The sequence below is a fragment of the Mesorhizobium sp. CNPSo 4689 genome (genome assembly GCF_057784325.1).
The window spans coordinates 1-56533 of sequence record NZ_JBWLUZ010000007.1 but is presented as its reverse complement, the minus strand read 5'-3'; the positions used below and the strand labels follow the sequence as shown (position 1 = coordinate 56533).

General features: G+C 62.5%; 59 protein-coding genes, 1 tRNA gene and 2 pseudogenes (1 of these 62 cut by a window edge). 45 read left to right on the top strand and 17 right to left on the bottom strand.

The window, feature by feature from the left end:
• From cckA to AC04SI_RS13125, 3 genes and pseudogenes are all read left to right on the top strand, one after another.
• Window positions 1-1081, top strand: the final stretch of a protein-coding gene (gene cckA, locus AC04SI_RS13135) for a cell cycle histidine kinase CckA (protein WP_404276985.1). 1493 nt of this gene lie to the left of the window's left edge; the window shows 1081 of its 2574 coding nt (coding positions 1494-2574); the start codon falls outside the window, past its left edge; the stop codon is at window positions 1079-1081.
• A 254-nt stretch (window positions 1082-1335) separates the two neighbouring features.
• Window positions 1336-2043 (top strand): purine-nucleoside phosphorylase, encoded by a 708-nt coding sequence (locus tag AC04SI_RS13130; protein ID WP_404276983.1) that lies wholly within the window; start codon window positions 1336-1338, stop codon window positions 2041-2043.
• 68 nt (window positions 2044-2111) lie between these two features.
• Window positions 2112-2282 (top strand): annotated as a pseudogene (locus AC04SI_RS13125) (gluconate 2-dehydrogenase subunit 3 family protein); the annotation flags it as partial.
• 151 nt (window positions 2283-2433) lie between these two features.
• On the opposite strand, the gene AC04SI_RS13120 reads toward AC04SI_RS13125, so the two are convergent.
• Entirely contained in the window at window positions 2434-2829 is a 396-nt protein-coding gene (locus AC04SI_RS13120; RefSeq protein ID WP_404276981.1) for a hypothetical protein, read from the bottom strand.
• A gap of 305 nt (window positions 2830-3134) precedes the next feature.
• Between AC04SI_RS13120 and urtA the strand changes: the two genes are divergently transcribed.
• From urtA to AC04SI_RS13090, 6 genes are all read left to right on the top strand, one after another.
• A complete protein-coding gene (gene urtA / locus AC04SI_RS13115) occupies window positions 3135-4445 on the top strand; it encodes an urea ABC transporter substrate-binding protein (RefSeq protein ID WP_040582718.1) in 1311 nt (436 codons plus the stop codon).
• Between the two features lie 120 nt (window positions 4446-4565).
• Complete coding sequence (gene urtB / locus AC04SI_RS13110; protein ID WP_404276979.1) at window positions 4566-6182, top strand: urea ABC transporter permease subunit UrtB; 1617 nt, start codon at window positions 4566-4568, stop codon at window positions 6180-6182.
• Window positions 6179-7411, top strand: coding sequence for an urea ABC transporter permease subunit UrtC (gene urtC, locus AC04SI_RS13105; protein ID WP_488474300.1), 1233 nt, complete (start codon window positions 6179-6181; stop codon window positions 7409-7411). Before urtB ends, urtC begins: the two co-directional genes overlap by 4 nt.
• 6 nt (window positions 7412-7417) lie before the next feature.
• Window positions 7418-8164: an urea ABC transporter ATP-binding protein UrtD gene (gene urtD / locus AC04SI_RS13100; RefSeq protein WP_404276975.1), complete on the top strand. Its 747-nt coding sequence runs from the start codon at window positions 7418-7420 to the stop codon at window positions 8162-8164.
• 67 nt (window positions 8165-8231) lie between these two features.
• Window positions 8232-8927, top strand: coding sequence for an urea ABC transporter ATP-binding subunit UrtE (urtE, locus tag AC04SI_RS13095; protein WP_404276973.1), 696 nt, complete (start codon window positions 8232-8234; stop codon window positions 8925-8927).
• A gap of 261 nt (window positions 8928-9188) precedes the next feature.
• Window positions 9189-9365 (top strand): hypothetical protein, encoded by a 177-nt coding sequence (locus AC04SI_RS13090; RefSeq protein ID WP_006202039.1) that lies wholly within the window; start codon window positions 9189-9191, stop codon window positions 9363-9365.
• A gap of 14 nt (window positions 9366-9379) precedes the next feature.
• Here AC04SI_RS13090 and AC04SI_RS13085 read toward each other — a convergent pair whose 3' ends face one another.
• The 9 genes from AC04SI_RS13085 to AC04SI_RS13045 form a co-directional block, all read right to left on the bottom strand.
• Entirely contained in the window at window positions 9380-10531 is a 1152-nt protein-coding gene (locus AC04SI_RS13085) for a GGDEF domain-containing protein (protein ID WP_404276971.1), read from the bottom strand.
• A gap of 485 nt (window positions 10532-11016) precedes the next feature.
• Complete coding sequence (locus AC04SI_RS13080) at window positions 11017-11823, bottom strand: DUF72 domain-containing protein (RefSeq protein WP_404276969.1); 807 nt, start codon at window positions 11821-11823, stop codon at window positions 11017-11019.
• Window positions 11820-12317: a GNAT family N-acetyltransferase gene (locus AC04SI_RS13075; protein WP_488474299.1), complete on the bottom strand. Its 498-nt coding sequence runs from the start codon at window positions 12315-12317 to the stop codon at window positions 11820-11822. The genes AC04SI_RS13080 and AC04SI_RS13075 overlap by 4 nt, the downstream gene beginning before the upstream one ends.
• Window positions 12318-12349: 32 nt before the next feature.
• Entirely contained in the window at window positions 12350-15271 is a 2922-nt protein-coding gene (uvrA, locus tag AC04SI_RS13070) for an excinuclease ABC subunit UvrA (RefSeq protein ID WP_404276965.1), read from the bottom strand.
• A 743-nt stretch (window positions 15272-16014) separates the two neighbouring features.
• Window positions 16015-16305: a hypothetical protein gene (locus AC04SI_RS13065; RefSeq protein ID WP_488474298.1), complete on the bottom strand. Its 291-nt coding sequence runs from the start codon at window positions 16303-16305 to the stop codon at window positions 16015-16017.
• A gap of 72 nt (window positions 16306-16377) precedes the next feature.
• Window positions 16378-16983 (bottom strand): ATP-dependent Clp protease proteolytic subunit, encoded by a 606-nt coding sequence (locus AC04SI_RS13060; protein WP_404276961.1) that lies wholly within the window; start codon window positions 16981-16983, stop codon window positions 16378-16380.
• A 22-nt stretch (window positions 16984-17005) separates the two neighbouring features.
• A complete protein-coding gene (locus tag AC04SI_RS13055; RefSeq protein WP_488474338.1) occupies window positions 17006-17296 on the bottom strand; it encodes an SRPBCC family protein in 291 nt (96 codons plus the stop codon).
• A gap of 177 nt (window positions 17297-17473) precedes the next feature.
• Entirely contained in the window at window positions 17474-17788 is a 315-nt protein-coding gene (locus AC04SI_RS13050; protein WP_404276957.1) for an ArsR/SmtB family transcription factor, read from the bottom strand.
• A gap of 44 nt (window positions 17789-17832) precedes the next feature.
• A complete protein-coding gene (locus tag AC04SI_RS13045; protein WP_488474297.1) occupies window positions 17833-18252 on the bottom strand; it encodes a cupin domain-containing protein in 420 nt (139 codons plus the stop codon).
• Window positions 18253-18437: 185 nt separating this feature from the next.
• On the opposite strand from AC04SI_RS13045, the gene ssb reads away from it, so the two are divergent.
• From ssb to AC04SI_RS12995, 10 genes are all read left to right on the top strand, one after another.
• Window positions 18438-18959 carry a single-stranded DNA-binding protein gene (ssb, locus tag AC04SI_RS13040; RefSeq protein ID WP_488474296.1) on the top strand — a complete coding sequence of 174 codons (522 nt, stop codon included), beginning with the start codon at window positions 18438-18440 and terminating at the stop codon, window positions 18957-18959.
• Between the two features lie 27 nt (window positions 18960-18986).
• Window positions 18987-19139, top strand: a complete 153-nt coding sequence (locus AC04SI_RS13035; RefSeq protein WP_488474295.1) for a hypothetical protein — start codon at window positions 18987-18989, stop codon at window positions 19137-19139.
• Window positions 19139-19297, top strand: coding sequence for a hypothetical protein (locus AC04SI_RS13030; RefSeq protein WP_488474294.1), 159 nt, complete (start codon window positions 19139-19141; stop codon window positions 19295-19297). The genes AC04SI_RS13035 and AC04SI_RS13030 overlap by 1 nt, the downstream gene beginning before the upstream one ends.
• Window positions 19298-19417: 120 nt before the next feature.
• Window positions 19418-19834: an OsmC family protein gene (locus AC04SI_RS13025; protein ID WP_488474293.1), complete on the top strand. Its 417-nt coding sequence runs from the start codon at window positions 19418-19420 to the stop codon at window positions 19832-19834.
• 156 nt (window positions 19835-19990) lie between these two features.
• Window positions 19991-20818, top strand: coding sequence for a hypothetical protein (locus AC04SI_RS13020; RefSeq protein WP_488474292.1), 828 nt, complete (start codon window positions 19991-19993; stop codon window positions 20816-20818).
• A 423-nt stretch (window positions 20819-21241) separates the two neighbouring features.
• The gene (locus AC04SI_RS13015) at window positions 21242-21679 is read left to right on the top strand and encodes a hypothetical protein (RefSeq protein WP_488474291.1); all 438 of its coding nucleotides are present in this window, start codon (window positions 21242-21244) and stop codon (window positions 21677-21679) included.
• A 151-nt stretch (window positions 21680-21830) separates the two neighbouring features.
• Complete coding sequence (locus AC04SI_RS13010) at window positions 21831-23657, top strand: type I secretion system permease/ATPase (protein WP_488474290.1); 1827 nt, start codon at window positions 21831-21833, stop codon at window positions 23655-23657.
• Between the two features lie 62 nt (window positions 23658-23719).
• Entirely contained in the window at window positions 23720-25387 is a 1668-nt protein-coding gene (locus AC04SI_RS13005) for an HlyD family type I secretion periplasmic adaptor subunit (RefSeq protein WP_404276941.1), read from the top strand.
• 2 nt (window positions 25388-25389) lie between these two features.
• Window positions 25390-26427, top strand: a complete 1038-nt coding sequence (locus tag AC04SI_RS13000) for a hypothetical protein (protein ID WP_404276939.1) — start codon at window positions 25390-25392, stop codon at window positions 26425-26427.
• 79 nt (window positions 26428-26506) lie between these two features.
• Window positions 26507-27394 (top strand): response regulator transcription factor, encoded by an 888-nt coding sequence (locus AC04SI_RS12995; protein ID WP_404277133.1) that lies wholly within the window; start codon window positions 26507-26509, stop codon window positions 27392-27394.
• Between the two features lie 107 nt (window positions 27395-27501).
• On the opposite strand, the gene AC04SI_RS12990 is transcribed toward AC04SI_RS12995, so the two are convergent.
• From AC04SI_RS12990 to AC04SI_RS12980, 3 genes are all read right to left on the bottom strand, one after another.
• Window positions 27502-28131 carry a MarC family protein gene (locus tag AC04SI_RS12990; protein ID WP_120016114.1) on the bottom strand — a complete coding sequence of 210 codons (630 nt, stop codon included), beginning with the start codon at window positions 28129-28131 and terminating at the stop codon, window positions 27502-27504.
• 94 nt (window positions 28132-28225) lie between these two features.
• Entirely contained in the window at window positions 28226-28603 is a 378-nt protein-coding gene (locus AC04SI_RS12985) for a VOC family protein (RefSeq protein WP_404276936.1), read from the bottom strand.
• A 32-nt stretch (window positions 28604-28635) separates the two neighbouring features.
• Entirely contained in the window at window positions 28636-29166 is a 531-nt protein-coding gene (locus tag AC04SI_RS12980) for a hypothetical protein (RefSeq protein WP_404276934.1), read from the bottom strand.
• Window positions 29167-29252: 86 nt separating this feature from the next.
• On the opposite strand from AC04SI_RS12980, the gene AC04SI_RS12975 reads away from it, so the two are divergent.
• On the top strand, window positions 29253-30080 hold the full coding sequence (locus tag AC04SI_RS12975) for a helix-turn-helix transcriptional regulator (RefSeq protein WP_404276932.1): 828 nt from the start codon (window positions 29253-29255) through the stop codon (window positions 30078-30080).
• Between the two features lie 178 nt (window positions 30081-30258).
• Window positions 30259-33054, top strand: a complete 2796-nt coding sequence (gene gyrA, locus AC04SI_RS12970) for a DNA gyrase subunit A (RefSeq protein WP_404276930.1) — start codon at window positions 30259-30261, stop codon at window positions 33052-33054.
• 61 nt (window positions 33055-33115) lie between these two features.
• On the opposite strand, the gene AC04SI_RS12965 is transcribed toward gyrA, so the two are convergent.
• On the bottom strand, window positions 33116-33268 hold the full coding sequence (locus AC04SI_RS12965; RefSeq protein ID WP_404276928.1) for a hypothetical protein: 153 nt from the start codon (window positions 33266-33268) through the stop codon (window positions 33116-33118).
• A gap of 194 nt (window positions 33269-33462) precedes the next feature.
• On the opposite strand from AC04SI_RS12965, the gene coaD reads away from it, so the two are divergent.
• From coaD to tgt, 7 genes are all read left to right on the top strand, one after another.
• Window positions 33463-33963 carry a pantetheine-phosphate adenylyltransferase gene (coaD, locus tag AC04SI_RS12960; RefSeq protein ID WP_404276926.1) on the top strand — a complete coding sequence of 167 codons (501 nt, stop codon included), beginning with the start codon at window positions 33463-33465 and terminating at the stop codon, window positions 33961-33963.
• A gap of 110 nt (window positions 33964-34073) precedes the next feature.
• Window positions 34074-34568: a peptidylprolyl isomerase gene (locus tag AC04SI_RS12955; protein ID WP_404277131.1), complete on the top strand. Its 495-nt coding sequence runs from the start codon at window positions 34074-34076 to the stop codon at window positions 34566-34568.
• Between the two features lie 27 nt (window positions 34569-34595).
• Entirely contained in the window at window positions 34596-35108 is a 513-nt protein-coding gene (locus AC04SI_RS12950) for a peptidylprolyl isomerase (protein WP_404276924.1), read from the top strand.
• 12 nt (window positions 35109-35120) lie between these two features.
• Window positions 35121-35570, top strand: coding sequence for a DMT family transporter (locus AC04SI_RS12945; RefSeq protein ID WP_404276922.1), 450 nt, complete (start codon window positions 35121-35123; stop codon window positions 35568-35570).
• The gene (gene queA, locus AC04SI_RS12940) at window positions 35570-36658 is read left to right on the top strand and encodes a tRNA preQ1(34) S-adenosylmethionine ribosyltransferase-isomerase QueA (RefSeq protein ID WP_404276920.1); all 1089 of its coding nucleotides are present in this window, start codon (window positions 35570-35572) and stop codon (window positions 36656-36658) included. The genes AC04SI_RS12945 and queA overlap by 1 nt, the downstream gene beginning before the upstream one ends.
• Window positions 36648-36917 (top strand): hypothetical protein, encoded by a 270-nt coding sequence (locus tag AC04SI_RS12935; RefSeq protein WP_404276918.1) that lies wholly within the window; start codon window positions 36648-36650, stop codon window positions 36915-36917. The genes queA and AC04SI_RS12935 overlap by 11 nt, the downstream gene beginning before the upstream one ends.
• On the top strand, window positions 36910-38040 hold the full coding sequence (gene tgt / locus AC04SI_RS12930) for a tRNA guanosine(34) transglycosylase Tgt (protein ID WP_404276916.1): 1131 nt from the start codon (window positions 36910-36912) through the stop codon (window positions 38038-38040). Before AC04SI_RS12935 ends, tgt begins: the two co-directional genes overlap by 8 nt.
• Window positions 38041-38047: 7 nt before the next feature.
• Here tgt and AC04SI_RS12925 read toward each other — a convergent pair whose 3' ends face one another.
• A complete protein-coding gene (locus AC04SI_RS12925) occupies window positions 38048-38467 on the bottom strand; it encodes a DUF4864 domain-containing protein (protein WP_488474289.1) in 420 nt (139 codons plus the stop codon).
• Window positions 38468-38673: 206 nt separating this feature from the next.
• Here AC04SI_RS12925 and AC04SI_RS12920 point away from each other — a divergent pair, with 206 nt between their 5' ends.
• The 15 genes from AC04SI_RS12920 (at window position 38674) to glpK (ending at window position 54926) form a co-directional block, all read left to right on the top strand.
• Window positions 38674-38910: an Lrp/AsnC family transcriptional regulator gene (locus tag AC04SI_RS12920; protein WP_192178842.1), complete on the top strand. Its 237-nt coding sequence runs from the start codon at window positions 38674-38676 to the stop codon at window positions 38908-38910.
• Between the two features lie 171 nt (window positions 38911-39081).
• Window positions 39082-40494, top strand: coding sequence for a circularly permuted type 2 ATP-grasp protein (locus AC04SI_RS12915; protein ID WP_404276912.1), 1413 nt, complete (start codon window positions 39082-39084; stop codon window positions 40492-40494).
• Between the two features lie 151 nt (window positions 40495-40645).
• On the top strand, window positions 40646-41587 hold the full coding sequence (locus AC04SI_RS12910) for an alpha-E domain-containing protein (RefSeq protein ID WP_488474288.1): 942 nt from the start codon (window positions 40646-40648) through the stop codon (window positions 41585-41587).
• A 44-nt stretch (window positions 41588-41631) separates the two neighbouring features.
• A complete protein-coding gene (locus tag AC04SI_RS12905) occupies window positions 41632-42426 on the top strand; it encodes a transglutaminase family protein (protein WP_404276908.1) in 795 nt (264 codons plus the stop codon).
• A gap of 31 nt (window positions 42427-42457) precedes the next feature.
• Complete coding sequence (locus tag AC04SI_RS12900) at window positions 42458-43189, top strand: proteasome-type protease (protein ID WP_404276906.1); 732 nt, start codon at window positions 42458-42460, stop codon at window positions 43187-43189.
• A gap of 106 nt (window positions 43190-43295) precedes the next feature.
• Window positions 43296-44702 carry a pyridoxal phosphate-dependent decarboxylase family protein gene (locus tag AC04SI_RS12895; RefSeq protein ID WP_404276904.1) on the top strand — a complete coding sequence of 469 codons (1407 nt, stop codon included), beginning with the start codon at window positions 43296-43298 and terminating at the stop codon, window positions 44700-44702.
• A gap of 125 nt (window positions 44703-44827) precedes the next feature.
• A complete protein-coding gene (locus AC04SI_RS12890) occupies window positions 44828-45595 on the top strand; it encodes a DeoR/GlpR family DNA-binding transcription regulator (RefSeq protein WP_006202078.1) in 768 nt (255 codons plus the stop codon).
• A gap of 138 nt (window positions 45596-45733) precedes the next feature.
• On the top strand, window positions 45734-47260 hold the full coding sequence (glpD, locus tag AC04SI_RS12885; RefSeq protein WP_488474287.1) for a glycerol-3-phosphate dehydrogenase: 1527 nt from the start codon (window positions 45734-45736) through the stop codon (window positions 47258-47260).
• Window positions 47261-47299: 39 nt separating this feature from the next.
• On the top strand, window positions 47300-48379 hold the full coding sequence (locus AC04SI_RS12880) for an ABC transporter ATP-binding protein (RefSeq protein ID WP_404276901.1): 1080 nt from the start codon (window positions 47300-47302) through the stop codon (window positions 48377-48379).
• Window positions 48380-48390: 11 nt separating this feature from the next.
• Window positions 48391-49458: an ABC transporter ATP-binding protein gene (locus AC04SI_RS12875; RefSeq protein ID WP_404276899.1), complete on the top strand. Its 1068-nt coding sequence runs from the start codon at window positions 48391-48393 to the stop codon at window positions 49456-49458.
• Window positions 49459-50325 carry a carbohydrate ABC transporter permease gene (locus AC04SI_RS12870; protein ID WP_488474286.1) on the top strand — a complete coding sequence of 289 codons (867 nt, stop codon included), beginning with the start codon at window positions 49459-49461 and terminating at the stop codon, window positions 50323-50325.
• A 1-nt stretch (window position 50326) separates the two neighbouring features.
• Entirely contained in the window at window positions 50327-51250 is a 924-nt protein-coding gene (locus AC04SI_RS12865) for a carbohydrate ABC transporter permease (protein WP_081482130.1), read from the top strand.
• A gap of 2 nt (window positions 51251-51252) precedes the next feature.
• Entirely contained in the window at window positions 51253-51534 is a 282-nt protein-coding gene (locus AC04SI_RS12860; protein WP_404276895.1) for a DUF2160 domain-containing protein, read from the top strand.
• Window positions 51535-51613: 79 nt separating this feature from the next.
• A complete protein-coding gene (locus tag AC04SI_RS12855; RefSeq protein ID WP_006202085.1) occupies window positions 51614-53338 on the top strand; it encodes an ABC transporter substrate-binding protein in 1725 nt (574 codons plus the stop codon).
• A 94-nt stretch (window positions 53339-53432) separates the two neighbouring features.
• Window positions 53433-54926, top strand: a complete 1494-nt coding sequence (gene glpK / locus AC04SI_RS12850; protein WP_404276892.1) for a glycerol kinase GlpK — start codon at window positions 53433-53435, stop codon at window positions 54924-54926.
• A gap of 73 nt (window positions 54927-54999) precedes the next feature.
• On the opposite strand, the gene AC04SI_RS12845 is transcribed toward glpK, so the two are convergent.
• Complete coding sequence (locus AC04SI_RS12845; protein WP_404276890.1) at window positions 55000-55458, bottom strand: BA14K family protein; 459 nt, start codon at window positions 55456-55458, stop codon at window positions 55000-55002.
• A 305-nt stretch (window positions 55459-55763) separates the two neighbouring features.
• Here AC04SI_RS12845 and AC04SI_RS12840 point away from each other — a divergent pair.
• Window positions 55764-55839, top strand: a tRNA-Lys gene (locus AC04SI_RS12840).
• A 110-nt stretch (window positions 55840-55949) separates the two neighbouring features.
• On the top strand, window positions 55950-56222 hold the full coding sequence (locus AC04SI_RS12835) for a hypothetical protein (protein WP_404276888.1): 273 nt from the start codon (window positions 55950-55952) through the stop codon (window positions 56220-56222).
• A 59-nt stretch (window positions 56223-56281) separates the two neighbouring features.
• Here AC04SI_RS12835 and AC04SI_RS12830 read toward each other — a convergent pair.
• Window positions 56282-56533: pseudogene (locus AC04SI_RS12830) on the bottom strand (hypothetical protein); the annotation flags it as partial.

The window sequence follows — 56533 nt, the reverse complement described above, 5'->3', positions numbered from 1 at the left end:
CATGGCCTCCGACCTTCTGCTGACCAATCACCGGCCGTCGGATCCGTCCTTCCCCGACATCATGAACATCAAGCAGAACGCCAACCGCGCGGCGTCGCTGGTGCGGCAGCTTCTGGCCTTCTCGCGCAAGCAGACCTTGCGGCCGGAGGTGCTCAACCTCACCGACGTGCTTGCCGACCTCAGGATGTTGCTTGCCCGCCTGGTCGGCAACGACATCAAGCTGAAGGTCGACCATGGCCGCGACCTGTGGCCGGTCAAGGTCGATATCGGCCAGTTCGAACAGGTGGTGGTGAACCTCGCCGTCAACGCACGCGATGCGATGCCGGCCGGCGGCGACCTCACGGTGCGCACCCGCAACGTCACTGCGGAGGAATGCAAGACCTTCTCCTATCGCGAACTCACCCCGGCCGACTATGTGGTGGTCGAGGTCGAGGACACCGGCAGCGGCATCGCGCCCGATGTGCTGAAGAAGATATTCGAACCCTTCTTCACCACCAAGGAGGTCGGCAAGGGCACCGGTCTCGGCCTGTCGATGGTCTACGGCATCATCAAGCAGACCGGCGGCTTCATCTTCTGCGATTCAGAAGTCGGCAAGGGCTCAGTGTTCCGCATCTTCCTGCCGCGCCATATCGCCGAGGTCAGGACGGCAAGCGAGCCCGGCGAAGCGCCGGCGACCCCCGCCAAGGCGGCGGACACGGCCAAGGACTTGTCGGGTTCGGCCACCGTGCTGCTGGTCGAGGACGAGGATGCCGTGCGCATGGGCGGCATGCGGGCGCTGACGTCGCGCGGCTACACCGTCCACGAGGCCTCTTCGGGCGTCGAGGCGCTGGAGGTGTTCGAGGCGCTCGGCGGCAAGGTCGACATCGTCGTCTCCGACGTGGTGATGCCGGAAATGGACGGACCGACGCTGCTTGGCGAATTGCGCAAGCGCCAGCCGGACATCAAATTCGTCTTCGTCTCCGGCTATGCCGAGGACGCGTTCGCCAAAAACCTGCCGGCCGACGCGCATTTCGGCTTCCTGCCGAAGCCGTTCTCGCTCAAGCAACTGGCCACGATCGTCAAGGACGTGCTGGAATCCTAGAGCAATTCCAGGAAAAGTGCGAAGCGGTTTTCCATCCGGAATTGCGCAAAAAAATAGTCGCGTGCCCGCCCGAATGTGAACAAGCACACAGACGCCCGTTCCATGCCGTTTACAGGTGGCGGCGCCGGAGAACGAGCCGTCCGTTCATAACCAGTGAGGTCCGGCCACTGGAGCTTCGCAATAGGCGCTTGCGCATCGACGCCAGCCTGCCATGATTGCGGTGACAAACGCGGCGGGGAATTGGGGTAGATGCCGTGACGCCGCACAATGAGGCTGGCAGGGGCGATTATGCCGAAACGGTGCTGTTGCCGGGTGACCCGGAGCGCGCCGAATGGATGGCTGAGACTTTTCTGGAAGCGCCGCGCTGCGTCAACCGCCGCAGGGGCGCGCTTGGCTTCACCGGGCTGTTTCGAGGCAAGCCGGTCAGCATCCAGTCGACCGGCATCGGCGTCTCGTCTTTCCTGATCTACGCCCACGAGCTGCTGGATTTCCATGGTGTCAAAACGCTTATCCGCACCGGGACCTGCGGTGGCCTGAGCGAGGACGTGGCGCTGCGCAGCGTCGTCATTTCGAGTGCCGTCCACGCCGAGAGTGAGCGCAGCGGCCAGGTCTTCGAGCTGTACGAACGGGCAGGCCCCGATCCGGCGCTTCATGCGCTGGCGCTGCAAAGGGCCGCCTACCTCGGCATCGTCTGGAGCGCGGGGCTGACGGTCTGCAGCGACATATTCTATCACCCCGACGGGCGCGACCGCTTTGCCGAAGCACAGGCGCTTGGGGCAGTGGCGGTCGATATGGAAACCAGCGCGCTCTACCGCATTTCAGCCCATTTCGGCGCGCGTGCCCTGTCGCTGTTGAATGTGGTCGATCATGTCACCACCGGCGAGCAGACCGACTATTCCGAACGCCAGGCGCTTTTCACCGACATGACGCGGCTGGCGCTCGAGGTGGCGGTCGACAGCTAGGCGGCTTGCCGCTTCGGCGTCATCTGTTCTTCCGGCCGATGGCCTCGCAGATAAAGCGCGCAGGTGGTGCGCAGCTGAAGGACATCGAGACCTCGCCCTTCTTCCAGGCCGTATGCGGTGGCCTCGTCGTCAGCCTCTACAACCAGAAGGAGGTCTGGCCGATCTTCGGCTACGAGGGCGAATCCTATTCCAAGGGCGGCCACATCGCACGCGGTTTCGACGACATCGAGTGGCTCTGAGCCTCGTACGCCAGGCCGACTACATCGCCAACCAGATGTCGGAAAAAAGCATTTAGGCACTCGTCCCAATTGCCTGTTGGCGCGGAACATATCTGGCATGTTCCGCGCCTTTTTTTGACTGAGGCGGCAGGCCAGCGCCAGGCGTCGCCGCTCAGCTCTTGGTGCAGGTCGAAGCGGTGAAGGCGCCGTCGGGCTGCTTCATGATGATGTCGAAGGAAGGGCTGGTCTGGCCATCCAGGGTGGCTTGCGTCATCGAGATCGAATTGCCGCCGGTCGAGTAGCCACCGAGAGGGCCAAGCCAGCTGATCACGCCGTTGGCGTCCATCTGGTAATTGTAGGCTTGCGGCGCGGTCCCGAACGTCACAGGGCCGGTATAGACATTGCCCTTGATGGTGATGTCGCCGAGGTTGAGGAACAGGCCGAGCAGGTAGACCTCGCAATGATAGGTCCCGTCCGGCAGCTTGCCGTCGGTGAAGTCGGCGCGTGCGCTGCCCGAGCTGGCAGACAGAAGCAAGATGCTGAAAATACAAGTAATCCTGGATGCCATGGCGTCGCTCGCTTGAACGCCGACCTTGCCTCATTTCCATGCCGGGCCGCAACCGTCGATGCGCGTCGCCATGATGTCGCAGGCTCAAAATTTAGGCACTGGTCGAATTTGGGCAAAATCTAGGCACGTGTGCGCAATTTCTCCTCATTCGGGGTTTCGGTCGGTGCCATTCATGCTTGGCGTCTAATATAGTAACCGGCTGATAAGGCTGGGATATCCCGGCGTGACCGGCCTCGTTTCACAGTTTGGCATGGTGGTTGCATAGCTCTGTTGCGGTGCAATCAACCAGCTCGGGAGTGTGGAATATGAGGGGAAATTTCTCAAAAATAACAAAAATGTTTTCGGCAAGCGTGGTTGCTGCCGGCCTGTTGGCGTCGGCTCCCGCGAGGGCGGCGGACGACACGATCAAGGTCGGTATCCTGCATTCGCTGTCGGGGACTATGGCGATTTCGGAGACGACGCTGAAGGACGCCATGCTGATGCTCATCGAGGAGCAGAATGCCAAGGGCGGTCTGCTCGGCAAGAAACTCGAAGCGGTCGTCGTCGATCCGGCGTCCAACTGGCCGCTGTTCGCTGAAAAGGCGCGCGAGCTGATCTCCAAGGACAAGGTCGCCGCCGTGTTCGGCTGCTGGACCTCGGTGTCGCGCAAATCGGTCCTGCCGGTCTTCTCTGAACTCGACAACATCCTGTTCTATCCCGTCCAGTATGAGGGGGAGGAAAGCGAGCGCAACGTGTTTTACACGGGTGCCGCGCCCAACCAGCAGGCGATTCCCGCCGTCGACTACCTGATGAGCGAGGACGGCGGTTCGGTGAAGCGCTGGGTACTGGAAGGCACCGACTATGTCTATCCGCGCACCACCAACAAGATCCTCGAAGCCTATCTGAAGGCGAAGGGCGTCGCGGCGGAAGACATCATGGTCAACTACACGCCGTTCGGCTTCTCCGACTGGCAGACCGAGGTTTCGGCGATCAAGAAGTTTGGTTCCGCCGGCAAGAAGACCGCTGTCGTCTCCACCGTCAATGGCGACGCCAACGTGCCGTTCTACAAGGAGCTCGGCAACCAGGGCATCAAGGCCGAGGACATCCCGGTCATGGCCTTCTCGGTCGGCGAGGAAGAGCTTGCCGGTCTCGACACCGCGCCGCTGGTCGGCCATCTCGCCGCCTGGAACTACTTCGAAAGCGTCGACACACCGGAGAACAAGAAGTTCATCGCCGACTGGCACAAGTTCATCAAGAACGACAAGCGCACCACCAACGACCCGATGGAAGCCCACTATATCGGCTTCAACATGTGGGTGAAGGCGGTCGAAAAGGCCGGCACCACCGATCCGGACAAGGTCATCGACGCCATGATCGGCGTCTCCGTGCCGAACCTGACCGGCGGCTATTCGACCATGATGCCGAACCACCACATCACCAAGCCGGTGCTGATCGGCGAGATCCAGGCCGACGGCCAGTTCGAGACGGTGTCGCAGACCCCCGGCCTCGTGATGGGCGACGAATGGTCCGACTATCTGCCTGACTCCAAGGACCTGATCTCCGATTGGCGCGCGCCTTTGTCCTGCGGCAACTTCAACGTCGCCACCGGCAAGTGCGGCGGCAAGGGGACCAACTGATCCTCCCGGGTCTGACCGGTCGCGGATTCTTCCGCGACCCAGGCCGCGAAGCGTCCGGGCGAGCTTTCCTCCAGTCCGCCCGGACGCGTAATTCCAGATCACAGAAGAGTATCTGAACGGATGATCCTGTTGCGCGCTCTCGGTCTCACACTGTTGTTCCTGATGGCAAGCCTGTTGCCATCGAACGCGGCCGAAGCCGATCTGCGCGCCATCATCGCCAAATTCGCCACCGGCACCGGCTTTTCGGCCACCGAGGCAGTGGTGCGTGAGCTTGCAGCCACTGGCGACCCTCTGGTCGAACGCCCACTCGCGGCACTGGCCGAAGGCAATCTCTACATCCGCAAGGCCGATTCCGCGGTCTTCGTCGGCAACGAAAGCGGCGACAGCGTCGAACTGCTCGACCCGCTGAGCGGCCAAAAGTCCGCCGAGGCCGCCAAGGCCGACCTCACCAAGATCAAGGTCAACAACACGCTGCGCCGCGTCATCCGCGACGCGCTGGGCACGCTAACTCTACGCGCCAAGGATCCGGCCGTGCGCATCACCGCCGCCGACACCATGTTCAAGACCCCCGATGCCGCCAACATCGAACCGCTCGATGCGGCCATCGCCGCTGAAACCAACGCCAACGTCAAGGCGCTGTTCGAGCAGGCCCGGGCGGCGTCGGTTCTTGTTTCCGACAGACCCGAGGCCGACAAGCTCGCTGCCGTCGCCCTGATCGGCGCGCGCGGCGACCGCGACGCGCTCTCGCTGCTCACCTCGGTGGAGGCCAATTCGCAAGGCGCGGTCAAGGATGCGGCGACGGCTGAGATCGGGAGCATCAACTCGTCGCTGGCGCTCTGGGATGCCGGCCAGAATATCTGGTACGGCATCTCGCTGGGCTCGGTGCTGCTGCTGGCCGCCATTGGTCTTGCCATCACCTTCGGCGTCATGGGCGTCATCAACATGGCGCATGGCGAGATGGTCATGCTCGGCGCCTACACCACCTTCGTCGTCCAGCAGGTGATCCGCACCTCCTTTCCCGGCCTGTTCGACTGGTCGCTGGTCATCGCCCTGCCACTCGCCTTCCTCGTTGCGGCCCTTGTCGGGCTCATCATCGAGCGCGGTGTCATCCGCTTCCTCTACGGCCGGCCGCTGGAGACGCTTTTAGCGACCTGGGGCGTCTCGCTGATCCTGCAGCAGGCGGTGCGCTCGACTTTCGGGCCGACCAACCAGGAGGTCGGCAACCCGTCCTGGATGTCGGGATCGTTCGATGTCGGTCAGCTTGCAATCACCTGGAACCGGCTGTGGATCCTGGTCTTCGCGCTCGGCGTCTTCGCCGTGCTGCTCTATGTCATGAAGCGCACCCCCTGGGGCCTGCAGATGCGCGCCGTCACCGCCAACCGCCGCATGGCCGCCTCGATGGGCATCAGGACGCCTTGGGTCGACGCGCTGACCTTTGCGCTCGGCTCCGGCATTGCCGGCATTGCCGGCGTCGCGCTCAGCCAGATCGACAATGTTTCGCCCAATCTCGGCCGCGGCTACATCATCGACAGTTTCATGGTCGTCGTCTTCGGCGGCGTCGGCAATCTCTGGGGCACGCTGGTCGGCGCCTTCTCGCTCGGCATCGTCAACAAGTTCCTCGAGCCCTATGCCGGCGCCGTGCTCGGCAAGATCGTCGTTCTCGTCCTTATCATCCTGTTCATCCAGAAACGCCCGCGCGGCCTGTTCGCGCTCAAGGGCAGGGCGGTGGAAGCATGATCACCGGACGCTTCTTCGCCGCCGGTGCGGACCGCCGCATCGCCATCACGATTCTGATCCTGCTGGCGGCCGCGATCATCGTGCCGCTACTCAATCTCGCGGTGTCGCCGGCGAGCGCCTTCTACATCCCGTCCTATATCGTCGCGCTCACCGGCAAATATCTCTGCTACGCGCTGCTTGCTCTGGCGCTCGATCTGGTCTGGGGCTATTGCGGCATCCTCTCGCTCGGCCACGGTGCCTTCTTCGCACTCGGCGGCTATGCGATGGGCATGTATCTGATGCGCCAGATCGGCTCGCGCGGCGTCTACGGCAATCCTCTGTTGCCGGATTTCATGGTGTTCCTGAACTACAAGGAACTGCCTTGGTTCTGGTACGGTTTCGACCATTTCTGGTTCGCGGCGATCATGGTGCTAGCGGTGCCCGGCCTGCTCGCCTTCGTCTTCGGCTGGTTCGCCTTCCGCAGCCGCGTCACCGGTGTCTACCTGTCGATCATCACCCAGGCCATGACCTACGCGCTGCTGCTCGCCTTCTTCCGCAACGACATGGGCTTTGGCGGCAACAACGGCCTGACCGACTTCAAGGATATTCTGGGCTTCAACGTCCAGGCCGACGCGACGCGCTCGGCCCTGTTCGCGGCCAGTGCGATCACGCTTGCACTCGCCGTCTTCATCACCTGGGCGATCGTCGGCTCCAAATACGGCAAGCTCTTGATGGCGGTGCGCGATGCCGAGAGCCGCACGCGCTTCCTCGGCTGGCGGGCCGAGAACGTCAAACTGTTCGCCTTCACCGTGTCGGCGGTGATGGCCGGCATTGCCGGTGCGCTCTACGTACCGCAGGTCGGCATCATCAATCCCGGCGAGTTCGAGCCGTCCAACTCGATCGAGGTGGTGGTCTGGGCCGCCGTGGGCGGCCGCGGCACGATTGTCGGGCCGATCATCGGGGCTCTGCTGGTCAACGCCGGCAAATCCTGGTTCACCGGCGCGCTGCCGGAATTCTGGCTGTTCGCGCTTGGCGGACTGTTCGTCGCCGTCACGCTGTTCCTGCCCAAGGGCATCATCGGCATGTGGGACTCATGGCGCGGCAACGCCAAGGCGCAGCGCGCGGCCTCGCTCGCCGAGGAAGCCGGCACCGATCCCAAAGTTCCGCCGCCGCCGAAGGTCGATCGCAGCGCGGCGACAAAGCCGGGCGACTGGTCCGCGCCAAGCCCCGAACCGCAGCCGGCGGAGTGAGCGACAATGAGCAAGTCGAACACAATCCTCTATCTCGACGGCGTCTCGGTTTCCTTTGATGGCTTTCGCGCCATCAACAATCTGTCGCTGGTGCTCGACAAGGGCGAGATGCGCGCCATCATCGGCCCCAATGGCGCCGGCAAGACCACGATGATGGACATCGTGACCGGCAAGACGCGGCCCGACGAGGGCGAGGTCTTCTTCGACGGCCAGGTCGATCTCACCAAGCACGACGAGGCCGAGATCGCCATGATGGGCATCGGCCGGAAATTCCAGAAGCCGACCGTCTTCGAGAGCCACAGCATCGAAGAAAATCTGATGCTGGCGCTCAAGGGACCACGCTCGATCTTCCCGGCACTGTTCCATCGCAGATCGTCGGCTGAGGCGCGACGGATCGACGACATCCTCGGCATTATCAGGCTCGGCGACAAGCGAGGCGAACTCGCCGCCAATCTGAGCCACGGGCAGAAGCAGTGGCTGGAGATCGGCATGCTCCTGGCGCAGGACCCGAAACTGCTTCTGGTCGACGAACCTGTCGCCGGCATGACCGACGCCGAGACCGAAGAGACCGCTCGTCTGCTCAAGGATATCGCGCGCGACCATTCGGTCGTCGTCGTTGAGCACGACATGCATTTCGTGCGCGAACTCGGCGTCAAGGTCACCTGCCTGCACGAGGGCTCAGTGTTGTCCGAAGGTACGCTCGACTTCGTCTCGGCCGACGAGCGCGTCGTCGAAGTCTATCTCGGGAGATGATTATGGTCTGGCGGTTTTCGTTCCAGCGTTTCGACCTGTCGTTCTTCCGACGCTGGAGACGCTGACCATGCTCGAAGTCTCCAACGCCACGTTGCATTATGGCGCCGCCCAAGCGCTGCGCGGCGTCTCGCTCAAGGCCGGCGCCGGCAAGATCACTTGCGTGCTCGGCCGCAACGGCGTCGGCAAGACCAGTTTGATGAGATCGATCGTCGGCCACCACCGGCTGACGAGCGGAAGTGTTGCCTTCGAGGGGAAGGCGCTCGACCGGAGCGCGGCGTATGACCGCGCCCGGTCGGGCATCGCATTCGTACCGCAGGGCAGGGAGATCTTCCCGCTGCTGACGGTCAAGGAAAACCTGGAATCGGGCTTTGCACCACTGAAGCGCGCCGACCGCAACATTCCGGGCCACGTCTTCGAGCTGTTTCCGGTGTTGAAACAGATGCTGGGTCGCCGTGGCGGCGACCTGTCGGGCGGCCAGCAGCAGCAGCTCGCCATCGGCAGGGCCCTGGTGATGCGGCCGAAGCTGTTAGTGCTCGATGAACCGACCGAAGGCATCCAGCCGTCGATCATCAAGGATATCGGCCGCGCCATCCGCTATCTGCGCGACCAGGCCGGCATTGCCGTGCTGCTGGTCGAGCAATATCTCGACTTCTGCCGCGAACTGGCCGACGAGGTCAACATCATGGACCGTGGCCAGATCGTTCATACTGGCCCGGCGGAAGATCTCGACCGCGCGGATGTCAGGAAGTTTCTGACGGTGTAGACCGCTCGTCGGCCTCTCTTCTCAGGCGGCTCCAATCATCCTCCAATCATGCTGTCTGCAACTCTGGCGCGCCAAGACCTGCATGCTACTCTTTGCTTGGCTTTGGTGAGTCGGCCACTTTCCGTACCAGTCTGTTTTTGGGTCAGATCAAAGGGACGGCGCGGGCTCGGCGGCAAGTTCCACGCAAGCATGGCCTCCTATCCTCCTCCTGCGATCTGAGTTGTTCAACGCGTTTGGGCAATCTGGCTTGGGGAACGGCCAATGGAGCGTTTTGTCGAGGACTACCAGAAACGGCGGCTCACCGAGCGCGTCGACATCATCACCGCCATCAACATCCTGAGGTCGCAGGGCTACGATCCCGACGAACTGATTGGCGAGATCACCAAGGTCTTCTACGTCGACCTCGATGCCTACAACGAGATCGTCATGGCGTCATAGCGCCGGCGAAGCGGTTATCCGGCGCGCCGGAACGTGGAGGCCAGCACGCGATTGCGGCCGCCGTGCTTGGCGGCATAGAGCGCCTTGTCGGCGGCGCTGAGCACCTTGTCGAAACTCATGCCGTCCTTGCTGCCGAAGGCATAGCCCGCGCTGACCGTGCATGACAGCGGGCGCGCCTCGGTCTCGATCCGCCGCGCTGCAAAGGACGCACGGATGCGTTCGGCGGCAAATTCCGCCTTCTCGGGCAAGGTGCGCTTCATGACCAGCGCGAATTCCTCGCCGCCCATGCGCGCAGCGGAATCGGTCGGCAGCAGATTGCCGGTAAGCTCCTCGGCGAACACTCTCAACACTTCATCGCCGGTAGCATGGCCGAACTCGTCGTTGATGGCCTTGAAGCCGTCGAGGTCGAACACGACCACGGCCGTGAAGGCGCCGACCGGCGCATTGCCATGCAGGTCGAACAGCGCGCGGCGGTTGAGCAGGCCGGTCAGCGGATCGGTCAGCGCATTGCGGCGATGATGCTGCGCCAGGCGCCCCTGGTTTAGCGCCAGCGACAGCGCGCCGATGCCGGTCATGCAGGCGATGACGATGACCAGGCTGAGATCCTCGGCCCAGTTGCTCGGCGCATGGCCGAGCACGAGCTTGCCGTCCCGCGCCAGAACCGTGGCGCATAGCAGGAAAGATACGGCGGTGATCGAATAGAGCGTGGCGACACCGATGATCGGGACGGCGGATTCGCTGCGCCCCTTCCAGTATTCGAGAGCGGTGGCGAACAAAAGCAGCGCGGCGAACGAATTCTCCAGCATGAAACCCAGCCCGTCATAACCGAGCGCCATTGGTGGCAGGGCCGCGGCCAACGAGATGCCGGCGCCAAGAGCGATATGCGGCAGCGGCGAGCGGCCTGTCGTGAACTGGTGGGCCGCACCCAGCATGGTCGAGAAGCCGAGCAGCAGCAGGGCCAGCGTGGCGACGCCGAGCATTGGCCCAGGCTTGTCGATATAGGCCTTGTAGGCAAAGACGTCGCCGACAACCAGCAGCACGCTGACAGCCCAGGTCAGCAGGAATTTCTCTGAACGCGCGGTGAGCCAGATGCCAAACAACGTCAGGCTCAGGCAGGCGGCGGAAAAGCCGACCGCGAGCAGCAATGAGTTGTAGTCGAGCGCCATGCCTCGTCCTTGCCCGCGCTGGTGCAGCTCAGCGCCCGGTTGGATTCATGCAGCAAGGAGGTATCGATAAGGTTACGATATCGGTGAAGATGTCGAGATTCCACTGGGTTAGAGGATCGCCACCGACAAAAGCAGAATGAGGCCGACCCCCACCATCAGCAGTCCCGGCCAATTCTGTGAAAGGCCGAGGAAACCGAGCCCGCGCCGGCTTGGCTCAAGCGTTGGCCCCGGGGTTGCGAGATTTGGCATCGGCCGATCCGAGGCTGCAGGCGCCGGACCGCTAAGCCGCCCCCGCCTGAGGGCTGCGCCCGCCATGTAGACAACGCCAGCGACAGTCAACAACGCCCCAATGAGGATGACAGCCATCTTCCTCGCCTCTACCCAATCGCATCTGCGGGCGACCACCCGGTTGCCCGCAAAGGCAAACGATCAAGATGCCCTGCAGGTTCCGACAGGGCAGCCGGGCACAGTAAAAGGCTCGCTGCTTATTCCGCGACCCGCTTCATCAGCGCCATGGCGCCGAAGGGCGCGCGGACTTTGCCCTCGGTGATAAAGTAGGCGAACACGTCGCGCGGCTTCACCGGCGCTTCGATCGAAGGGTCGGCGCGTGGCAGATCGGCAGGCACCTTGCCTTCCGCCCAGGTCTTTACCCGCGCCGCCCACTCTTCGAGGCCTTTCGGTGTGTAGCAGTCGGGATTGTCGTCGCTGCCGGTCTGCAGCCGCGCATAGATGAAATCGCCGGTGACGTCGGCAATCCCAGGATATTTGGCATGGTCGGCATAGACGATCGCCACCTTGTATTTGCGCGCAAGTGCCGCGAATTCCGGCACGACGAAACTGTCGTTGCGCACCTCGACCGCATGGCGCAGCGCGACGCCGTCCTGCTTTTCAGGCAGGAGCCTCAGAAAAGCTTCGAAATCGTCCGGATCGAATTTCTTGGTCGGCGCGAACTGCCACAGGATCGGCCCGAGCTTGTCGCCGAGCGCCGCCACACCGGAACCGAGGAAACGCGTCATCGATTCACCGGCCTCGCCGAGCACGCGCCGGTTGGTGACGAAGCGGTTGCCCTTCAGCGAATAGACAAAACCGTCCGGCGCCTCGCTGGCCCATTTGACGAAGGTCGGTTCCTTGAAGCTGGAATAATAGGTGCCGTTGACCTCGATGCTCGGCACCTGACGGCTGGCGTATTGCAGCTGCTTCGCCTTGGAAAGCTTGTCCGGATAGAAGGACGTGTCCCACGGCTCGAAGGTCCAGCCGCCCATGCCGGCGCGGATTTTTCCCTGGCTGCTCATCGTCGTCCTCCCAATGCTCGAAAATCAGACGCTACGGCGCCGTCGACGGGCTTGGCCATGTCGACGACTGTCCATCCTGGCCGGTAGGGATTGGGCCGTCGACCCGTTTCCTGGAAACCATAGGCCACGTAGAGCGCAATGTTCCGCTCCATGCGCGAATTGGTGTAAAGCCGCACCTCCGGCAAGCCCCACAGCCGCGTCTGCTCCTCGGCGAAATCGAGCAGCCTATTGCCGAGTTTCTTGCCCTGAAAGGCAGGTGAGACCGCGACGCTGAAGATCATCGCATGATCGGGATGCCGCTCGAGAACGATCAGTCCGGCCAATTCGGAGCCGCTCTCCAGCAGCCAGACCTGGCCGCGTTCGATCCGCGGCGCATAGTCCTCGGTGACCGGGATCGGCGGCGCGCCCAACAAGGCGGTGTAGGGTGCGTAAGCGGCCTCGGTCAGCGAGAGGACAGTTTGCAGGTCACCGGCAAGCGCTTGTCTGATGGTCATTCAAAAACTCTCCAGACACTGCCCCTGTCCGCTCACTCCGCCGCTTCGCGCTTGCCTCCGGGGCGCCGCTCCAGCAGCTCCTTGAGGAACTGGCCGGTGTAGCTGCGTTTCTCGCGCACGACCGCTTCGGGCGTTCCTGAGGCGACCAGCTCACCGCCGCCATCGCCGCCCTCGGGGCCGAGGTCGAGCACCCAGTCGGCGGTCTTGATTACTTCGAGATTGTGCTCGATGACCACCACCGTGTTGCCTTGGTCGACCAGTTCGTGCAGCACCTCCAAAAGCTTGGCGACGTCGTGGAAATGCAGGCCGGTGGTCGGCTCGTCGAGGATGTAGAGCGTCTTGCCGGTCGCTTTGCGCGACAGTTCCTTGGCGAGCTTGATGCGCTGCGCCTCGCCGCCCGACAGCGTCGTCGCCTGCTGGCCGATATGGATGTAGCCGAGGCCGACCTGCTTCAGCGTCTCCAGCTTGTCGCGCACGCCGGGCACGGCGGCGAAGAAGTCGACGCCTTCCTCGACCGTCATGTCCAAAACGTCGGCGATCGACTTGCCCTTGAACAAGACATCCAGCGTCTCGCGGTTGTAGCGCTTGCCGTGACAAACGTCGCAGGTGACATAGACGTCGGGCAGGAAGTGCATCTCGATCTTGATGACGCCGTCGCCCTGGCAGGCCTCGCAGCGGCCGCCCTTGACGTTGAAGGAAAACCGCCCCGGCTGATAGCCGCGCGCCTTGGCCTCCGGCAGCCCCGCGAACCAGTCGCGGATCGGCGTGAAGGCGCCGGTATAGGTGGCCGGGTTGGAGCGTGGGGTCCGTCCAATGGGCGACTGGTCGATGTCGATGACCTTGTCGAGGAATTCGAGACCCTCGATGCGATCGTGATCGGCCGGATGCTCGCGCGAGCCCATGATGCGGCGCGAGGCCGCCTTGAACAGCGTCTCGATCAGGAAGGTCGACTTGCCGCCACCCGACACGCCCGTGACAGCGGTGAAGGTGCCGAGCGGGATTTCGGCGGTCACGTTCTTCAGATTGTTGCCGCGCGCGCCGACGATCTTCAGCCGCCGGTTCTTCTTCGCCTCGCGCCGCACCGCCGGCGTCGCCACTTCGAGCTCGCCCGACAGATATTTGCCGGTGATCGAGGCAGGCGTCGCCATGATCTGCTGCGGTGTTCCCTGGGCGATGATCTCGCCGCCATGGATGCCGGCGGCCGGGCCGATGTCGACGACATAGTCGGCATGCAGGATGGCATCCTCGTCATGCTCGACGACGATGACCGTGTTGCCGATGTCGCGCAGATGCTTCAGCGTGTCGAGCAGGCGCGCATTGTCGCGCTGGTGCAGGCCGATCGAAGGCTCGTCCAGCACATAGAGCACGCCGGTGAGGCCGGAGCCGATCTGCGAGGCCAGCCGGATGCGCTGGCTCTCGCCGCCCGACAGTGTGCCTGAATTGCGCGACAGCGTCAGATAGTCGAGCCCGACATCGTTGAGGAAGCGCAGCCGCTCGCGGATTTCCTTCAGCACCCGCACCGCGATCTCGTTCTGCTTGTCGTTGAGCTGCGCCGGCAGCTCGGTGAACCACTGGTCTGCCTTGCGGATCGATTGCTCGGTCACCTCGCCGATATGCTTTCCCGCGATCTTCACCGCCAGCGCTTCCGGCTTCAGCCGGTAGCCTCTGCAGACGGGGCAGGGCGTCGCCGACATGAAGCGCTCGATTTCCTCGCGCATCCAGGCGGATTCGGTCTCCTTCCAGCGCCGCTCGAGATTGGGGATGACGCCTTCGAAAGTCTTGGTCGTCTTGTAGGAGCGCAGGCCGTCATCATACTGGAAGGTGATCTCGCGCTCGCCCGTGCCGCGCAGGATCGCCTCCTGGGCCTCAGTGGTCAGATCCTTGAACTTGTCGCCAAGCTTGAAGCCATAGGCCTTGCCCAAAGCTTCCAGAGTCTGCGCGTAATAGGGCGAGGTCGACTTGGCCCATGGGCTGACGGCGCCGTCGCGCAGCGAGACGTTCTCGTCCGGCACGACCAGATTGCCGTCGATGGCACGCTGGCTGCCGAGACCGTCGCAGGTCGGACAGGCGCCGAACGGGTTGTTGAAGGAGAACAGCCTGGGCTCGATCTCCGGAATGGTGAAACCGGACACCGGGCAGGCGAACTTCTCCGAGAACAGGATGCGCTCATGCGTCTCGTTCTTCGACTTGTTGACGGAATCCTCGCCGGTCTGGCTGGCGTCGAGCGGCCGGTCGGCGAACTCGGCCACCGCCAGCCCTTCGGCGAGCTTCAGCGCCGTCTCGATGGAATCGGCAAGTCGCGTCGCCAGATCGCCGCGCACCACGATGCGGTCGACGACAACGTCGATGTCATGCTTGTATTTCTTATCCAGCGCCGGCACGTCGGCGATCTCGTAGAAGACGCCATCGACCTTGACGCGCTGAAAGCCCTTCTTTTGCAACTCCAGCAGTTCCTTGCGATACTCGCCTTTGCGGCCGCGCACGATCGGCGCCAGCAGGAACAGGCGTGTGCCTTCCTCGACGGCCAGCACGCGGTCGACCATCTGCGACACCGTCTGGCTTTCGATCGGCAGGCCGGTGGCCGGCGAATAGGGAATGCCGACGCGCGCGAACAGAAGCCGCATGTAGTCATAGATCTCGGTGACGGTGCCGACCGTCGAGCGCGGGTTCTTCGACGTGGTCTTCTGTTCGATTGAGATGGCAGGCGACAGGCCGTCGATCTGGTCGACGTCGGGCTTCTGCATCATTTCGAGGAATTGCCGCGCATAGGCCGACAGGCTCTCGACATAGCGGCGCTGGCCTTCGGCATAGATGGTGTCGAAGGCAAGCGACGACTTGCCGGACCCCGACAGGCCGGTCATGACGATCAGGCTGTCACGCGGCAGGTCGAGATCGACATTTTTCAGATTGTGTTCGCGCGCCCCGCGAATGGAAAGGTATTTATGGTCGGCCATCGCCGGTCGCCGCCTCAGGTCTGGAATTCGTGGGATCGGCGGGTTTTCCCGGCCATCCCCTATGTAGGTATTTTCGCCGCCACGTCGAGAGACACCACAAATCTCGACAGAAGCCTTTAACCGTCTTTCGCGCGAGGGGGCAAGCGGAAAGAACAAAGGCCGAACACGCTCCTGACAAAGTGCTGTGAAGAACCGGGACGGTGGGCACTCCGTTGAGCAGTTCCGGCATGTCGCCCTTACCCGCACGTAACCTCCCGGCGATCACATTTTCCGTAACCGCCTATTCAAAGGTTGACGCTGCCGACTCGGGGGCGCAGTGTCCACCGGTCAACGGAGCCGGCCGTCTTTCGATGGCCTCGCCGCCCTAGGCGGCTTGCGAGACGCCGCAGGCTTTTGCGATTTGCGCTTCGGACGACATGTCGCAACGGACAGAGGAGTGGAGCATGACGCCACCGGACAGTCCCTTGAGGCTCCAGATATGGCTGGAGCCCCGGCAGGCATAAGTGCCTGGGTCGGCGTGAGCGTCGGCCCGACAAACCGTGCCCTGCCGATCCCCTGACAATTAGAGACCACTGGTCGGATCGTCGGCTGAATGCCGCGAAGCATCCGAAATCAAAGTCGGTATAACACTACCGACAGATTGGATTATAGATCCATAAAAAGCCCCGTCCGTTTGCGGAAGCAACGGCGGGGCTGTTCGTTTGAGGGTGTGCAAAGCCGACTGATGCTGCCGTGAGCGAGAGCTACCGGTTGGATGGCTTGATCGCGCCGGCGCCAACATCGACCGTGATGCTGCCGGAAATCCTGACGTCGGTGTCGCCGATCTTGAACTGGCCGTTGCCGCTGGCAGGCAGCGCGTCGTCGGGTTCGGGTTCCGGGGCCGGCTTGGCGATGCGATAGTCGCCGGTCACGCCGGGAAGGGCGCCTTTCTGGGTCGAGCTGTCGTCGGCAAAGGCGGCTCCGGCCAGCATGCTGGCGCCGGCGAAGGCGGCGGTGACGGTGCAAACAAGTCTGGAAAGGCGGATGTCGGTCATCCCCGAACTATAGTGTCGCGCCGCTGGCGAGGCCAGACCGACGCGATCAAATTGCCGCGCGCCCGCTGCTCCTCAAGCAGCCTTCTTGCGGGTGTCGAAAACATGGTCGACGAGACCCCACGCCTTCGCCTCTTCGGCGGTCATGAAATAATCGCGGTCGAGCGTGCGCTCGACCTCCTCGTAAGTACGCCCGCAATGATGCGCATAAAGCTCGGTCATCCGCCGCTTGGTGCGCAATATGCCCTCGGCGTGGCGCTGGATGTCGGAAGCCTGGCCCTGGAAGCCGCCCAGCGGCTGATGCAGCACGATGCTGGTGTTGGGCAGGGCAATGCGCCGCCCCGGCGTGCCGGCCATCAGCAGGAACGAAGCCATCGAGGCGGCAAAGCCCATGCACACGGTCGACACCGGGCAGGAGATGTATTGCATCGTGTCGTAGATGGCGAAGCCGCTGGTCACCACGCCGCCCGGCGAGTTGATGTAGAGCGAGATTTCCTTGTCGGGATTGTCCGATTCCAGCGACAGAAGCTGGGCGCAGACCAGCGCCGATACGCCGTCATTGATCTCTCCGTTGATGAAGACGATGCGCTCTCGCAGCAGCCGCGAAAAAATGTCGAAAGCGCGTTCGCCGCGGCTCGATTGCTCGATCACCATCGGCACCAGATTGGCAAGGCCGCTCATCTTTTTTCTCCGATTTCCCTGTTCAGGCCGCGCGCAGCTGCATGTACGGCGCATTCGCAGCGACAGGCAGTTTGGATTGGGGTGCATCGAGCGACAGCCGGCAGCCGGCGCCTGCCATGGCGAGCACAGGCGTTGCTGCCCGGGCGAACCCGTCATGGACAATACGCAGATGCGTGCCGCCCGAAATCGTACGGTCGAGGGTAAACGTGACGATGCTGTCGAGCGCTTGGCTGGCATCGTCCGGCTCCGGCCGTTCGCGCCAGGAATAGCGCAGCAGCCTGCCGGGCTCGGCATCGAGGACTTCGCAATCGATCGGCGCGTCCGGCCTGGCAAAGGCAAAGCGGCGGCCGATCTCGGGCTTGATGTCGTTGGGGCATCATCCAGGCCGCCAGCAGCTTGGGCTCGGTCAGCGCGCGCCACACTTTCTCCGGCGGTTCCGGCAGCTCGCATTCGAATTCGAGCGAGTTCGCAGCACTTTTCGCATGCTTTGTCATGGGTCCATGTCCTTCAAAACAGCCTTCAGCTTTTCGATGCGCTCCGGCCAGAACGCACGGTAGCGCTCGATCCAGCCGAGCAGCGGGTCGAGTCCTTGCGGGTCGGCGCGGTAGTATGCGTTGCGGCCGGCCCGCCGCTCGGTGACCAGGCCGGCGCCGCGCAACACCGCCAGATGCTGCGAGACCGCCGGCTGCGATACGGTCATGCCGGTGCGCAGTTCCGACACCGTCATCTCGCTGGCGGCAAGCCGCTCATAGACGGCGCGCCGCGTCGGGTCGGCAAGGGCGCGAAAAATCTCTGCTTCGATCATGGCCAAAGCATAAGTGGATACTTATTGGTTTGGCAAGTGCTGTTTTATGGCGCCGCCGGAAGCCAGCGTCTCACCGGCTCGGCAGATCCGTCAAAAATTGCCTCGAAGATCGGGGATGCCAGCACGGCATGGATGTGAAGCGTCTCGGTGCCGACGTTTCGAAAACCGTGCTTCCTCTCCGCGGGCACAAGAAGCGACTGTCCCGCCGTCAGCGTCATGCGGTCGTCATCGATCCACATTTCGGCAGTTCCGGTGATGACGGTAAGCACTTCCTCGACCGAGTGCCAATGGGTCGGAGCCCAGACACCCGGCTGAACCCATTGTTCAAACAGGCAAAGCTGGCTGGCACCGTTGCTGGCGGAAGCCTGCATCCGGGTTTCCACGCCCGCCCGCCATTGCTCTCGCGGGTGATCCATATGTGCGATGACTCTCATTCGCAGCCGCCGCCCTTTCGATCCCGACATATTCGCAATTTCAAACAGGCACCCTACCTCTTGCTGACATTCCTTGACAGCTGGGAGTGACCAGAATAGAACAAAAAAAGAACAAAAACCTTGTGGGAAAAGGCAGCCACAGCAGGCGGGGATTGACCGTTGCCTGTAAGGTGCGGTCGGCAAAAATTTGTTTCGGATGAGCGCGGAGAAGTATGATGGCGGGTAGCATCAACAAGGTCATTCTGGTGGGCAATCTCGGGGCGGACCCTGAAATCCGTCGCCTGAACTCGGGTGAGCCGGTCGTCAACATCCGCATCGCCACGTCGGAAAGCTGGCGCGACAAGAATTCCGGCGAGCGCAAGGAAAAGACCGAGTGGCACAACGTCGTCATCTTCAACGACCAGATCGCCAAGGTGGCCGAGCAGTATCTGAAGAAGGGCATGAAAGTCTATGTCGAGGGCCAGTTGCAGACGCGCAAGTGGCAGGACCAGACCGGTAATGACCGCTACACGACCGAAATCGTGCTGCAGAAATTCCGTGGCGAGCTGCAGATGCTCGACGCGCGCGGCGAGGGCGGCGCCCAGGTCGGCAACTATGCCGGCGGCGGCAACAGCAGCCGCGGTTCCGATTTCGGCCAGTCCGGCCCGAACGAAGGTTTCAGCCGCGGCGGCGGTGGCGCCAAGGGCGGTGGCGGCGGCGGTTCGTCGCGAGAGCTGGACGACGAAATCCCGTTCTGAGGCCAATCGACTGCAGGAGAGGGCGCCATGTCGCTGGGACCGCTGCTTACCGCGCCCCCTCCAATTCCCTGGCATGCCTTCGCTGCCTTTGCTGCGTTGGTGACCGGCGCCACGCAGCTGGCGCTGCCCAAGGGCACGACGCGCCATCGCGTCGTCGGCTATATGTCTGGGCGGCGCTGATGCTTGTCATAGCCATCTCGAGTTTCTGGATCCAGGAGATACGCCTTGTCGGCCCTTTCAGCCCGATCCATCTGCTGTCGATCCTGGTGCTGGTCACCGTGCCGCTGGCGGTGTGTATGCCCACAGCCATAAGGTCACCACGCATCGTGGCGCCATGATCAAACTCTATGTTTTCGCGCTGATCGGCGCCGGCATCTTCACGCTGTTGCCCGGCCGCATCATGCACGCGGTCGTGTTCGGCCAGTAGTCAGCGCGATGCGCTTACAGGGAAGAATCCAGTGAAAGCACGGGTAAAGTGGGTCGAGGAACGTACCTTTGTCGGCGAGTCCGGCAGCGGCCATAAGGTCGTGCTGGGCACCGCTTTCGGCCCGGAAGGCAAGACACCGGGTCCGAGCCCGATGGAGCTGGTGCTGATCGGCACCGGCGGCTGCTCGGCCTATGACGTTGTCCACATCCTCGAAAAAGGCCGCGAGGCGGTCGAGGACTGTGTCGTCGAACTCGATGCCGAGCGAGCCGAGACCGAGCCAAGAGTATTCACCCGCATTCACATGCATTTCATCGTCAAGGGCCGTACGCTCTCGCACGACAAGGTGAAGCGGGCGATTGATCTGTCGATCGAAAAATACTGCTCGGCGACCGCGATGATGGCCAAGACGGCTGAAGTCACGCACGATTTCGAGGTGGTCGACACCTAGCGCTGGCGGTTTGCCACGTGAGGTGAAGCCGCGTCCTGGAACCCTTCGACTTCATGGGACATCCGGAATTGCCATACGGGTTAGTCGCAACGAGTGATGCCGCCAGGAACGGCGTGACTTCAGACGCTACGGGCTAATGCCCCAGGGGTTCCATCGTTGCTTCCTGCGCCGCGGGCTTCACCCGACTTGGCGTCTATTACTGCGTTTCAGAAGATGGGATGCTGGGTCGCTGACGCCGACTATGCACCATGGAGGCGCACAATGGAGCCCGACGAGAAGGCCAAAAACGACACCACGGTTGGTGACCACTCGGAAGAGAATGGGGCCGCCGAAGTCACCGCATCCGACGAAGAACGCGACATCTCCGAACCTAAGGCCGCGGATCCACGTGACGTCGATATCGGCGTGAACCAGGACTCGGAGGCTGGCGACGATGTCGATATGGCGGTGTCGATCATCGGTTCGAGCCCCGCAATCGTCGAACTCGATGCAGAGGTCGATCAGAAGGGCGAAATGGACCAGGACGCGGAGATCGCGAGCGAGACGGGCGATCCCGACGGTCGGGAAATCGACGTCGCGGTCGAACAGAGGCCCGAGGTCGATCAGAGAATCGAAGTCGATGTCGAAGTCAGCGAAGATGACGGGATCATCATCGTCGAGATCGATGCGGACATGGAAGACGATGTCGAAATCGAGAGCGATCTGGATGTCGACGTGGACGATGATGATGAAGACAGCCTCGAAGCCGAGATCGACCAGGAAACCGAAACTGACGGAAACGTCGATGTCGATGTGGAAATCCGCGATGACCTCGACGCCGAGGTCGATGTAGACATCGCCGCCCTCATCAAGACCGCCTTGCTTGGCGCCGTCGATGTCGCGGAGAAGGATGGCGCGACCGACATCGATGTCGACTTGTATGAGAAGGCTGCCGCCGATGGAGATGTCGGGGTCATCGTCGACTTGAGCGACATCGACGCCTGAGGTTTCCATGGCTTGAGCAATTCCAGGAAAAGTGCGTAGCGGTTTTCCGTCCGGAATTGCGTAAAAACAAATACTTAAGAGCAGGTCAGCTTCATCAAAAGCTGAACCGCTCTATGGGGAAGAAAGCCGGGGTTCGCCCCGGCTTTCTTCGTGCTTTCGGCTCGCACGGCAGCAACGCTTCGACTTTGGGCTACCCGGAGCGGTCCACCTGTTTGGGTCATCCATCATCCATAAGGACGAGCCAACTTGCATTGGGAATTGCCGTTTGGGCCGAATGCTCATTGGTAACTATTTTCCGCAGCGCGAAACAGGGATGCTTGCTGATCGGCGGGGTTTCAGGATCCAAATGGATCGTCGCCGTCGGTCCGCTCCGCAAGCAAGCGCTCGCCAGGGCGGCTGTCCTCGAACAGGGAGGGTGAACCCTTGTCTAAGAAAGCTTACGGCAAATTTGATCCGACCCAATTCAACATCGACGTTGATGCCGACATCGATCAGAAGCTCGATCAGGACCAGGATCAGGACGTGGACGTCGATACCGACCAGGACTCCGACGTCGATATCGACAACGAAAATTATGCGGACATCGACAACAAGACCGACCAGGACGCAGACACCGACAACGACGCCAAGGCTGATGCCGATGCCGACGCCGACGACAAGAGCGATGCAGACGCCAAGGCCGACGCGGACGCCGAGGGCGACGCCGACAATGACAACGACACCGACATCAAGGTCGATCAAGACAACGACAACGACGTGGATGTCGACCAGAAACAGCACGTCGACGTCGATGTCGACCAGGATCAATACGCTGAACAGGACGCCGACATAGACGTACACTTCGACTTCGACTTCGCCTGATAAGTCTTGCTCGCAAGGGGCGCCCGGATCTCATCCGGGCGCTTCCCGAGGCTGCCTGCAGCGAGCGCTGGCCGGGGAGCGCGGCCTCGGGCTGGTCCCGTCTGCCGGCGCTAGGCCGCCACTTTGACGCCCTCGCGGAGACATGTCAGCCATGAGTTTCTCCAAGGCCTTTGCAACGACCGACGTCGAGCGCGCATTCCATCATTGCAAGGTCTCGCTGCTCCTGGTTTTCGTGCTCAGCTTCTTCGTGAACCTGCTCGCTCTGACGGTCCCTCTCTATCTCCTGCATGTCTATGATCATGTCCTGTCGAGCCACAGTCTCGACACGCTGGTCATGCTGACCGGGATCGTGATCGTGGCGCTGGCGGTGCACGCAACGCTCGAAGCCCTGCGCCGCGCGATCCTCGCCCGGATCGGCGTCTGGCTCGACGACCGGCTTCAGACCTCCGTTCTTGTCGCGGCTGTCCAGTCGGCCTTGCGTAGCGATCCGGCCGCGGCGGCGCAGGCCTGGCGTGATATCGGTGGCCTGCGCTCCTTCTTCGGCGGCAGCGCCTGCACCTCTCTGTTCGATCTGCCCTGGACGCCGATCTTCATTCTGGCAATGATCATAGTGCATCCACTTCTCGGCCTGATCGGCCTTGTCGCGTCGGTTGTCCTGTTCGGGCTAGCGCTACTCAACGAGATAGCGACTCGCAAGCCGTTCGCCCGCTCCAGTGCCGCCTGGGCGGAGAGCCAGCACCGGTTCGAGGCGCTCCTGCGCAATGTCGAGGTCATCAGCGCCATGGGCATGCTACCGGGGGTGGCCCGCCTGCTGAATGACGATCAGTCACAGGCGAAAGAGGCCCAGCTCTCCGCCGCCGCACGCGCCAACGTCATCCAGTCCCTCGCTCGCTTCGTGCGGCTACTCGCCCAGGTCATCGTCATGGCCTGTGCAGCCTGGCTCGTGATCCTGCAGGATGTCAGCCCGGCGGCGATCTTTGCGACGTCGATCCTGCTCGGGCGGTCCCTGGCACCAGTTGAGGCCGCCATCGGCACCTGGAAGGCGGTTTCGAGCGTGCGCCTGGGCTACGGCCGTCTCAGGAAGATCATGGCGGCTGCGCCACAGCCGCGAAAAGCCATGGAACTGCCACGCCCCAATGGGCAGTTGTCCGTTGAACAGGTGACCTTCCTGCCGCCAGGCGCGAACACGGCGGCGTTGCGCCGGCTGAGCTTTGTGGTCAACCCGGGGGAGATCCTGGGAGTGATCGGTCCGTCCGGAGCCGGAAAATCGACCCTTGGACGTCTTATCTCCGGTACGATCGCTCCGACTGCCGGGCATGTGCGCCTTGACAGCGCGGACATGGGAATCTGGCTGGCCGCCGGCGGTCACCGGCACTTCGGATACCTTCCGCAAGACATCGAAATCTTCGGCGGCACTGTTCGGGAGAACATAGCCCGCCTGCAGGATGCGGCGGCCGATGAGGTGATCGCAGCCGCTGCCATGGTGGGATTTCACGACACGATCATGCGGCTTCCGCTGGGCTATGAGACCGACATCGGCGAGGGCGGCATGAGGCTGTCCGGCGGGCAGCGGCAGAGGCTTGGCCTTGCGAGGGCATTCTTCGGACATCCCCGCGTCATCGTGCTGGACGAACCGAACGCCAGCCTCGATTTCGAAGGCGAGGAGGCCTTGCGGCAGGCGATCCAGGAGATGCGTCGGCGGGGATCGACGATCATCATCATTGCCCAACGTCTTCGCGTGCTGAACATGTCCGACAAGGTTCTGGTGCTCGACAATGGCATGATGAACGCCTTCGGGAACCGCCGGGACGTCGCCGGCAAGATCAAGAACGTGCGCGCCGCCGTTCCGACCGGGCAACAACAGATCATCACGACCCGCAGCAGCGTCAGGCACATGGGCCGTGAGGGCGTCCCGGAGCCTGCACGGCACAAGGCAGCGAAGAGGTCCGTTCCAGGGGAGCAATCCGGCGTGTCGTGAAACACTCAAAGCACATAGTCGAGCTCTACCTTGCGTCCCTCCTCTCGCAGTGGTCGGGGACGATGCGCCGTGCGCGCCTGATCGGCGCGACGGTCCTGGCGGACGTCGGCATTTTCATGGTCGACTTCGGCGCCGCCTTCTTTCGATGGCTGGAATCGACGCAGGAGTCCATCAAACCAAGGGTGTCATCAGCAAGAACCGCTTTGGCCGGGATCATCCCGAATTTTCCTTCGATCGTGCCGGTTGGTGACCGGTTACGCGCAGGCTGGACGGCATTCGGCGCGGCGATGACCAGGCTCCGAGCAGTCCTGCGAGCAGCCAGCGCCCGGAACGGAGAAAGGAGGCGCTTCAGCAAAGCGCTTCGGGAGGAGCGCGCCGCGATCGGTTGGAACCGCCCCGTCACGAATGCGCTTGCTTCTATCCCGACGCCGCCGGCGACACCGTTCCATCGCCTGCGTCTGCTTTTCGCCAGCACCTTTGCGGTCGTCGGCGTGTTCATAATCGGCTTCAGCGTCTGGGCGGCCTATGCCCCGCTGGAAAGTGCTGCAATCGCGGCGGGTGCCGTCGAAGCCGAGTCGAGCCGCAAGACCATCCAGCATCTGGAGGGCGGGATCGTCGGACGCATTCTGGTGAACGATGGCGATGAGGTGACCGCCGGCCAATCCCTCATCGGCCTTGACGACACGAAGGCCCGCGCCACCGTCCAGATGCTGCAGATGCAGCTCTGGGATGCGCAGGCCTTGGAGGCACGCCTGGTGGCGGAGCGCGACGACCGGGAGCGCATCCAGTTTCCGCAGGACATCGTGGCGGCGGCCCGGCAGTATCCTGCCGCGGCGGGAATAGTCGCTGGCCAGATCCGGATTTTCGACACCCGACGCAGGCTCAATTCATCGCGGATCGACATGATTCAGCGGCGCATAGCCCAGACCGAGCAGGAAATCGCCGGGCTGCGTTTTCAGGCCAATGCGGCCACGTCGCGTGCGGCGATCATCAAGGGAGAGATTGCCGACGTCGCCCCCCTGGTCGCCAAGCGGCTTCTGACGCGCTCGCGTTTGCGGCAGCTGGAACGCGAACAGGCGGAGATCGATGGACGAATCGGCGAGGCAACGTCCCAGATATCACGTGCGGAGCAGGCGGTCGGAGAATCGCAGGCGATGATCTTCAAACTCGAGAGCGACCATCAGAGCGAAGTCGCGCAGAGCCTGCGCGATACCCAGGCCCAGATCCTGCAGTTCGTTGAACGCATTCAGGCGGCAAGCGACGTGCTCGCCCGAACGATAGTTCGCGCGCCCGAGGCTGGCACCATCACCGATCTGCGCATCCATACGACCGGAGGGGTCATCGCCCCCGGCGAGCCGTTGGTAGACCTCGTTCCGAGTGATGACCGCCTTATCGTGCTGGTCCAGGTCAAACCGGAAGATATCGACCTGGTTCGTCCGGGTCTCCCAGCCCGCGTCCGGCTGCTGTCCTACAAGCATCGCCGCGTGCCGCCCGTGGAAGGCGTGCTCACCTATGTCTCCGCAGACCGTTTGGTCGATAGTCAAACGAGGCGGCCCTACTACACCGCCCGTGTCCGGATCACCGAGGCGTCCCTGCGCGCATTGCCGGAGGTCGATATCATGCCTGGAATGCCTGTCGAAGTGCTGATCAAGACCGGACAGTTCACGGTAGCCCACTACGCGCTGCGTCCGGTTCTCGACGCCTTCGATCGTGCCTTTCGGGAGGATTGACGATGCATCGCGTCGACCATGGCATTCGGCATCTCCCGCCCGCCATCGTATCCGATTCGGATGAAATCGTCGGACCGGAGATGGCGTTCGCCGGGAGCTTTGCCGACGCTCCCGCGTTGCCGCCCGCAGCCGCCGTACCGGCGACACAACCGGCAGTCGATTTGCCGCCTGTCGCGCAAGACGCCGATTGGGAACCCTCATCGATGCCGATAAAAGGGCCGGCGTCGTCCACCGTCTCCCATGGCGCGCAGGCAGTTGGCGGAGACGCCGAGTGGCCCCATTTCATGCCAATTATGGTGGCCGAGAGCTTCGCGCCGCCAAAACCCCCGGTGGTTGCCCATCGGGACGCGGCCAGCGAATCTGCCCACCCCGAGGAAGGGCAGGAAAGGCTGCCCGAGTTTGAAAGCGATGACGCTCGTCGGCCGCACGACGCCGATGGCGTGCTTTCCCTAGACGACGTCGACAGCATCGACGTCACGCAAGTCGCGCTGGCTGACCAAGACGCCAGCATCATCGTCAACGGCTATGCGGGTGACGTGGTGACGCGCCTGCTGATCGACCAAGACCTGATGATGGACCAGGACGCAGACATTAACGTCACCATCGACGGCGACGGACATTTCGTCGTTCTGCTCGATCAGGACATGAGCATAGACCAGGATGTCCAGATCGACGTCGACATTTTCGACGTCGACGGTGTGCTCTATGTGGATCTTTTCCTGCGTGACACGATCGAGATTGAACAAGACACGGCTGTCGACGCGCGCATCACCGACGGACCTCCTGGCGGCACGATCGAGGTGAACCAAAGCATCGAGATGGATCAAGATGTGGACATAGACATCGACATCGAGGACGAGCTGGAAGAGCGCTATGTCGTGGATGTGGATGTCCTGGTCAGGCAGACGATCGACGCCGATCAAGATGCCGTCGTGGACATCAAGGACCGGAATGGGGAGATCGACTTGGATCTGGACGCCATCCAAGCGGCGACCGTCGAGCAGCAAACCATCGTGCAGGCCGATCTTGTTCTGATCTAGCCCAATCGACATTCATCGAGCTGGCCGCAAACTGCTTGGGTCCGAGGCTCTGCCCGCAATTCAAACGCATTTGAATCAAATGCGCTCATTCTTAACCATATCGCGAACTATCGGTAGATTAGCGCCAGCTAACACGGTTAGATGCCTTGGGGCGGCAATGACGGGGAAGCAATTGACTCTCTCGTTTTCGGCCGAGCAGAACGGCTCAGCGCATGACCGCCTTTCCATTGTCGTTATCGACCACCATCCGCTATGGCGAAGTTGTCTGGCCCGGATTCTTCGCGCCGAGTTCCAGGAATTCGCCATCCTCGAGATCGAGACCGCGCACCATTGGGATTCCATCGTCGGCAAAGACATCAGCCTCGTGGCTCTCAACACAGGGAGCTCGATCGTTACGGACGAGCGGGTGCTGGAGAACCTCGCCTACCTTCGTCGATCGCTGCGCGAGGGATATCTCGTGCTCCTTACGGAGATCGACGAGTCGGCGATAACCGACGCGATGATCTTCGAACTCAGCAAATATGGCGTCAGAGGCTACATTGCGGCTTCCGCCTCCGTCGAGATCGCGCTCGCGGCATTTCGGCTTGTGATGGCAGGCGGGATCTATTTTCCACGATCGGTGAGCATGGACTGTTCCGATTGGACGCCGGTTTCACCGGAAAACATCGTCGCCCTGCAACCGGCGGCCACCATGATTGGAATGGCGCCCGAGACGCCTGCCATCGTCAACAAGGCCAGCGCTATATTCACGGAACGCGAGCGACAGGTCATGGCATCCTTGTTGCGCGGCCTGTCGAACAAGGTCATCGCCAGTGAGCTGAACCTGTCGCAGAATACGGTCAAGTCGCATATCTCGCACATCATGCGCAAACTGCATGCGACCAACCGGACCGAAGCGGTCGTTCTCTCCCAGCACGTCGGACCCCATACAAACGGAGGATTGCAGGGGAGCATCTCAGAGGCCTAGCCTCATCTGAACTGCCGAAAACAGCGGCTTTGCAATCGGTCGCCAAGCTTTAGGCGCGTCCTCGGCTTCGGCTATTGAACTGGATCGGACGGCGCCGGAGTTTGATTTTACCCCGCCATCAGCGCCTTGATGCCGTCCGCCACGAACTGCACCGCCAGCGCTGCCAGGATGACGCCGAGCAGCCGGGTCAGGATCGAGCGGCCAGTCTGGCCAAGGATGCGGTCGATGCGCTCGGCCAGCACGAACACCAGATAGGTGATGGCGAGACAGACGAAGATGATGCCGACCAGGGCCGCCTGTGCGCCAAAGCCCTGGAACGAGCCTGACAAAAGCACGGTCGCCGAGATCGCGCCGGGACCGGCGATCAGCGGGATCGCCAGCGGGAAGGCGGCGATGTTGTGGATCATGTCCTTGGTGATGGCGACGTCGCCGATCTTCTCCTTGCGGTCCTGCCGCCGCTCGAACACCATTTCGAAGGCGATGAAGAACAGCAGAAAACCGCCGGCGACGCGGAAAGCCGGCAGCGTGATGCCGAACACCGACAGGATCGAGGCGCCGGCAACGGCAAACAGCGCCATCACCAGGAAGCCGATGGTCGAGGCGCGCACGGAAACCTGCTGGCGCTCCTCGCGGTTCATGCCGCGTGTCACGGCGAGAAAGAGCGGCGCCAGCCCCGGCGGGTCGATGGTCACCAGGATGGTGACGAAGGCGTTGAACAGGCTGTCGAAGCTCGGCATCTTTCACCCCTCCCGCCGGGCAACGCCCGAACCCCTCAATTGGTAGAGCAAAGCAGGGGCGCTGGAAACAGCGCGGGAGGAGGATTTGAGCCGGCTAGCCGGCAACGCTGCAGTAGGCTTCGATGCGGTAGCCATCCGGGTCGATGACGAAGGCGGCATAGTAGTTCTCGCCATAGTCGGCGCGCAGGCCGGGTGCACCATTGTCGCGGCCGCCTTCGCTGAGCGCCGCCGCGTGAAACGCATCAACGCTGGCGCGCGTCGGCGCGCCGAAGCAGAAATGCAGGCCGGACTTCGCATCTGCCGTCACCGGCCGCGGCGCTTCGTTCACCCATAGCGCCACTGTTTCCCTGCCATAGCCAAGCGAGCCGGGTGACTGGCTGAGGCATGTGTAGCCGAGCGGTTTCAGCGCGGCGTCGTAAAAGTGTTTCGCGGCACCGGCGTCGCGGACGCCGATCGAGACATGGTCAAGCATAGTTTTCTCCATGTTTGCAAATGGTTGGTTGATCAGGCTGGAGTCACGCGGCGCGCCAGGAATTCGACCTCGAGGCGCCAGTCCTCGCTGCCGTCATGCGAACACTCGCCCAGCCAGCGGAACGAGTTTTCCGTGATCCGGAAAAAGCTCCAGCGCACGGAGGAACCGCGGGCGTCGACACCTTTCTGGACGATCGTGTCGCCTTCGGCACGGCCAAGCTGGCGACTGAAATACTGGTTGCGCGGGTCGCTCCAGAAAATGTGCCAGGCATCGACGCCAGGATCGTAGACGCGCAATGTGGTGCCGTAGAACGTCCATGTGCCGAGGGACGGTGAGGGACCGGCATCGCGCGCGGGCAGAATCCATACATCCTGGATTGCCTTGCCTTCCAGAACCCAGCCGAAATGCACCTCGCCACGCCCGGTAAGGACCGTGCCGTCTTCGAGGTGGCGTGTGGCATCGAAGGTCCAGGCGCCGACGAAGCGGCCGTAGAGCTTCAGCTTTTCAGCCAGGTCGGGGTTGGGTCCGTCGCTATGCAGGGCTTCGGTAAAGGGATCGATCATGGTTGCTGCCTCGTTTGTCAGGAGACCGCGACCAATAGAGGCATGGCTGGGTTCAGCGCTTGGGAAAAATTGCTATCTTTCAAGCCATGACGACGAGCGAGCAAAACCTTGCATCGGGACAGGGCTGGCACGTGTCCGACGTGGTGTGCACGGCCGGCGCCGGCGACAGCCCGTTCGAGGAAGAGCACCGGACCTTTTGCGTCGCCGCGGTGACTCAAGGCACCTTCCGCTACCGCACGCGGCAGGGCATGGCGATGCTGGCGCCAGGCGCCATCCTGCTCGGCAATCCTGGCGCCTGCTATGAATGCGGCCATGAGCACGGAGCCGGCGACCGCTGCCTCTCCTTCCATTTTGCTCCGGCCTATATGGAAGCCATCGTCGCCGAGGTGCCTGGCGCGAGGCGACTGGGCTTCGGTGCGCCGCGCCTGCCGCCCTTGCCGGCACTGGCGCCGCTGCTGGCGGAAGCAGAGGCCGCGCGCGAGACGGCCGACAGCGATGCATTCGAGGAACTTGGTCTGCGCATTGCCGCAGCGGCAGTAGCCGTTGCTACCGGTGCCGCGCATGTCGGCCGTGCACCGAGCCGCCGCGACCAGAAACGCGTCGCGGAAGCAGTGCGGCGGATCGAGATCGATGGCGACAAACCGCTGTCGCTCGCTGAACTCGCCGACGGCACGGCGACCAGTCCCTATCATTTCCTGCGCACCTTCCGGCACGTCGCCGGAATGACGCCTTACCAGTTCCTGCTGAAAACCCGGCTGCACCGAGCCGCGGTGCGGCTGCGCACGTCGGACGAGGCGATCTCTGCCATCGCCTTCGAGGCCGGCTTCAACGACCTGTCGACCTTCAACCGCCGCTTCCGGCGTGAAATGGGGCAGGCGCCTGGCGCCTATCGCGCCCGCCGGCGGATCGTCTAGCGTTCACCGCTTTGCCCCGGCGGCGGCGAAAAGCGCTTTGGCCATATCGTCGCAATCGACGGTATCCTTTTGAAATCGCCGCCGAAATTGTCTCTGGAAAAGCCGTCGCCGACATTGGAGTTTCGGCCGCGCTTCCTATATAAGCAGCCAGTGATTCCTGACTGGATTGTGACCTGATTTGACCGACCAGAAGACACCGCGCGGCGCCGATGGCGGCCCGACCGGCATCGAGCCGATATCCATCATCGAGGAGATGCAGCGCTCCTATCTCGATTACGCCATGAGCGTGATCGTCAGCCGTGCGCTGCCGGACGTGCGTGACGGCCTGAAGCCGGTGCATCGCCGCATTCTCTATGCCTCGCATGAGAGCAGCTACCACTGGAACCGCAAATATGTGAAGTCGGCCCGCCCGGTCGCCGACGTGATGGGTAAATACCATCCGCATGGCGACGCCTCGATCTATGACGCCTTGGTGCGCATGGCGCAGGACTGGTCGCTGCGCGTGCCGCTGATCGACGGACAGGGCAATTTCGGCTCGATCGACGGCGATCCTCCGGCGGCGATGCGCTACACCGAGTCGCGCCTGACCAAGCTCGCGCACGAATTGCTCGAGGATATCGACAAGGAAACCGTCGATTTCCAGGACACTTACGATGCGTCGGGCAGCGAGCCGAAGGTGCTGCCGGCGCGCTTTCCGAACCTTCTGGTCAACGGCTCCGGCGGCATCGCCGTCGGCATGGCCACCAACATCCCGCCGCACAATCTCGGCGAAGTCTGCAACGGCGCCATCGCCATCATCGACAACCCGGCGATCGACCTGCCGGCGCTGATGGAAATCATCCCCGGGCCGGATTTCCCGACCGGCGGCATCGTGCTCGGCCGGTCCGGCATCTACAGCGCCTATTCGACCGGCCGCGGCTCCATCGTCATGCGCGGCAAGGTCAACATCGAACAGCGCGGCAACGACCGCGAGTCGATCATCATCACCGAGGTTCCCTATCAGGTGAACAAATCGTCGATGATCGAGAAGATGGCCGAACTGGTGCGCGACAAGCGCATCGAGGGCATTTCCGACATCCGCGACGAGAGCGACCGGCAGGGTTACCGCGTCGTCATCGAACTGAAGCGCGACGCCGTCGCCGACGTCATCCTCAACCAGCTTTACCGCTTCACGCCGCTGCAGACCTCGTTCGGCGCCAACATGGTGGCGCTGAATGGCGGCAAGCCGGAACTTCTGACGCTGACCGATATGCTGAAGGCCTTTGTGGCCTTCCGCGAGGAGGTGATCACCCGGCGCACCAAATTCCTGCTGCGCAAGGCGCGCGATCGCGCCCATGTGCTGGTCGGTCTCGCCATCGCCGTCGCCAATATCGACGAGGTGATCAAGCTGATCCGCAGCGCGCCGGACCCGCAGACCGCGCGCGAGCAGTTGATGGAGCGGCGCTGGCCGTCCGGCGACGTCGAATCGCTGATCCTGCTGATCGACGATCCGCGCCACCGCATCAACGAGGACGGCACCTACAATCTGTCCGAGGAGCAGGCGCGCGCCATCCTCGAGCTGCGTCTGCAGCGCCTGACCGCGCTCGGCCGCGACGAGATCGCCGACGAATTGAACACGATCGGCGCCGAAATCATCGACTATCTCGACATCCTGTCGTCCCGCGCTCGCGTCCAGCAGATCGTCAAGGACGAGCTTGCCGCCGTGCGCGACGAGTTCGGCACGCCGCGCCGCACCGAGCTCTCCGAGGGCGGGGCGGACATGGAAGACGAGGATCTGATCCAGCGCGAGGACATGGTCGTCACGGTCAGCCATTCCGGCTACATCAAGCGCGTGCCGCTGTCGCTCTACCGGGCGCAACGCCGTGGCGGCAAGGGTCGCTCCGGCATGTCGACCAAGGAAGAGGATTTCGTCACCCGGCTGTTCGTTGCCAACACGCACACGCCGGTGCTGTTCTTCTCCTCGCGCGGCATCGTCTACAAGGAAAAGGTGTGGCGCCTGCCGATCGGCAACCCGCAGTCGCGCGGCAAGGCGCTGATCAACATGCTGCCGCTCGAGCAGGGCGAGCGCATCACCACCATCATGCCGCTGCCCGAGGACGAGACCAGCTGGGGCGAACTCGACGTGATGTTCGCCACCACGCGCGGCACCGTGCGCCGTAATAAGCTGTCCGACTTCGTCCAGGTCAACCGCAACGGCAAGATCGCCATGAAGCTGGAGGAGGAAGGCGACGAGATCCTCGGCGTCGAGACCTGCACCGACAATGACGACGTGCTTTTGACCGCAAGCTCCGGCCAGTGCATCCGCTTTTCGGTCGGCGACGTGCGTGTCTTCCAGAGCCGAAACTCGGTCGGCGTGCGGGGCATTGCCATGGCCGAGACCGACAGGGTGATTTCCATGGCGGTGATCGAGAATGTCGATGCTCCGCCGGCTGAACGCGCTGCCTATCTCAAGCGAGCGGCGGCCGAACGGCGGCTCGCCGCCGGCATTGCCGCCGGTGAAGAGGAAGAGATCGCGCTGACCAATGAGGAGATCGGCGAGGAGACGGAACTTTCCGACGAGCGCTACGAATTCCTCAAGGCGCATGAGCAGTACGTGCTGACGGTGACCGAATATGGCTACGGCAAGCGCTCGTCGTCCTATGATTTCCGCCTGACCGGGCGCGGCGGCAAGGGCATCCGGGCCACAGACGTTTCGAAAGTGGCCGAGATCGGCCGGCTGGTTGCGACCTTCCCGGTCGGTAATGACGATCAGATCATGCTGGTCTCGGATGGTGGCACGGTCATCCGCGTGCCGGTCGGGGGCATCCGTTTCGCCAGCCGCGCAACCAAGGGCGTGACCATCTTCAACACCGCCGAAGGCGAGAAGGTGGTCTCGGTCGAGCGGATTTCGGAGCCGCAATCGGACGAGGAAGAGAGCGTCGAGGGTGAGGCGGAGAGCGCAGGCGGCGACGCCGGTCCGGACAACGCCGAATAGGCCTTGGAAACAGCGACGCCGGCCCGATGGGCCGGCGCGGTCGAAAACTCTTCGGCGAAATTCAGAAGTTGCGGTGCGGCTTGCGGGGGCCAAAACCTTCGAAGCGCTTTGTGGTGACCTTGGCGCGAACGCGCTCAGCTTCCTGATGCAGCCCGAATACAGTGGCGATCAGCATGGCGACGGTCATTGCGGTGGCTAGCATGTAGATCAGCATGTGCGTGTTCTCCTGCGCCTATTAACGGTTAGATGGGGATTTGGTTTCATCATCTGAAGTGGCTACCTAGTGAACGCTGCGTGAAGCCTTCGTGATCAACGCATTCATCTGTCGTTCATGTCTGCGAAAAGGTTCAGGGACATGATCTCGATCGGATTTGCCTTCCGCCCGCGCGCCCGCTAGAAGCACCAGCCATGACCGAACGCATCGCCCTCTATGCCGGCTCCTTCGACCCGCTGACCAACGGCCATCTCGACGTGCTGAAGGCCTCGCTGGCCGTCGCCGACATCGTCTATGCGGCGATCGGCATCCATCCCGGCAAGAAGCCGCTGTTTTCCTTCGAGGAACGGGTCAAGCTGATCGAGACCGCAACCAAAGCCGAATTCGGCAGTGGCGGCGCCCGCATCAGGGTCGTCGCCTTCGACGGGCTGGTCATCGACGCCGCCAGGAAAGAGGGTGCCTCGATCATGATCCGCGGCCTGCGCGACGGCACCGACCTCGACTACGAGATGCAGATGGCCGGCATGAACGAGACCATGGCGCCGGAACTGCAGACGGTTTTTCTGCCCGCCAGCCCTTCGGTCAGAACCATTACCGCCACACTTGTCCGCCAGATAGCTTCGATGGGAGGCGACATCCGCCCCTTCGTGCCGGCGGCGGTTGCCAGTGCGCTCACCGCCAAATTCGCAAAATAGGTTACTCGGAGAAGACCATGCAGCTGAAAAAGCTCGCCTCGTTCCTCGTCGTGCTTGCCGGTCTCGTGACCGCATCCGTTTCGGCCTTCGCCGCCGATGCGGAAAATACGATGATCATCACACTGAAGGACGGTGACGTCACCATCGCGCTGCGTCCCGACCTCGCGCCCAAGCATGTCGCGCAGATCAAGAAGCTGGTGCGCGAAGGCGCCTACGACAATGTCGCCTTCCATCGTGTCATCGACGGCTTCATGGCGCAGACCGGCGACGTCAAGTTCGGCAACATTAAGAAGGGCTTCAACTCCCAGGCTGTCGGCACCGGCGGTTCCGATCTTCCTGACTTGCCGGCCGAGTTCTCGCAGAGCGAACACTACAAGCGCGGCGTGGTCGGCATGGCCCGCTCGCAGGATCCGAACTCGGCCAACTCGCAGTTCTTCATCATGTTCGCGCCGGCGCCGCCGCTCGATGGCCAGTACACCATCGTCGGCAATGTCGTCAGCGGCATGGAACTGGTCGACAACATCAAGAAGGGCGACGAGGCCGACAACGGTACGGTCACCGACCCCGACCGGATGATCAAAGTGCGCATTGCCGCCGACAAATAAATATGCTTTTTCAAAAGGATATCTGACATGGCTGAGATCAAGGACCGCGAGAACGCGCTCATCATGGAAACGACCAAGGGCCAGGTCGTCATCGAACTTTTGCCCGATCTGGCGCCCGGACACGTCGCCCGCATCAAGGAACTGACACGCGAAGGCGCCTATGACGGCGTGGTCTTCCATCGCGTCATCGACGGCTTCATGGCGCAGACCGGCGACGTCAAGTTCGGCAATTCCTCGAAGCCGACTTTTGCGCCGTCCCGCGCCGGCATGGGCGGCTCCGACAAGCCGGACCTGAAGGCCGAGTTCTCCAACGCCAACCATGCCCGCGGCACCTGCTCGATGGCCCGGGCCCAGAACCCGAATTCGGCCAACTCGCAGTTCTTCATCTGCTTCGACGACGCCGCCTTCCTCAATCGTCAGTACACGGTCTGGGGCCAGGTCATCGAAGGCATGGACAATGTCGACAAGATCAAGCGCGGCGAGCCGGTGCAGGATCCCGACAAGATCGTGTCGCTGAAGGTCGCGGCCGACATCAAGTAAGGCAAAACGACGATGATGGGCGCTGTCTGGTCCCTGCTTGGCATACTGTCCGGCGCCTTCATCGCCGTACAGGCGCCCATCAATTCGCAGCTGGCGCGCGGCCTGGGTCTCCCAGTTGCCGCGGCCGCATTCTCCTTCCTGTCCGGCGCCATCGTGCTCGGCATTATCGCCGTCGCGGTGGTGAAGCTGCAGGGCATCTCGCTCGACTGGAAGGCGCCGGCGCCCTGGTTGTTCGTTGCCGGCGGCATGCTTGGCGGCTTCTACGTCACGCTTTCGACCATCCTGACGCCGCGCATCGGCGCCGCCGCCCTGATGGCGTTCCTGGTCGCCGGGCAGTTGCTGGCCGGCATGCTCATCGACCGCGCCGGCTTCCTTGGCGTCGCAGTGCGCGAGATTTCGCTCGGCCGTGTCGCCGGTGCGGTTCTGCTGCTGGCCGGAGCGCTGCTTATCCGGCTTTACTGATGCGCGTCGATCTCTTCGATTTTGAATTACCGGAGGAGCGTATCGCGCTGCGACCAGCCGAGCCGCGCCACAGCGCGCGCATGCTGGTGGTCAGGCCCGTCGAGGGGCTCGATGACCGGACGGTGCGTGACCTGCCATCGTTTGTCGAAGCCGGCGATGTGCTGGTCTTCAACGACACCAAGGTCATTCCGGCGCAGCTGAAAGGCATCCGGCGGCGCGGCGAAGCTCAGGCGCAGGTCGAGGCCACGCTGCACATGCGCGTGGCACCGGACCGCTGGCAGGCCTTCATGCGGCCGGGCAAGCGCATCGCCGCCGGCGACCGCATCCATTTCGGCCATGACGGCAACTCCTGCTTCCTCGGCCAGCTCGACGCCACGGTGATCGAGAAGGGCGAGGCCGGCGAAGTGCTGCTCGGCTTCGATTTGTCCGGGGCCTTCCTAGACGAGGCGCTGCACGCCGTCGGCCATATCCCGCTGCCGCCTTACATCGCCTCCAAGCGCGACGACGACGAGCGCGACCGCAGCGACTACCAGACCATCTATGCCAGGGAGGAGGGTGCGGTCGCAGCACCCACCGCCGGCCTGCATTTTACGCCGGAGCTGTTCGCCGCACTCGACGCGAAGGGCATCGAGCGCCGCTTCGTCACCTTGCATGTCGGCGCCGGCACGTTCCTGCCGGTCAAGGCCGACGACACCGCCGACCATAAGATGCATGCCGAAACCGGCTCGGTCGGCCACGAGACCGCCGAAGCTCTGAACGCCGCAAAGGCGCGGGGCAGGCGCATCATCGCCGTCGGCACGACCTCGCTGCGCCTGCTGGAGAGTGCTGCGCGTGCGGACGGCACGCTGGCCGCATGGTCAGGACCGACCGACATCTTCATCACGCCTGGCTACCGCTTCAGGACGGCCGATCTGCTGATGACGAATTTCCATCTGCCGCGCTCGACGCTGTTCATGCTGGTTTCGGCCTTTTCCGGCCTCGAAACGATGCGCGCGGCCTATGCGCATGCCATCGAGAGCCGTTACAGATTCTACTCCTACGGAGATGCAAGCCTGCTTTACCGAGCGGAGACGAGCGATGGACGATGACCTCGACGTTTTGGATCGCGACGCCCTGATCGCGGAAGTGAAGAGATTGCGCGCCGGCATTCGTGCGCACCGCGACGCCACGGGACATGATCTGTGCTGGCATCATCCGGATCTCTGGGATCTTTTGCCGGAAAAGACCGAACCGGCGATCGCGGTGCCGCCCTGGCCGAAATTCATGCGCGGCTGCATCCGCTACCGGCAGTCGTTGGACGAACAGGCTCCGGGCGCACCGGTGCACGACAAGGAATTCAATGGCTGACGCATTCTCCTTCAAGGTGCTGGCGACAGACGGCAAGGCGCGGCGCGGCGTGATCGACATGCCGCGCGGCGAGATCCGCACGCCGGCCTTCATGCCGGTCGGCACCGGCGGCACCGTCAAGACCATGTATATGGACCAGGTGCGCGGCCTCGGCGCCGACATCATCCTCGGCAATACCTATCACCTTATGCTGCGGCCCGGCGCCGAGCGCGTGGCGCGGCTCGGCGGCCTGCACGAATTTGCCCGCTGGCCGCATCCGATCCTGACCGACAGTGGCGGTTTCCAGGTGATGTCGCTGTCGAAGCTGAGGAAGCTCACCGAAAAGGGCGTCACCTTCCGCTCGCATATCGACGGCGCCGCCTATGAGATGTCGCCAGAGCGCTCGATCGAGATCCAGGGGTTGCTCGATTCCGACATCCAGATGCAGCTCGACGAATGCACGGCGCTGCCGGCCAAGGTGAAAGAGATCGAGCGCGCCATGGAATTGTCGCTGCGCTGGGCCGAGCGCTGCAAGACGGCGTTCGGCGACCAGCCGGGCAAGGCGATGTTCGGCATCGTCCAGGGCGGTGACGTGCCATCTCTGCGCGTGCGCTCGGCGCAGGCGCTGAAGGCGATGGAGCTGAAGGGCTATGCCGTCGGCGGCCTGGCCGTCGGTGAGCCGCAAGCGGTGATGCTCGACATGCTCGACATCACCTGCGCTGAACTGCCTGAAGACAAGCCGCGCTATCTGATGGGCGTCGGCACGCCGGACGACATCATCAAGTCGGTTGCACGCGGCATCGACATGTTCGATTGCGTAATGCCGACCCGGGCCGGCCGCCACGGCCTCGCCTATACGCGCCGCGGCAAGGTCAATCTGCGCAATGCCCGCCATGCTGACGATCCGCGCCCGCTCGACGAGGAGAGCGACTGCCCGGCCGCGCGCGACTATTCACGCGCCTATTTGCACCATCTGGTGCGCTCGCAGGAGGCGCTCGGCGCTATGCTGCTGACCTGGAACAACCTTTCCTATTACCAGAAGCTGATGCAGGACATCCGCGCCGCGATTGGGGCCGGCGCCTTCGAGGCGCGGGCAGCTGAGATTTCAGAGGGCTGGGCGCGGGGCGATATTCCGGCGAACTGAGCAGGGCTCAGGTGCTGACTGAGGTCGACGCGCGCAGACTGCAGCCGGTGATCCGAAAACTGCCGTCGGGCTGCTGTTCCAGCGTGTAGACTGCCTCGTAGTCCTTGCCGTCCGGCCCGACGATCAGCACTTGCTGGACGATCGAGGTCGGACCCGTCTGCTGCACCTTGCCGAAGGAATAGTTCTGTGGCTGGCGCACCGGCGCGTAGCCATTGGTCACCATGTTCATGAACGTGTCGACGGTCGGGAATATCCGCTTCACATTCGGCGCAGCGTAGCTGTAGGCGGTGGCGCCGTCATTGGCGATGAAGGCTTTCAGCTGGCTGTCGATGACCGTTTGCGCAGCCTTGATCTCGGCATCGCCGGCAAATGCCGAAGACACTAGAAGGAACGGAACTACTGCGAATGCCAGTAAGGTGCGGCGCATGGCCTGCCTCCGGTGTCCCCAGGGAAATCGCTGTTCGAAGGCGACACTATACCATACGCATTGCAGCGCTCCGCGGTTTCAACAAGGGCGGAACAATCGCAACGATACGCCAGCGGCGGCAGCCTGAGCGCCCAAATGCTTGAAAGCCGGGCGGCAGTCTGCCACAAGGGCCGCTTATTCGCGCAGAGACTAAGCAGGACCGGGCAATGAAGGCGTTTTTCGTGCAGATAAAGTGCGACCTGGGCAAGGCCTATGAGGTTGCCAGCGCGCTCGCCGATGCCGAGATCGCCTCGGAAATCTACTCGACCGCCGGAAACTACGATCTGCTCGCCAAATTCTATGTCGAGGATGAAGAGGACATCGGCCACTTCGTCAACGAGAAGGTGCAGATTCTGCCTGGCATCAAGGACACCTTCACGGTCGTCACCTTCCGCGCTTTCTAGTCGCCACCAGGGGCTTGCCCGGGCTCAAGGCAGAGCCTGACCCGGTCCTGTCGGCGTTGCCTTAATCTTAGGCAGTTCTGACATACTGACCGCCGCTTTGCCCCAAATCACCGATTGCGCTTGATTTTCTCCGGCGACGCCAGTGAAATGGCGTCACAGGGGAGTATGCGATTGGCAGCGTTCGACGAAATGCTTCCGGAAGTTTCCGGATTGAGAAAACCGTATTCGGCTTACGACCGCTGGCTGAAGGAGCAGGATCCGGCCCGACTTACCGAGAAAATGCAGGATGCCGAGCGCGTCTTCCGCAAGACCGGCATCACCTTCGCCGTCTACGGCGAACAGGAAGCCTCCGAGCGGCTGATCCCCTTCGACATCGTTCCGCGCATCATATCAGGCAATGAATGGCGCCGGCTGACGCAAGGCATCGAGCAGCGCGTGCAGGCGCTCAACGCCTTCCTCGACGATATCTATCACCGCCAGGAAATCCTGCGCGCCGGCCGAGTGCCCCGGGAGTTGGTCGCCAAGAACGAGGCCTTCCTGCCGGAGATGATCGGGGTCAGGCCGCCGGCCGGCGTCTACACTCACATTATCGGCGTCGACATCGTCCGCATCTCGGAGAACGAATTCTACGTGCTGGAGGACAATGCCCGCACGCCCTCCGGCGTCTCCTACATGCTGGAAAACCGCGAGACGATGATGCAGCTCTTCCCCGAGCTGTTCCAGCAGATCAAGGTGCGGCCAGTGGAAAACTATCCGCAGCTGCTGCGCCAGTCTCTGGCGGCGGTGCGACCGCAGAGCACCAAGGGCACGCCGACCATCGCGGTGCTGACGCCGGGCAGTTTCAATTCCGCCTATTTCGAACATGCCTTCCTGGCCGACCAGATGGGCGTGCAGCTTGTCGAAGGCCAGGATCTGCGCGTCGTCGACGGCCATGTCGCGATGCGCACCACCGAAGGCTACAAGCAGATCGACGTGCTCTACCGCAGGGTGGACGATTCTTTCCTCGACCCGCTGACTTTCCGTCCCGACTCGGCCCTTGGCGTGCCCGGCATCATGGACGTCTACCGGGCCGGCAACATCACCATCGCCAATGCGCCGGGGACCGGCATCGCTGACGACAAGGCGATCTATTCCTACATGCCCGAGATCGTCGAATTCTATACCGGCCGCAAGGCGATCCTCGGAAACATCCCGACCTGGCGCTGCTCCGAGCCGGACAGCCTGAAATATGTGCTCGAGCACATCGATGAGCTGGTGATCAAGGAAGTGCACGGCTCCGGCGGCTACGGCATGCTGGTCGGACCGGCGGCGACCAAGAAGGAATGCCAGGATTTCGCCAAGAAACTCCAGGCCAAGCCGTCCAACTACATCGCCCAGCCGACGCTGGCGTTGTCGACCTGCCCGATCCTGACCGAAAAGGGCCTGTCGCCGCGCCATGTCGACCTCAGGCCCTATGTGCTGGTCTCCGACCGCATCCAGATCGTGCCCGGCGGATTGACCCGTGTGGCGCTGAAGGAAGGTTCGCTGGTCGTGAATTCCTCGCAAGGCGGTGGGACGAAGGATACGTGGGTGCTGGATGATTGAGATGAGTGAGCAGGGAATAGTGAGTAGTCAGTAGGCAGTAGTCAGTAGGCAGTAGTAGAGGGACAGCGCAATGCCATATTCCATCGATATTCAAGCACTTACTATTTACTATTCACTATTCACTACTCACTAGCCCGAAGGGCCTCTCCCCATGCTTCTAGGCCGCACCGCCAACGGGCTCTACTGGATGAACCGCTACATCGAGCGGGCGGAAAACATGGCGCGCCTAGTCGATGCCGGCCTGCGCATGGCGCTGACGCGCACACAGAATGCCTCGGAAGAGTGGAATTCGGTGCTGCTCAGTGCCGGCGCGGACGTTGCCTTCACCCAAAAATACCAGGACTACACGGCAGCCAATGTCTCCGATTTCCTTTTGCGCGACACGTCGAACCCGTCGAGCGCGATGTCGGCGATCGAGACGGCGCGCAACAATGCCCGCATGGTGCGCACGGCGCTGACCCGCGAAACCTGGGAAAGCATCAACGAAGCCTGGATGTCGCTAAAGCGCATGCTGGCCAAGCCGATCGACGAGCGCGACCTGCCGAGCGTGCTCGATGCCATCAAGCGCGAGACGGCGCTGATCCGCGGCTCGTTCTACGGCACCATGCTGCGCAACGAGATCTTTGATTTCTCGCAGCTCGGCACCTATGTCGAACGCGCCGACAACACGGCGCGCATCCTCGACGTGAAATACTACGTGCTGTTGCCCTCGATCTCGTGGGTCGGTTCGACGCTCGACAATTACCAATGGGAATCGATCCTGCGCTCGGTGTCGGCGCACCGCTCCTATCGCTGGGTCTACGAAGCCGACTACAAGCCGACCAACATCGCCGACTATCTGATCCTCAATGTCCGCATGCCGCGCTCGCTGACCTTCTGCTACCGCTTCCTCGCGGAGCATCTGAAGTTCCTCGGCGACGACTATGGCGAACGCCATGCCTGCCATGCGACGGCCGACAAGACCCAGGCAATGCTGAGGGCGGGCTCGATCAAGGACATATTCGACGCCGGCCTGCATGAATTCCTGGCCGATTTCATTCGCGACAACACCAGGCTCGGCGACGAGATCGCGCAGGATTACAAATTCTACTGAGCACGAACCCGCAAGATCATGCTCGCAAATGGAAAATGACGCCCATGCGGCTCAAGATCACCCACCGAACCGAATACCGTTACGATGCGCCGGTTCAGTATCTGCTGCAGCGCCTGCGCTTGCTTCCGCTCAGCGGGCACACGCAAACTGTGCTGTCGTGGGAACTGAGGATCGACGGCGCGCGCGAGGAAGTGCGCTTCACCGACCATTTCGGCAATGACACGCGGCTGCTGAGCGTCGAGGGCGAGCAGCATGCCATCACCATCGAAGCGTCGGGCGAAGTGGTGACGCGCGACACCACGGGTGTTTCGGGGCCGCATCAGGGTTTTGCGCCGCTCTGGCTGTTCGGTCAGGAAACGCCGCTCACTGCCGCCGGCGAGGGCATTCGCGAACTTGCCGCTTCAGTGGGCAAGGGCACCGACATCGAGCGATTGCACAGGCTGATGGCCATCATCGGCGAGCGCGTTGCTTATACGCCGGGCTCCACCAATGCGACGACGTCGGCCGAGGAGGCACTGGCGCTCAAGACCGGTGTCTGCCAGGACCACAGCCATATCTTCGCAGCGGCCGCGCGCGCCATGGGCTTTCCGGCCCGCTATATCAGCGGATATCTGATGATGGACGCGATGGTCCAACAGGCGGCCAGCCATGCCTGGGCCGAAGCGCATGTTTCGGGCCTGGGTTGGGTCGCCTTCGATGCCGCCAACGGTATTTCTCCCGACGAGCGCTATGTGAGAGTGGCAACAGGCCGGGATTATCGCGATGCCTCGCCGGTTTCGGGGATCAGGCTGGGACAAGCGCAAGAACAGCTTGCCGTCACCGTCACGGTAGAGCAGTAATTCCAGCGGAATCGCTGCTAAAAGAGAATCGATGACCTATTGCGTCGGCCTGAAGATTGATCGCGGACTCGTGTTCATGTCGGACACCCGCACCAATGCCGGCATGGATTCGATCTCGACCTTCAAGAAAATGCATGTCTGGGAGGAGCCGGGCGAGCGCGTCATCGTGCTGATGTCGGCCGGCAACCTGGCGACGACGCAGGCCGTCGTCAGCCTGCTCGACGAGCGCACCAAGGCGGTGGCGGATCGCCATGCGACGCTCTTGGAAACGCCGTCCATGTACCAGACGGTGCGGCTGGTTGGCGACACGGTCAAGGAAGTCATCGCCCATTCCTCGCCGGCGGGCGAGAAGGCGGATTCCTATTTCAATGCCTCCTTCATCCTCGGCGGCCAGATCAAGGGCAGCGCGCCGCGCCTGTTCATGATCTATCCAGAAGGCAATTTCATCGAATCGACTGACGACACGCCGTTCTTCCAGATCGGCGAGACCAAATACGGCAAGCCGATCATCATCCGCGCCTATGAAAAGACAATGAGCCTGGCCGAGACCGTCAAGCTGCTTTTGGTCTCGTTCGATTCGACGCTGAAGTCGAACCTGTCGGTCGGTCTGCCGCTTGACCTGCTGTTCTACGAGAAGGACGCCTTCAAGATCAGCCTGAAGAAGCGGATTGGCCAGGACGATCAATATTACCGCACCATATCGGATGGGTGGTCGAGCGCGCTGAAAGCGGCCTTTGCCAGCCTGCCTGACTTTCCCGGGTAGGGCGCTTTCGGCTTTGCGGCTGGGGTTGCATTATACTTAACGTGTTAATTAATGCGGCAGAAGATGCTGGTTGGGAGCCGGCCACGATGCGTTTCGGGAGGATGCGATGAACAACGATGAGTTCCGTGCGTGGTCGAGGCGCGCCGCCGATTGGGGCGCCGACTATCGCGACACATTGCGCGAAAGGCCGGTTCGGCCGGAGCTTTCGCCAGGTGCAATTTTCCGCAGCATCGAAGCCTCGCCGCCGGAAACGGCGGAGCCGATGGACAGGATCTTTGCCGATTTCGAGCAGAAGATCGTACCCGGCATGACGCATTGGCAGCATCCGCGCTTCTTTGCCTATTTCCCGGCCAATGCGGCGCCTGTCTCGGTGGTGGCCGAATATCTGGTCTCGGCGATGGCCGCGCAATGCATGCTGTGGCAGACCTCGCCGGCAGCGACCGAACTCGAGACGCGCACCGTCGACTGGATGCGCCAGGCACTCGGCCTGCCCGACGGGTTCTCCGGTGTCATCCAGGACTCGGCCTCATCGGCAACGCTGGCGGCCGTGCTGACCATGCGCGAGCGCGCGCTCGACTGGCAGGGCAACAGAAGAGGCTTGGCCGGGCAGGCGAGGGTGCGCGTCTATTCCTCCGACCAGGTCCATACCTCGATCGACCGCGCGATCTGGGTCGCCGGTATTGGCGAGGAGAACCTCGTCCGCATTCCCGTTGCCGGCCGGTTTCGCGCCATGGATACGGCAGCACTTGAATCGGCCATCATCGCCGACCGCAAGGCCGGCATGCTGCCCGCCGGTATCATCGCCTGCGTCGGCGGCACCAGCACCGGCGGCACCGACGACATTGCCGCCGTCGCCGCGGTTGCCAAGCGGCACGGGCTTTATCTGCATGTCGACGCCGCCTGGGCCGGATCGGCGATGATCTGCCCGGAATACCGGCATTTCTGGAGCGGCGTCGAAGAGGCGGATTCCGTTGTCTTCAACCCGCACAAATGGCTGGGCGCGCAATTCGACTGCTCGATCCAGTTCATTCGTCAGCCCGAGGACCTGGTCCGCACGCTGGCGATCAAACCCGAGTTCCTGAAGACCCATGGCCATGACGGTATCATCAACTATTCCGAATGGACCGTACCGCTCGGCCGGCGCTTCCGGGCGCTGAAACTCTGGTTCCTGTTGCGCGCCCATGGCCTGGAAGGCCTGCGCACCATGATCCGCAACCATGTCACCTGGAGCGAGGGCCTCGCCGCGCGCCTGGCAAGGGAGGCGGATTTCGAGATCGTCACCGAACCGATGCTGTCGCTGTTTTCGTTCCGGCATCGGGCGGGCGCCGACCCCGACGAACACAACCTTCGCCTGGTCAACGCCATCAATGATGATGGTCGCATCTATCTCACTCAGACACGCGTGGATGGCCGCGTCGCGATCCGCTTCCAGGCCGGCCAGTTCGAGGCGACGGCGGCCGATGTCGATGCGGCATTCGACGTCGTGACGGAAATCGCACGCGGGCTTGCTTGAAGCGACGCCGGCAGCCGCGCGCGGGTTTGCCTTTGCAATCGGATCATTTTCATTAGCCGGCTTATGCCTTTTCATCGCTTTCGTTTTCAGGTATAGACAAGAAAAACGAAAACGGGAGGCTTTTGATGTATCTGTCGCCGCGCCACGCCGAAATCATCCAGATGGCCAAGGACCAGGGCCGCGTCCTGGTCGACGATCTGGCGACGCATTTCAACGTGACGCCACAGACCATCCGCAAGGACCTCAACGATCTCTGCGATCAGCGGCTGCTTTCGCGCATCCATGGCGGCGCGCTTTTCCCGTCCGGCATCGAGAACATGGAGTATGAGGCGCGGCGCAAGATCGCTGCCGACGAGAAGGAGGCGATCGGCCGTGCGGCGGCCAGGCTGATCCCCGACAATGCCTCGCTGTTCATCAACATCGGCACCACGACCGAGTCGGTCAGCAAGGCGCTTTTGGATCACAACGGCCTCATGGTCATCACCAATAACATAAATGTTGCCAATAGGATGCGCGTGTATCCTTCGATCGAGGTGGTGATTGCCGGCGGTGTCGTCCGCGGCTCCGACGGCGGCGTGGTCGGTGAGGCGGCGGTCGATTTCATCCGGCAGTTCAAGGTCGACTACGCGGTCATCGGCGCCTCGGCCATCGACCATGACGGCGCGTTGCTCGATTTCGATTTTCGCGAAGTGAAAGTAGCGCAAGCCATCATCGCCAATGCCAGGCACGTCATCCTGGTCTCCGACCAGACCAAGTTCGAACGCACCGCGCCCGTTCGCATCGGTCATCTGTCGCAGGTCAACACCTTCATCACCGACCGTTGCGACATCCCTTCGGTACGCAAAATCTGCCAGGAGGCGGAGGTTCAGTTGATCGAGACGGCGCTCGGCTAGGCGGCTTTTGGGGCCGCATCACAGGCCTCTCACATGTCTGTGATATTTCGTTTGACATTCGTTCCTATTTCGAAATAATCCCGCAACGGTTTCGCAAAAGACCAAAAATGCTGCAATGCGAAATCGCTGGAGGACTTCTTGGACGCATCTCCGATCCATGACATTTTCGTCATCGGCGGCGGCATCAACGGCTGCGGCATCGCCCGCGACGCTGCCGGGCGTGGCTTTTCGGTATATCTCGCCGAGATGAACGATCTGGCCAGCGGAACGTCGTCCGGCTCGACCAAGCTGATCCATGGCGGCCTGCGCTATCTCGAATTCTATGAATTCCGCCTGGTGCGCGAAGCGCTGATGGAGCGCGAGGTGCTCTGGAAGAACGCGCCGCACATTATCTGGCCGATGCGCTTCGTGCTGCCTTACGCCAAGGGGCTGCGCCCGGCCTGGCTGATCCGGCTCGGCCTGTTCCTCTACGACCATATTGGCGGTCGCAAATTGCTGCCGGCGACGAGGACGCTGGACATGGCGAAGGACCCGGCCGGCAAGCCGCTGAAGCCGCTGTTTCGCAAGGCTTTCGAATATTCCGACGGTTGGGTCAACGATGCCAGGCTGGTGGCGCTCAACGCACGCGACGCCGCCGACCGCGGTGCAACCATCCGAACTCGAACGAAGGTGGTCAGTGCACGCCGCGAGGGCGATCTCTGGGCGATAAGGCTGGAAGACGTCCACACCGGGCAGGCCGAAGAGGTCAAGGCGCGGCTTCTGGTCAATGCCGCCGGCCCTTGGGTCGATCAGGTGCTGTCGGCGACGGTCGGCCTGAACGACGTGCACAATGTCCGCCTAGTGCAGGGCAGTCATATCGTCATCAACAAGAAGTTCGACGATCCGCGCGCCTATTTCTTCCAGAACAAGGACGGGCGCATCATCTTCGCCATCCCTTATGAGGAAGAGTTCACGCTGATCGGCACCACCGACCGGGATTATCCGGGCGATCCGCACGAGGTGAAGATCAGCGACACCGAGATCGACTATCTGTGCGCGGCAGCGAGCGAATATTTCGCGCAAGGCGTCAAGCGTTCGGACATCGTCTGGACCTATTCCGCGGTGCGCCCGCTCTATGACGATGGCGCCTCGAAGGCACAGGAAGCGACCCGCGACTATGTGCTCAAGGCCGACGGCGGCGAGGGCGCGGCCCCGATCGTCAACGCCTTTGGCGGCAAGATCACCACCTATCGCCGACTGTCGGAATCGATGCTGGAAAAGATTGAGGCTTTCCTCGGCAAGCGCGGCAAGCCGTGGACCGCCAACGCTCCTTTGCCCGGCGGCGATTTCCCGGCCACCGGTTTCGACGTCGAAGTGGCGAAGCTGAAGACCGCCTATCCGTTTCTCGATGTGCGCCTGGCCCGCCGGCTGACCCGCCTCTACGGCACCCGCGCTCGCACGCTGCTCGGCCTCGCCAGGTCGAATGCCGATCTCGGCCGAAATTTCGGCGCCGACCTCTACGAGGCCGAGGTGCGCTATCTCGTTCAGAACGAGTGGGCGATAACGGCGGAAGATGTATTGTGGCGCCGGACCAAGCGCGGCCTGCAGTTGAGCCGCGAGCAGGCGGGTGCACTGGACGAATTCATGCGCGGAATAAGCCGGCGCCATGTCGCGGCGGCAGAATAAGGATGGCTGGCTGATGCAGAAAGCCTGGGAGGAGGCATCATGCTGGAACTGAGAAACGTCACCAAGATGGTCGGCGCCGCGGAGCATATAAGCGACGTGTCGCTGACGCTTCAGCACGGCTCGCTCAACGTGCTGCTTGGACCGACGCTGTCCGGCAAGACCAGCCTGATGCGGCTGATGGCGGGCCTCGACGTGCCGACCTCGGGCTCGGTCTGGTTCGACGGCAAGGACGTCACCGGAATGCCGGTGCAGAAGCGCAACGTCGCCATGGTCTACCAGCAGTTCATCAACTACCCGGCGATGACCGTCTACGAGAACATAGCCTCGCCGTTGCGCGTCGCCGGCACCGACCAGGCAAAGATCGACAAGGAAGTGCGCAACGCAGCAGCACTTCTGAAGCTGACGCCCTATCTCGACCGCACGCCGCTCAGCCTGTCCGGCGGCCAGCAGCAGCGCACGGCTCTTGCCCGCGCCATCGTCAAGAATGCCAGCCTGGTGCTGCTCGACGAGCCGCTCGCCAATCTCGACTACAAGCTGCGCGAGGAACTGCGCGCCGAACTGCCGAAGATCTTCGCCGCTGCCGGCACCATCTTCGTCTACGCCACGACGGAGCCGCATGAAGCGCTTCTGCTCGGCGGCAACACGGCGACGCTTTCGCAGGGCCGCATCACCCAGTTCGGACCGACCATCGATGTGTTCCGCAAGCCGGTCGACCTGGTGACGGCAAAGACCTTTGCCGACCCGCCGCTCAACACCATCGTGCTGGCTAAGAAGGGTCCGGATTTCCTGCTCGAGGGTGGCGTCAAATTGCCGGTGCCGGCCGATCTCGCCGGCATTGCCGATGCCAACTATACGATCGGCTTCCAGCCGCACCATCTGTCGCTCGAGCGGCCAAACGCCGCCGCCGTGCCGGTGCGGGCAAAGGTCACCATCACCGAGATCACCGGCTCGGAAAGCTTTATCCATCTCGACTTTGCCGACGCGCGCTGGGTCATGCTGACCCACGGCATCCGCGATTTCGAACCCGACGCAGAGGTCGAGGTGTTCATCGATCCGCGCCACATCATGGTCTTCGACGAGCACGGCCGCGCCGTAGCCGCGCCGAAGCTGGCGGCATAGGGAGGCAAGCGATGGCGCGCATCGACGTCAACCATATCAGGCACTCCTATCTGCCGAACCCGCAGAAGGACGCCGATTTCGCCCTGAAGGAAGTGCACCACACTTTCGAGGATGGCGGCGCCTATGCGCTGCTCGGCCCGTCGGGCTGCGGCAAGACCACGCTGCTCAACATCATCTCGGGATTGCTGCACCCCTCGCACGGCCAACTGCTGTTCAACGGCAAGGACGTGACCCGGCTGTCGACGCAGGAGCGCAACATCGCCCAGGTGTTCCAGTTCCCGGTCATCTACGACACCATGACCGTCTACGACAATCTGGCCTTTCCGCTGCGCAACCGCGGCGTGCCGGAGGCCGACGTCGACCGCAAGGTGCGCGAGACGCTCGACATGATCGACCTCGCGGAACTTGCGAAGAAGAAGGCGCGCGGGCTGACCGCCGACCAGAAGCAGAAGATCTCGCTCGGCCGCGGGCTGGTGCGCTCGGACGTCAACGCCATCCTGTTCGACGAACCGCTGACCGTCATCGACCCGCATATGAAGTGGGTGCTGCGCTCGCAGTTGAAGCAGCTCCACCGCCGCTTCGGCTACACCATGGTCTATGTCACCCACGACCAGACTGAGGCACTGACCTTCGCTGACCGGGTCGTCGTCATGTATGACGGCGAGATCGTCCAGATCGGCACGCCGGCCGAACTGTTCGAGCGGCCGCGCCATACCTTCGTCGGTTATTTTATCGGCTCGCCCGGCATGAACGTTATGCCGGTGGCCATCGACGGCAAGACCGCGACGATCGGCAGCCAGCGCATCGAACTGCCCGGCGTGCCCAAGGCGGGCGCAGGCGCCATCGAGCTCGGTATCCGCCCGGAATATGTCAGGCTCGGCCGCGACGGCATGGCCGTGAAGATCAGCAAGGTCGAGGACGTCGGTCGCCACAAGGTGGTCCGCGCCAATCTCGAAGGCCGCGAGATCGCCGCGGTCATCGGCGAGGACGAAGACGTTCCTGCCGATCCGAAAGTGCGGTTCGACCCGGTCGGCATCAACATCTATGCCGATTCCTGGCGTGTCGAGATGGGGGCATAGATGGAAAAGACCTGGAACAACAAGGCCTGGTTCATGGTGCTGCCGGTGCTTCTGCTGGTGGCGTTCTCGGCGGTGATCCCCCTGATGACGGTGGTCAACTATTCGGTACAGGACACGTTCGGAAACAACGTCTTCTTCTGGAATGGCTCGGACTGGTACACCGAAATCCTGGGGTCGGATCGTTTCTGGCTGTCGATGGTCCGCAACCTGATCTTCTCCGCATTCATCCTCGTCATCGAGATTCCGCTCGGCATCTTCATCGCTCTCAACATGCCCAAGAAAGGCTGGGGCGTGCCGGTCTGCCTGGTGCTGATGGCCCTGCCGCTGCTCATCCCGTGGAACGTCGTCGGCACGATTTGGCAGGTGTTCGGCCGCATCGATATCGGCCTGCTCGGCTACACGCTTTCCGCACTCGGCATCGACTACAACTATGTCAACGACCCGACCGACGCCTGGGTGACGGTCATCCTGATGGACGTATGGCACTGGACGAGCCTCGTCGTTCTGCTCTGCTACGCTAGCCTCGTCTCCATACCGGATGCCTACTACCAAGCCGCCAAGATCGATGGCGCGTCGCGCTGGGCGATCTTCCGCTACATCCAGCTGCCGAAGATGAACCGCGTGCTTCTGATTGCCGTGCTGCTGCGCTTCATGGACAGTTTCATGATCTACACCGAGCCCTTCGTCGTCACCGGCGGTGGTCCCGGCAATTCGACGACATTCATGTCGATTGACCTGGTCAAGATTGCCGTCGGCCAGTTCGACCTCGGGCCGGCAGCCGCTATGTCGATCATCTACTTCCTGATCGTCCTGCTGCTGTCATGGGTGTTCTACACCGTCATGACCACCGTCGATGCGGAGCGTTGAGATGAGCGGCGCCAACGAAAGAACGACGAGGCAGGACCGGGTGAGTGAGACGACGGTTTCGGACGGGCTCGCCAGTACCCTGTCGCAGGACCAGATTGCGCGGCTGATGCGCCGGCGCGGCGAAGAATCCCGGTTCTGGTGGCTGGTGCCGACGATCTACATCATCGTTTTGATGCTGCCGATCTACTGGCTGGTCAATATGAGCTTCAAGACCAATCAGGAGATCCTGGGCGCCTTTTCGCTGTGGCCGAAGAACCCGACCATCGCCAACTACATGGTGATCTTCACCGACCCGTCCTGGTACAAGGGCTACATCAATTCGATCATCTATGTCGTCATGAACATGGTGATCTCGGTTTCAGTGGCGCTGCCTGCGGCCTACGCCTTCTCGCGCTACCGGTTCCTCGGTGACAAGCACCTCTTCTTCTGGCTGCTGACCAACCGCATGGCGCCGCCGGCGGTGTTCGCGCTGCCGTTCTTCCAGCTCTATTCGGCCTTCGGCCTGATCGACACGCACATCGCGGTGGCGCTGGCGCACTGCCTGTTCAACGTGCCGCTGGCGGTCTGGATCCTCGAAGGCTTCATGTCCGGCGTTCCGAAGGAGATCGACGAGACGGCCTATATCGACGGCTATTCCTTCCCGCGCTTCTTCCTGAAGATATTCATGCCGCTTATCGCCAGCGGCATCGGCGTGGCCTGCTTCTTCTGCTTCATGTTCTCATGGGTCGAGCTGCTGATCGCGCGCACTTTGACCACGACCGCCGCCAAGCCGATCGCGGCGATCATGACGCGCACGGTCTCGGCCTCCGGTCTCGACTGGGGCGTGCTCGCCGCCGCCGGCGTGCTCACCATCCTTCCAGGCGCGCTCGTGATCTGGTTCGTCCGCAACTACATCGCCAAGGGCTTTGCCCTGGGGAGGGTTTGACCATGAATCTCACCTGGATGGCATGGACGCTGCCGACGGCGCTGTTTTTCATCACGATCCTGGTGCTGCTGTGCGGCATGGCGGTCTGGGAATACGCCTCGCCGGGCGGCAATCCGCGCGTAGGCATCCTGCGCTTCGAGACGACGCGCGGCGACCGCCTCTTTGTTTCGCTGCTCGGCAGCGCCTTTATCCATCTCTCTTGGCTGGGTCTTGTCGGACCCAACCTGTGGTGGGCTCTCGCTCTCTCCGTAGTCTACGCCGTCGGCGTGTTCCGCTACGTATAGAGGGGGAAACTGTTGGAGCGGCCGCGTGCCGACGGCCGCTCCAGATCGCACTTGAAACCTGAAACTGTGGAGGAAACTAATGCGAAGGCAATTTTTAACATCAACGACTGCGCTTGTCCTGCTCTGGGGAGCGGGCCAGGCGTTCGCCGGAATGGACGAAGCCAAGACCTTCCTCGATACTGAAATCAAGGACCTGTCGACGCTCGATCGCGGCGCCCAGGAAGCCGAGATGCAATGGTTCATCGATGCCGCGAAGCCTTTCGCCGGCATGGACATCAAGGTGGTCTCCGAGACCATCGATACGCATAGCTATGAGTCTAAGGTCTTGGCGCCCGCCTTCACCGCGATCACCGGCATCAAGATCACCCACGACCTGATCGGCGAAGGCGACGTCGTCGAAAAGCTGCAGACCCAGATGCAGTCGGGCGAAAACATCTACGACGCCTACGTCAACGACTCCGACCTGATCGGCACGCACTGGCGCTACCAGCAGGCGCGCAGCCTGACCAAGTGGATGGCGAATGAGGGCAAGGACGTCACCAACCCCAACCTCGACCTCGCCGACTTCATCGGCACCAAGTTCACGACCGCTCCGGACGGCGACCTCTACCAGCTGCCCGACCAGCAGTTCGCGAACCTCTACTGGTTCCGCTACGACTGGTTCAACGACGAAAAGAACAAGGCCGATTTCAAGGCCAAGTACGGCTACGACCTTGGCGTTCCCGTCAACTGGTCGGCCTATGAGGACATCGCCGAATTCTTCACCGGCCGCGAGATCGACGGCAAGAAAGTCTATGGCCACATGGACTACGGCAAGAAGGACCCGTCGCTCGGCTGGCGGTTCACCGACGCATGGCTGTCGATGGCCGGCAATGGCGACAAGGGCCTGCCAAACGGTCTTCCGGTCGACGAATGGGGCATCAAGGTCAACGAGAAGTCGCAGCCTGTCGGCTCGTGCGTCGCGCGCGGCGGCGACACCAACGGCCCGGCTTCCGTGTATTCGATCCAGAAGTACCTGGATTGGCTGAAGGCCTATGCGCCGCCGGAAGCCCAGGGCATGACGTTCGGCGAATCCGGCCCCGTCCCGTCGCAGGGCACGGTCGCGCAGCAGATGTTCACCTACACTGCCTTCACCGCCTCCTTCGTCAAGGACGGGCTGCCGGTCGTGAACGCGGACGGCACCCCGAAATGGCGCTTTGCTCCGTCGCCGCATGGCGTCTACTGGAAGGATGGCATGAAGCTTGGCTACCAGGACGTCGGTTCGTGGACCCTGCTGAAGTCCACGCCCGACGATCGCGCCAAGGCCGCCTGGCTCTATGCGCAGTTCGTCGTGTCGAAGACGGTCGACGTGAAGAAGAGCCATGTCGGCTTGACGCTCATCCGCGAGTCGACGATCCAGGACAAGAGCTTCACGGAACGCGCTCCAAAGCTCGGCGGCTTGATCGAGTTCTACCGCTCGCCGGCCCGCGTCCAGTGGTCGCCGACGGGTACAAACGTGCCGGATTATCCGAAGCTGGCACAGCTCTGGTGGCAGGCGATCGGCGATGCCTCGTCGGGTGCCAAGACCGCGCAGGAGGCGATGGACTCGCTTTGCGCCGAGCAGGAAAAGGTCATGGAACGCCTGGAAAAGGCAGGCATCCAGGGCGACATCGGTCCGAAGATGGCCGAAGAGCATGACCTGGCCTACTGGAACGCCGACGCGGTCAAGAACGGCCATCTCGCGCCTCAGCTCAAGATCGAGAACGAGAAGGAAAAGCCGGTCACCATCAACTACGACGAACTGGTGAAGAGCTGGCAGAAGTAAGACTGTCTGATGCGGGCGTCAGCGCCCGCGCAGGACTTGCGGGGGAGGCGGCTTTTGCCGTCTCCCCTGTTGCATGATTAGCGGAGGAGCGGAAATGAGCGGCTTTGTGCTGGCCATCGACCAGGGCACGACATCGAGCAGGGCGATCCTGTTCGACGACAAGATGAAGGTTGCAGGCACAGGCCAGCAGGAATTCACCCAGCATTATCCGGCCTCCGGCTGGGTCGAGCACGACCCGGAGGAGATCTGGTCCAGCGTCGTCGCCACCGTGAAGGCGGCGCTGAAGAATGCCGGCAGCGCAGCTTCGGATGTCGCCGCGATCGGCATCACCAACCAGCGCGAGACCGTCGTCATCTGGGACAGGACGACCGGCAAGCCGATCCACAACGCGATCGTCTGGCAGGACCGGCGCACCGCGCCGCTGTGCCAGAAATTGAAGAAGCAGGGGCTGGAAAAGACATTCACCAAAAAGACCGGCCTGCTGCTCGATCCCTATTTTTCCGGCACCAAGATCGCCTGGATGCTGGACAAGGTGAAGGGCGCCAGGAAACGCGCCGAGAAGGGCGAGCTGCTCGCCGGCACCATCGACAGTTTCCTGATCTGGCGGCTGACCGGTGGCAAGGTCCACGCCACCGACGCCACCAACGCCTCGCGCACGCTGGTCTACAACATCGAAAAGAATGTCTGGGACGACGAGCTGCTGTCCATCCTGCGCATTCCGGCCGCGATGCTCCCGGATATCAAGGATTGTGCCGATGACTATGGAGTCACGGAGAAAAACCTGTTTGGCGCCGAGATAAAAATTCTCGGCGTGGCCGGCGACCAGCATGCCGCGACCATTGGCCAGGCCTGTTTCGAGCCGGGCATGATGAAATCCACCTACGGCACCGGCTGCTTCGCGCTGCTCAACACCGGCGCCGACCTGGTGCGCTCGAAGAACCGGCTGTTGACGACCATCGCCTACCGCCTGAATGGCAAGACCACCTATGCGCTGGAAGGCTCGATCTTCATCGCCGGTGCCGCCGTGCAATGGCTGCGCGACGGCATCAAGGTGATCGGCAAGGCCGAACAGAGCGGCGCGCTGGCGGCAAGCGCCGATCCGACGCAGGATGTCTATCTGGTGCCGGCCTTCGTCGGCCTCGGCGCACCGCACTGGGACGCTGGAGCACGTGGCGCCATTTTCGGCCTGACCCGCAACTCCGGCCCGGCCGAATTCGCCCGCGCCGCGCTGGAATCCGTCGCCTACCAGACCCGCGACCTGCTCGACGCCATGCGCAAGGACTGGAAGGGCGCCTCGGCCAAGACGGTGCTCCGTGTCGACGGCGGCATGGTGGCGTCCGACTGGACCATGCAGCGGCTGGCCGACATCCTCGATGCGCCGGTCGACCGGCCGACCATCCTGGAGACGACGGCGCTCGGTGCTGCCTGGCTCGCCGGTTCGAGGGCGGGGGTGTGGCCAAAGGCCAAGGACTTCGCCAGGAGCTGGGCGCTTGAGCGGCGCTTCAAGCCGGATATGGAGGCCACTGTCCGCTCGGCCAAACTCGCCGGCTGGCGCAACGCGGTGCGCAGGACCTTGAGTACGCAGTAGTTCTGCCGGCAAAATGAAAGCCCGCACCGTCACCGGCACGGGCTTCCATCAGCCTCCCGTGTTCGATTCGCCGCTAGTAAGGCGAATAGCACTGCTGACGCGGGCCGTCATAAGGCTGGAAGGTGTTGTCCCAGGCGCGATAGCTTCTGTAGCGGTCGTAGCACCACTGCACATGCGCGTCGCCGCCGCGATAGACCCGGTTCTGGTTGTTGATGATGGCGCCGGTGATCAATGCGCCAGTCGCGAAAGCAGCAAGCGGGAACCAGAAGTCGCCGTGACGGCGATAGCCACGACGGTATTCCCGGTAGCCGCGATGACCGTTCCAATACATGCCGTCATTGCGGGAAAAGGTGCGGTTGCGGTTGAAGTTGCGGTGTCTCCGCCACTCCTGGTACTGCACGGTCTGGACGTCCGATGAGAGCCCTTGCCCCATCGGCACATAGCTCGGCTGCGCATTGACCGGCACGATCTCGGCCGCGACGAACGAAGCGGACAGGGTTGTCGCCAGCAGACCCGATATGATCCTGTTCATGGTCTTCTCCTTGAAAGAGGGCGGTTGACGTCCCTTGTGGCAAGGAAACGGGCAGGCCGGGCAATTGTTCCCGCCAGGATTGCAAGTGATTGTTTTCGCAGGCGTTGCTTGCCGAGGCACAGGCCGCGAAACCACCGCCTCAGGCCCTGCCGCTGCCCGCGGTCTGGTCGGCACCCAAAGCCCGGTGGCACCGCGCCGAGCCCCGGGAAAATCCGCCTTCCATGCCCCGCTTTTTCCGGTTGACCGGTCGCGGCACTCTCCCTATGTTCCGCGCAATTTCGAGGGCGGCCTTTTCGAGCCCGCGGGAGCGCGTAGCTCAGCCGGTAGAGCAACTGACTTTTAATCAGTAGGTCATGGGTTCGAATCCCATCGCGCTCACCATAAATTTCCAAGCAAAAACAAATGGATAAAGTTTCGCTTCCGAAACGACTTTCCTGCCGAAATCTGACAAGGCTAACGGACGGCTAACAAAAGGGGTGAGGGGCGCAGAAATGATCGATTGGGACGAAATTCGAAAGAATCGCCACGTAACAGAGCCCTCGCCGCCGACTTGGCCTATAGGAGTGAAAGCGATCAGCCTTAGCGGCGTCACCTTGCTCGGTGTCCACGAAAGCACCGGGGAACTCTATTGGGACGGGCAAGCTGTCGTAACCGAGAGGCGCCTCGCCAACTATGAGCGGCGTTTGGCATTAGCGGTTACAATCGCCACCGTCGTCATGGCGGTCATCGAGGTGGGCCGTGCGGCACACTGGATCACACCCTGAAAAGGAAAAGCCCGCCACCGTGAGGCAGCGGGAGAAAGGCCCGGAAGCCGAAGCCGCCGTCAATAGCCAGTTGGAAACCACGGACTGGTGTCATACCCTAAGCGCGGATAATGATCCGAGAAGTTTGCGGCCCGATTTGACGGTCGCGCAACAACGGTGCCCGTCGATTTACAATCCAGTTTCGGGGTCGGCTTGCTGCCAGCCTTCATATGAGCTGCAGAACACGAGGTTGCAGCCTGAGCGGTGGCCACCTTTTTCTTCTCTTTCGCAACAGCTGCTCCGGTGGCGGCCAATACCATTGCTACGCCAAA

Bases quoted from the DNA above. Each gene is read 5' to 3' on its own strand.
- AC04SI_RS13120 (WP_404276981.1), bottom strand. From the start codon at position 2,829: ATGGCATCCAGGATTACTTGTATTTTCAGCATCTTGCTTCTGTCTGCC.
- urtA (WP_040582718.1), top strand. From the start codon at position 3,135: ATGAGGGGAAATTTCTCAAAAATAACAAAAATGTTTTCGGCAAGCGTG.
- urtB (WP_404276979.1), top strand. From the start codon at position 4,566: ATGATCCTGTTGCGCGCTCTCGGTCTCACACTGTTGTTCCTGATGGCA.
- urtC (WP_488474300.1), top strand. From the start codon at position 6,179: ATGATCACCGGACGCTTCTTCGCCGCCGGTGCGGACCGCCGCATCGCC.
- urtD (WP_404276975.1), top strand. From the start codon at position 7,418: ATGAGCAAGTCGAACACAATCCTCTATCTCGACGGCGTCTCGGTTTCC.
- urtE (WP_404276973.1), top strand. From the start codon at position 8,232: ATGCTCGAAGTCTCCAACGCCACGTTGCATTATGGCGCCGCCCAAGCG.
- AC04SI_RS13090 (WP_006202039.1), top strand. From the start codon at position 9,189: ATGGAGCGTTTTGTCGAGGACTACCAGAAACGGCGGCTCACCGAGCGC.
- AC04SI_RS13085 (WP_404276971.1), bottom strand. From the start codon at position 10,531: ATGGCGCTCGACTACAACTCATTGCTGCTCGCGGTCGGCTTTTCCGCC.
- AC04SI_RS13080 (WP_404276969.1), bottom strand. From the start codon at position 11,823: ATGAGCAGCCAGGGAAAAATCCGCGCCGGCATGGGCGGCTGGACCTTC.
- AC04SI_RS13075 (WP_488474299.1), bottom strand. From the start codon at position 12,317: ATGACCATCAGACAAGCGCTTGCCGGTGACCTGCAAACTGTCCTCTCG.
- uvrA (WP_404276965.1), bottom strand. From the start codon at position 15,271: ATGGCCGACCATAAATACCTTTCCATTCGCGGGGCGCGCGAACACAAT.
- AC04SI_RS13065 (WP_488474298.1), bottom strand. From the start codon at position 16,305: ATGACCGACATCCGCCTTTCCAGACTTGTTTGCACCGTCACCGCCGCC.
- AC04SI_RS13060 (WP_404276961.1), bottom strand. From the start codon at position 16,983: ATGAGCGGCCTTGCCAATCTGGTGCCGATGGTGATCGAGCAATCGAGC.
- AC04SI_RS13050 (WP_404276957.1), bottom strand. From the start codon at position 17,788: ATGATCGAAGCAGAGATTTTTCGCGCCCTTGCCGACCCGACGCGGCGC.
- AC04SI_RS13045 (WP_488474297.1), bottom strand. From the start codon at position 18,252: ATGTCGGGATCGAAAGGGCGGCGGCTGCGAATGAGAGTCATCGCACAT.
- ssb (WP_488474296.1), top strand. From the start codon at position 18,438: ATGGCGGGTAGCATCAACAAGGTCATTCTGGTGGGCAATCTCGGGGCG.
- AC04SI_RS13035 (WP_488474295.1), top strand. From the start codon at position 18,987: ATGTCGCTGGGACCGCTGCTTACCGCGCCCCCTCCAATTCCCTGGCAT.
- AC04SI_RS13030 (WP_488474294.1), top strand. From the start codon at position 19,139: ATGCTTGTCATAGCCATCTCGAGTTTCTGGATCCAGGAGATACGCCTT.
- AC04SI_RS13010 (WP_488474290.1), top strand. From the start codon at position 21,831: ATGAGTTTCTCCAAGGCCTTTGCAACGACCGACGTCGAGCGCGCATTC.
- AC04SI_RS13005 (WP_404276941.1), top strand. From the start codon at position 23,720: ATGCGCCGTGCGCGCCTGATCGGCGCGACGGTCCTGGCGGACGTCGGC.
- AC04SI_RS13000 (WP_404276939.1), top strand. From the start codon at position 25,390: ATGCATCGCGTCGACCATGGCATTCGGCATCTCCCGCCCGCCATCGTA.
- AC04SI_RS12995 (WP_404277133.1), top strand. From the start codon at position 26,507: ATGCGCTCATTCTTAACCATATCGCGAACTATCGGTAGATTAGCGCCA.
- AC04SI_RS12990 (WP_120016114.1), bottom strand. From the start codon at position 28,131: ATGCCGAGCTTCGACAGCCTGTTCAACGCCTTCGTCACCATCCTGGTG.
- AC04SI_RS12985 (WP_404276936.1), bottom strand. From the start codon at position 28,603: ATGCTTGACCATGTCTCGATCGGCGTCCGCGACGCCGGTGCCGCGAAA.
- AC04SI_RS12980 (WP_404276934.1), bottom strand. From the start codon at position 29,166: ATGATCGATCCCTTTACCGAAGCCCTGCATAGCGACGGACCCAACCCC.
- AC04SI_RS12975 (WP_404276932.1), top strand. From the start codon at position 29,253: ATGACGACGAGCGAGCAAAACCTTGCATCGGGACAGGGCTGGCACGTG.
- AC04SI_RS12965 (WP_404276928.1), bottom strand. From the start codon at position 33,268: ATGCTGATCTACATGCTAGCCACCGCAATGACCGTCGCCATGCTGATC.
- coaD (WP_404276926.1), top strand. From the start codon at position 33,463: ATGACCGAACGCATCGCCCTCTATGCCGGCTCCTTCGACCCGCTGACC.
- AC04SI_RS12955 (WP_404277131.1), top strand. From the start codon at position 34,074: ATGATCATCACACTGAAGGACGGTGACGTCACCATCGCGCTGCGTCCC.
- AC04SI_RS12950 (WP_404276924.1), top strand. From the start codon at position 34,596: ATGGCTGAGATCAAGGACCGCGAGAACGCGCTCATCATGGAAACGACC.
- AC04SI_RS12945 (WP_404276922.1), top strand. From the start codon at position 35,121: ATGATGGGCGCTGTCTGGTCCCTGCTTGGCATACTGTCCGGCGCCTTC.
- queA (WP_404276920.1), top strand. From the start codon at position 35,570: ATGCGCGTCGATCTCTTCGATTTTGAATTACCGGAGGAGCGTATCGCG.
- AC04SI_RS12935 (WP_404276918.1), top strand. From the start codon at position 36,648: ATGGACGATGACCTCGACGTTTTGGATCGCGACGCCCTGATCGCGGAA.
- tgt (WP_404276916.1), top strand. From the start codon at position 36,910: ATGGCTGACGCATTCTCCTTCAAGGTGCTGGCGACAGACGGCAAGGCG.
- AC04SI_RS12925 (WP_488474289.1), bottom strand. From the start codon at position 38,467: ATGCGCCGCACCTTACTGGCATTCGCAGTAGTTCCGTTCCTTCTAGTG.
- AC04SI_RS12920 (WP_192178842.1), top strand. From the start codon at position 38,674: ATGAAGGCGTTTTTCGTGCAGATAAAGTGCGACCTGGGCAAGGCCTAT.
- AC04SI_RS12910 (WP_488474288.1), top strand. From the start codon at position 40,646: ATGCTTCTAGGCCGCACCGCCAACGGGCTCTACTGGATGAACCGCTAC.
- AC04SI_RS12905 (WP_404276908.1), top strand. From the start codon at position 41,632: ATGCGGCTCAAGATCACCCACCGAACCGAATACCGTTACGATGCGCCG.
- AC04SI_RS12900 (WP_404276906.1), top strand. From the start codon at position 42,458: ATGACCTATTGCGTCGGCCTGAAGATTGATCGCGGACTCGTGTTCATG.
- AC04SI_RS12895 (WP_404276904.1), top strand. From the start codon at position 43,296: ATGAACAACGATGAGTTCCGTGCGTGGTCGAGGCGCGCCGCCGATTGG.
- AC04SI_RS12890 (WP_006202078.1), top strand. From the start codon at position 44,828: ATGTATCTGTCGCCGCGCCACGCCGAAATCATCCAGATGGCCAAGGAC.
- AC04SI_RS12880 (WP_404276901.1), top strand. From the start codon at position 47,300: ATGCTGGAACTGAGAAACGTCACCAAGATGGTCGGCGCCGCGGAGCAT.
- AC04SI_RS12875 (WP_404276899.1), top strand. From the start codon at position 48,391: ATGGCGCGCATCGACGTCAACCATATCAGGCACTCCTATCTGCCGAAC.
- AC04SI_RS12870 (WP_488474286.1), top strand. From the start codon at position 49,459: ATGGAAAAGACCTGGAACAACAAGGCCTGGTTCATGGTGCTGCCGGTG.
- AC04SI_RS12865 (WP_081482130.1), top strand. From the start codon at position 50,327: ATGAGCGGCGCCAACGAAAGAACGACGAGGCAGGACCGGGTGAGTGAG.
- AC04SI_RS12860 (WP_404276895.1), top strand. From the start codon at position 51,253: ATGAATCTCACCTGGATGGCATGGACGCTGCCGACGGCGCTGTTTTTC.
- AC04SI_RS12855 (WP_006202085.1), top strand. From the start codon at position 51,614: ATGCGAAGGCAATTTTTAACATCAACGACTGCGCTTGTCCTGCTCTGG.
- glpK (WP_404276892.1), top strand. From the start codon at position 53,433: ATGAGCGGCTTTGTGCTGGCCATCGACCAGGGCACGACATCGAGCAGG.
- AC04SI_RS12845 (WP_404276890.1), bottom strand. From the start codon at position 55,458: ATGAACAGGATCATATCGGGTCTGCTGGCGACAACCCTGTCCGCTTCG.
- AC04SI_RS12835 (WP_404276888.1), top strand. From the start codon at position 55,950: ATGATCGATTGGGACGAAATTCGAAAGAATCGCCACGTAACAGAGCCC.